The sequence below is a fragment of the Kitasatospora sp. NPDC058444 genome (assembly GCF_042721415.1).
GTDB lineage: Bacteria > Actinomycetota > Actinomycetes > Streptomycetales > Streptomycetaceae > Kitasatospora.
This window is the reverse complement of the sequence record NZ_JBHXLL010000047.1, coordinates 1-56,828: the sequence shown is the minus strand read 5'-3', so window position 1 is coordinate 56,828 and position 56,828 is coordinate 1. Positions and strand designations below refer to the sequence as shown.

Annotated in this window: 49 protein-coding genes (1 of these 49 running past the window's edge); 20 read left to right on the top strand and 29 right to left on the bottom strand. The window is 73.1% G+C overall.

Translation table 11 applies throughout. The annotated features are described in order from the left end of the window. The 9 genes from ACFWP2_RS33325 to ACFWP2_RS33285 form a co-directional block, all read right to left on the bottom strand. A protein-coding gene (locus ACFWP2_RS33325) for an SDR family NAD(P)-dependent oxidoreductase (RefSeq protein ID WP_380458491.1) crosses the window boundary here: on the bottom strand, positions 1-4,567 show its beginning. It extends 6,239 nt beyond the left edge of the window; 4,567 of the gene's 10,806 nt are visible here — the first part of the coding sequence; its start codon is at positions 4,565-4,567; the stop codon falls past the left edge of the window. 119 nt (positions 4,568-4,686) lie between these two features. Further along, on the bottom strand, positions 4,687-6,003 hold the full coding sequence (locus ACFWP2_RS33320) for a methylaspartate mutase (RefSeq protein WP_380458498.1): 1,317 nt from the start codon (positions 6,001-6,003) through the stop codon (positions 4,687-4,689). Positions 6,004-6,032: 29 nt separating this feature from the next. Beyond that, positions 6,033-6,521 carry a cobalamin B12-binding domain-containing protein gene (locus ACFWP2_RS33315; protein ID WP_380458489.1) on the bottom strand — a complete coding sequence of 163 codons (489 nt, stop codon included), beginning with the start codon at positions 6,519-6,521 and terminating at the stop codon, positions 6,033-6,035. Beyond that, complete coding sequence (locus ACFWP2_RS33310; RefSeq protein WP_380458487.1) at positions 6,521-7,759, bottom strand: type III PLP-dependent enzyme; 1,239 nt, start codon at positions 7,757-7,759, stop codon at positions 6,521-6,523. The genes ACFWP2_RS33315 and ACFWP2_RS33310 overlap by 1 nt, the downstream gene beginning before the upstream one ends. Beyond that, entirely contained in the window at positions 7,756-9,285 is a 1,530-nt protein-coding gene (locus ACFWP2_RS33305) for an AMP-binding protein (RefSeq protein WP_380458485.1), read from the bottom strand. The genes ACFWP2_RS33310 and ACFWP2_RS33305 overlap by 4 nt, the downstream gene beginning before the upstream one ends. A gap of 30 nt (positions 9,286-9,315) precedes the next feature. Further along, positions 9,316-10,842: an AMP-binding protein gene (locus ACFWP2_RS33300; RefSeq protein WP_380458483.1), complete on the bottom strand. Its 1,527-nt coding sequence runs from the start codon at positions 10,840-10,842 to the stop codon at positions 9,316-9,318. Positions 10,843-10,875: 33 nt separating this feature from the next. Then, positions 10,876-11,127, bottom strand: coding sequence for a phosphopantetheine-binding protein (locus ACFWP2_RS33295; protein ID WP_380458481.1), 252 nt, complete (start codon positions 11,125-11,127; stop codon positions 10,876-10,878). A gap of 141 nt (positions 11,128-11,268) precedes the next feature. Then, entirely contained in the window at positions 11,269-12,204 is a 936-nt protein-coding gene (locus ACFWP2_RS33290; protein ID WP_380458479.1) for an ACP S-malonyltransferase, read from the bottom strand. Beyond that, positions 12,201-13,124: a proline iminopeptidase-family hydrolase gene (locus tag ACFWP2_RS33285; RefSeq protein ID WP_380458477.1), complete on the bottom strand. Its 924-nt coding sequence runs from the start codon at positions 13,122-13,124 to the stop codon at positions 12,201-12,203. Before ACFWP2_RS33285 ends, ACFWP2_RS33290 begins: the two co-directional genes overlap by 4 nt. 428 nt (positions 13,125-13,552) lie before the next feature. Between ACFWP2_RS33285 and ACFWP2_RS33280 the strand changes: the two genes are divergently transcribed. The 4 genes from ACFWP2_RS33280 (at position 13,553) to ACFWP2_RS33265 (ending at position 16,845) form a co-directional block, all read left to right on the top strand. Then, positions 13,553-14,782: a cytochrome P450 gene (locus ACFWP2_RS33280; protein ID WP_380458475.1), complete on the top strand. Its 1,230-nt coding sequence runs from the start codon at positions 13,553-13,555 to the stop codon at positions 14,780-14,782. 48 nt (positions 14,783-14,830) lie between these two features. Continuing rightward, positions 14,831-16,051 (top strand): cytochrome P450, encoded by a 1,221-nt coding sequence (locus tag ACFWP2_RS33275; protein WP_380458473.1) that lies wholly within the window; start codon positions 14,831-14,833, stop codon positions 16,049-16,051. A 62-nt stretch (positions 16,052-16,113) separates the two neighbouring features. After that, complete coding sequence (locus ACFWP2_RS33270) at positions 16,114-16,305, top strand: ferredoxin (protein ID WP_380458471.1); 192 nt, start codon at positions 16,114-16,116, stop codon at positions 16,303-16,305. 249 nt (positions 16,306-16,554) lie between these two features. Next, complete coding sequence (locus ACFWP2_RS33265; protein ID WP_380458495.1) at positions 16,555-16,845, top strand: YccF domain-containing protein; 291 nt, start codon at positions 16,555-16,557, stop codon at positions 16,843-16,845. A gap of 64 nt (positions 16,846-16,909) precedes the next feature. Here the strand turns inward: ACFWP2_RS33265 and ACFWP2_RS33260 are convergent, their stop codons facing one another. The 9 genes from ACFWP2_RS33260 to ACFWP2_RS33220 all read right to left on the bottom strand — a co-directional run bounded on the left by ACFWP2_RS33260 (position 16,910) and on the right by ACFWP2_RS33220 (position 29,449). After that, positions 16,910-18,178 (bottom strand): APC family permease, encoded by a 1,269-nt coding sequence (locus ACFWP2_RS33260; protein WP_380458469.1) that lies wholly within the window; start codon positions 18,176-18,178, stop codon positions 16,910-16,912. A gap of 104 nt (positions 18,179-18,282) precedes the next feature. After that, complete coding sequence (locus tag ACFWP2_RS33255) at positions 18,283-18,714, bottom strand: SRPBCC family protein (protein ID WP_380458467.1); 432 nt, start codon at positions 18,712-18,714, stop codon at positions 18,283-18,285. 82 nt (positions 18,715-18,796) lie between these two features. After that, the gene (locus tag ACFWP2_RS33250; protein WP_380458465.1) at positions 18,797-20,428 is read right to left on the bottom strand and encodes an AMP-binding protein; all 1,632 of its coding nucleotides are present in this window, start codon (positions 20,426-20,428) and stop codon (positions 18,797-18,799) included. Positions 20,429-20,568: 140 nt separating this feature from the next. Continuing rightward, positions 20,569-20,808 carry a chaplin gene (locus ACFWP2_RS33245; protein ID WP_380458463.1) on the bottom strand — a complete coding sequence of 80 codons (240 nt, stop codon included), beginning with the start codon at positions 20,806-20,808 and terminating at the stop codon, positions 20,569-20,571. A gap of 99 nt (positions 20,809-20,907) precedes the next feature. After that, complete coding sequence (locus ACFWP2_RS33240; RefSeq protein ID WP_380458461.1) at positions 20,908-21,303, bottom strand: hypothetical protein; 396 nt, start codon at positions 21,301-21,303, stop codon at positions 20,908-20,910. Further along, positions 21,300-23,876 (bottom strand): Hsp70 family protein, encoded by a 2,577-nt coding sequence (locus tag ACFWP2_RS33235; RefSeq protein ID WP_380458459.1) that lies wholly within the window; start codon positions 23,874-23,876, stop codon positions 21,300-21,302. The genes ACFWP2_RS33240 and ACFWP2_RS33235 overlap by 4 nt, the downstream gene beginning before the upstream one ends. 31 nt (positions 23,877-23,907) lie before the next feature. Beyond that, positions 23,908-24,729: a nucleotide exchange factor GrpE gene (locus ACFWP2_RS33230; RefSeq protein WP_380458457.1), complete on the bottom strand. Its 822-nt coding sequence runs from the start codon at positions 24,727-24,729 to the stop codon at positions 23,908-23,910. Then, complete coding sequence (locus tag ACFWP2_RS33225) at positions 24,726-25,148, bottom strand: hypothetical protein (protein WP_380458455.1); 423 nt, start codon at positions 25,146-25,148, stop codon at positions 24,726-24,728. Before ACFWP2_RS33225 ends, ACFWP2_RS33230 begins: the two co-directional genes overlap by 4 nt. A gap of 101 nt (positions 25,149-25,249) precedes the next feature. Next, entirely contained in the window at positions 25,250-29,449 is a 4,200-nt protein-coding gene (locus ACFWP2_RS33220; protein ID WP_380458453.1) for a hypothetical protein, read from the bottom strand. A gap of 252 nt (positions 29,450-29,701) precedes the next feature. On the opposite strand from ACFWP2_RS33220, the gene ACFWP2_RS33215 reads away from it, so the two are divergent. Further along, on the top strand, positions 29,702-31,546 hold the full coding sequence (locus ACFWP2_RS33215) for a serine/threonine protein kinase (RefSeq protein ID WP_380458451.1): 1,845 nt from the start codon (positions 29,702-29,704) through the stop codon (positions 31,544-31,546). 143 nt (positions 31,547-31,689) lie between these two features. Here ACFWP2_RS33215 and ACFWP2_RS33210 read toward each other — a convergent pair whose 3' ends face one another. After that, positions 31,690-33,933, bottom strand: a complete 2,244-nt coding sequence (locus tag ACFWP2_RS33210) for a heavy metal translocating P-type ATPase (protein WP_380458449.1) — start codon at positions 33,931-33,933, stop codon at positions 31,690-31,692. Positions 33,934-34,206: 273 nt separating this feature from the next. Here ACFWP2_RS33210 and ACFWP2_RS33205 point away from each other — a divergent pair, with 273 nt between their 5' ends. From ACFWP2_RS33205 to ACFWP2_RS33175, 7 genes are all read left to right on the top strand, one after another. Next, positions 34,207-35,142, top strand: coding sequence for a hypothetical protein (locus ACFWP2_RS33205; RefSeq protein WP_380458448.1), 936 nt, complete (start codon positions 34,207-34,209; stop codon positions 35,140-35,142). 269 nt (positions 35,143-35,411) lie between these two features. Continuing rightward, positions 35,412-35,633 (top strand): DUF397 domain-containing protein, encoded by a 222-nt coding sequence (locus ACFWP2_RS33200; RefSeq protein WP_380458446.1) that lies wholly within the window; start codon positions 35,412-35,414, stop codon positions 35,631-35,633. A 172-nt stretch (positions 35,634-35,805) separates the two neighbouring features. After that, entirely contained in the window at positions 35,806-36,048 is a 243-nt protein-coding gene (locus ACFWP2_RS33195) for a hypothetical protein (RefSeq protein ID WP_380458444.1), read from the top strand. Positions 36,049-36,139: 91 nt separating this feature from the next. Continuing rightward, the gene (locus ACFWP2_RS33190) at positions 36,140-36,643 is read left to right on the top strand and encodes a DUF6879 family protein (protein WP_380458442.1); all 504 of its coding nucleotides are present in this window, start codon (positions 36,140-36,142) and stop codon (positions 36,641-36,643) included. After that, positions 36,640-37,482, top strand: a complete 843-nt coding sequence (locus tag ACFWP2_RS33185) for a helix-turn-helix domain-containing protein (protein WP_380458440.1) — start codon at positions 36,640-36,642, stop codon at positions 37,480-37,482. The genes ACFWP2_RS33190 and ACFWP2_RS33185 overlap by 4 nt, the downstream gene beginning before the upstream one ends. 111 nt (positions 37,483-37,593) lie before the next feature. Further along, entirely contained in the window at positions 37,594-39,057 is a 1,464-nt protein-coding gene (locus ACFWP2_RS33180) for an ASCH domain-containing protein (protein WP_380458438.1), read from the top strand. Next, positions 39,050-39,559: a low molecular weight phosphatase family protein gene (locus ACFWP2_RS33175; protein ID WP_380458436.1), complete on the top strand. Its 510-nt coding sequence runs from the start codon at positions 39,050-39,052 to the stop codon at positions 39,557-39,559. Before ACFWP2_RS33180 ends, ACFWP2_RS33175 begins: the two co-directional genes overlap by 8 nt. A gap of 3 nt (positions 39,560-39,562) precedes the next feature. Here the strand turns inward: ACFWP2_RS33175 and ACFWP2_RS33170 are convergent, their stop codons facing one another. From ACFWP2_RS33170 to ACFWP2_RS33145, 6 genes are all read right to left on the bottom strand, one after another. After that, complete coding sequence (locus ACFWP2_RS33170; protein ID WP_380458434.1) at positions 39,563-40,717, bottom strand: permease; 1,155 nt, start codon at positions 40,715-40,717, stop codon at positions 39,563-39,565. 57 nt (positions 40,718-40,774) lie between these two features. After that, positions 40,775-40,936, bottom strand: a complete 162-nt coding sequence (locus ACFWP2_RS33165; protein ID WP_380458432.1) for a hypothetical protein — start codon at positions 40,934-40,936, stop codon at positions 40,775-40,777. 117 nt (positions 40,937-41,053) lie between these two features. Then, the gene (locus ACFWP2_RS33160) at positions 41,054-42,490 is read right to left on the bottom strand and encodes an MFS transporter (RefSeq protein WP_380458430.1); all 1,437 of its coding nucleotides are present in this window, start codon (positions 42,488-42,490) and stop codon (positions 41,054-41,056) included. Between the two features lie 343 nt (positions 42,491-42,833). Further along, entirely contained in the window at positions 42,834-43,067 is a 234-nt protein-coding gene (locus ACFWP2_RS33155; protein ID WP_380458428.1) for a hypothetical protein, read from the bottom strand. Between the two features lie 37 nt (positions 43,068-43,104). Beyond that, on the bottom strand, positions 43,105-44,259 hold the full coding sequence (locus tag ACFWP2_RS33150; protein WP_380458426.1) for a CU044_5270 family protein: 1,155 nt from the start codon (positions 44,257-44,259) through the stop codon (positions 43,105-43,107). Continuing rightward, complete coding sequence (locus ACFWP2_RS33145; protein WP_380458424.1) at positions 44,256-44,915, bottom strand: RNA polymerase sigma factor; 660 nt, start codon at positions 44,913-44,915, stop codon at positions 44,256-44,258. Before ACFWP2_RS33145 ends, ACFWP2_RS33150 begins: the two co-directional genes overlap by 4 nt. Before the next feature lie 190 nt (positions 44,916-45,105). On the opposite strand from ACFWP2_RS33145, the gene ACFWP2_RS33140 reads away from it, so the two are divergent. The 3 genes from ACFWP2_RS33140 to ACFWP2_RS33130 all read left to right on the top strand — a co-directional run bounded on the left by ACFWP2_RS33140 (position 45,106) and on the right by ACFWP2_RS33130 (position 48,088). Further along, entirely contained in the window at positions 45,106-46,638 is a 1,533-nt protein-coding gene (locus ACFWP2_RS33140; protein WP_380458422.1) for a serine protease, read from the top strand. Between the two features lie 735 nt (positions 46,639-47,373). Then, the gene (locus ACFWP2_RS33135) at positions 47,374-47,691 is read left to right on the top strand and encodes a heavy-metal-associated domain-containing protein (RefSeq protein WP_380458420.1); all 318 of its coding nucleotides are present in this window, start codon (positions 47,374-47,376) and stop codon (positions 47,689-47,691) included. Positions 47,692-47,806: 115 nt separating this feature from the next. Beyond that, positions 47,807-48,088 (top strand): metal-sensitive transcriptional regulator, encoded by a 282-nt coding sequence (locus ACFWP2_RS33130; RefSeq protein WP_360338919.1) that lies wholly within the window; start codon positions 47,807-47,809, stop codon positions 48,086-48,088. Between the two features lie 224 nt (positions 48,089-48,312). Here ACFWP2_RS33130 and ACFWP2_RS33125 read toward each other — a convergent pair whose 3' ends face one another. Both ACFWP2_RS33125 and ACFWP2_RS33120 read right to left on the bottom strand, forming a co-directional pair. Beyond that, positions 48,313-48,855, bottom strand: a complete 543-nt coding sequence (locus ACFWP2_RS33125; RefSeq protein WP_380458418.1) for an MOSC domain-containing protein — start codon at positions 48,853-48,855, stop codon at positions 48,313-48,315. 45 nt (positions 48,856-48,900) lie between these two features. Beyond that, positions 48,901-49,377, bottom strand: a complete 477-nt coding sequence (locus ACFWP2_RS33120) for a DUF4345 domain-containing protein (RefSeq protein ID WP_380458416.1) — start codon at positions 49,375-49,377, stop codon at positions 48,901-48,903. A gap of 101 nt (positions 49,378-49,478) precedes the next feature. Between ACFWP2_RS33120 and ACFWP2_RS33115 the strand changes: the two genes are divergently transcribed. Next, on the top strand, positions 49,479-50,105 hold the full coding sequence (locus tag ACFWP2_RS33115; RefSeq protein WP_380458414.1) for a TetR/AcrR family transcriptional regulator: 627 nt from the start codon (positions 49,479-49,481) through the stop codon (positions 50,103-50,105). Between the two features lie 141 nt (positions 50,106-50,246). Then, the gene (locus ACFWP2_RS33110; protein WP_380458412.1) at positions 50,247-51,467 is read left to right on the top strand and encodes a cytochrome P450; all 1,221 of its coding nucleotides are present in this window, start codon (positions 50,247-50,249) and stop codon (positions 51,465-51,467) included. Positions 51,468-51,532: 65 nt separating this feature from the next. Here the strand turns inward: ACFWP2_RS33110 and ACFWP2_RS33105 are convergent, their stop codons facing one another. Next, positions 51,533-51,682, bottom strand: coding sequence for a hypothetical protein (locus ACFWP2_RS33105; protein ID WP_380458410.1), 150 nt, complete (start codon positions 51,680-51,682; stop codon positions 51,533-51,535). Positions 51,683-51,812: 130 nt separating this feature from the next. Next, positions 51,813-53,042 (bottom strand): Dyp-type peroxidase, encoded by a 1,230-nt coding sequence (locus ACFWP2_RS33100; RefSeq protein ID WP_380458408.1) that lies wholly within the window; start codon positions 53,040-53,042, stop codon positions 51,813-51,815. Positions 53,043-53,073: 31 nt separating this feature from the next. Here ACFWP2_RS33100 and ACFWP2_RS33095 point away from each other — a divergent pair, with 31 nt between their 5' ends. The 3 genes from ACFWP2_RS33095 to ACFWP2_RS33085 all read left to right on the top strand — a co-directional run bounded on the left by ACFWP2_RS33095 (position 53,074) and on the right by ACFWP2_RS33085 (position 56,699). After that, positions 53,074-54,435, top strand: a complete 1,362-nt coding sequence (locus tag ACFWP2_RS33095; RefSeq protein ID WP_380458406.1) for a right-handed parallel beta-helix repeat-containing protein — start codon at positions 53,074-53,076, stop codon at positions 54,433-54,435. A gap of 205 nt (positions 54,436-54,640) precedes the next feature. After that, on the top strand, positions 54,641-55,939 hold the full coding sequence (locus ACFWP2_RS33090; protein ID WP_380458404.1) for an MFS transporter: 1,299 nt from the start codon (positions 54,641-54,643) through the stop codon (positions 55,937-55,939). Positions 55,940-56,066: 127 nt separating this feature from the next. Beyond that, positions 56,067-56,699 carry a hypothetical protein gene (locus ACFWP2_RS33085; RefSeq protein ID WP_380458402.1) on the top strand — a complete coding sequence of 211 codons (633 nt, stop codon included), beginning with the start codon at positions 56,067-56,069 and terminating at the stop codon, positions 56,697-56,699. Positions 56,700-56,828 lie beyond the last annotated feature (129 nt).

Below are 56,828 nucleotides of genomic sequence, written 5' to 3'. Positions count from 1 at the left end.
AGTCGACCGGGTGGGCGGCCAGCAACGCGGCCACCGAGGCGCGGTCGCTCACGTCGCAGGCGACCACGGCCACATCGGCACCCAACTCCGTCAGTTCGGCCTCGATTTCGGGCGCCGAGCCGCGGCGTCCGGCCAGCACCAGGCTGCGCACACCGTGCTCGGTGACCAGGTGCCGGGCCAGCAGTCCGCCCAGGCCGCCGGTACCGCCGGTGATCAGGACGCTCCCCCACTGGGGCTTCGGGTTCGCCGCCGAGGGCAGGACGGCCAGCCGGGGGGCTTTGAACTCACCGCTCAGCAGTGACAGTTCGGGCTCGCCGGTGGCCAGAGCGGCGGTCAACTCGGCGTCGGTGGGCAGGTCGGCGTGCTCGATCAGAACGAAGCGCCCGGGGTTCTCCGCCTGCGCCGAGCGCACCAGGCCGCGGATCGGCGCCTGGGCGAGTGCGGGCGAAGTGACCACCACCAGCGTGGAGTCGGCGAAGCGGTCCTCGGCCAGCCAGGCCTTGAGGACCCACAGCACCCGGGCGGTGGCGTTCCTGGCCGCGAGCGGCAGGGCCTCGGTCCCGGCCACCGCGTGCAGCACGACTGCCTGCGGCAGCGGGTCGGCGAGCCCGGTCAGCTCGGCCAGGTCAGCGAGGTCGCCCTCCAGCGCCGCAATCCGCAGCAGCTCCGGCTCACTCGGCACGCCCAGCGGCAACTGCCGTACCGCATAGAGGACTTCGTCTTCCGACACCGGGCGGGAGACCAGGCCCCGCACGGTGGCCAGCGGCACACCGGTGGCGTCGGCGAAGTCGAGCGCGAGGGTGTCCTTGCCCGGGTGGGAGATCCGCACCCGCACCGAGGCGGCACCGGCGGCGTGCAGCGACACTCCGGTCCAGGCGAACGGTACCAGCACCTCGGCGCGGGGCTCGGCACCCAGGTCCGCGGCATGCAGGGCGGCGTCCAGCAGCGCCGGGTGCAGGCCGAACTCGGTTGCCTCAGAAGTGAGTTCGACGGGCAGTGCGACCTCGGCGAAGACCTCGCCGCCCTGCCGCCAGGCCGCCCGCAGCCCCTGGAAGGCCGGGCCGTAGCCGTAGCCCTGGGCCGCCAGGGTCTCGTAGACACCCGCGAGGTCGACCTCCTCGGCACCCTGCGGCGGCCAGCTGTCCAGCGGCTGCGGCAGCGGCTCGGCGGCGGGTGCCAGCACACCACTGGCATGCTGGGTCCACTGCCCGGCGTCCGCGCCGTCCGCCCTGGAGTGGATGGTCAGCTGTCGGCGCCCGCTCTCGTCCGGCTCGCCCACCGCGACCTGGATGCCCACGCCGCCCTCGGCCGGCAGAACCAGCGGGGCGCCCAGGGTGAGTTCCTCGATCGCGCCCGCGCCCACGTGGTCGCCCGCACGCACGGCCAGCTCCACGAAGGCGGTGCCGGGGAAAAGCACCCGTCCGGCGATGACGTGGTCGCCCAGCCAGGGCCGGGCCCGCAGCGAGAGGTGTCCGGTCAGCACCACGCCGTCCGCGCCGACGGCCACCACCGCACTCAACAGCGGGTGGCTGGCGGGAAGTTGGCCGAGGTCGGTGAGGTCGGCCCGGGCCGATCCCGGCTCCAGCCAGAACCGCTTGCGCTGGAAGGGGTAGTGCGGCAGGTCGATCCGGCGCCCGTCGCGACCGGCGTGGAAGCGGGCCCAGTCCATCCGAACACCGGCGCAGTAGGCCGCCGCCAGGGCCAGCACGGCCTGCCGCGGCTCGGGGTGCTCGCGGCGCAGCAACGGGGCGAAGACCGCCGCGGAGTCCTCCAGGCACTCCTGGCCCATGGCGCAGAGCACGCCGTCCGGGCCGATCTCCAGGAAGGTGTCGACCCCGGCGCCGGCCAACCAGCCCATGGCGTCAGCGAACCGCACCTGCGCGGCCACGTGCTCGACCCAGTACTCGGGCGTCGCCAACTGCTCGGTGCACAGCTCGCCGGTGACCGTGGAGACGATCGGGATCTTCGGCGCGGCGTACTTCAGGACCTTGGCGACCCGGCGGAACTCGGCAAGCATCGGCTCCATCAGCGGCGAGTGGAAGGCGTGGCTCACCCGCAGCCGCTTGGTCCGGTGCCCTGCCGCGGCCAGCTCCCCGGCGATCCGCAGCACCTCCTGCTCGGCGCCGGAGAGCACCACCGCGCGGGGGCCGTTGACCGCCGCGAGGCCGACCTGGCCGGTGAGCAGCGGCGCCACCTCGGCCTCGGCGGCCTGCACCGCGACCATCGCGCCACCCGCCGGCAGCGCCTGCATCAGCCGGCCGCGCGCGGCCACCAGGATGGCGGCGTCCTCCAGCGTGAGGACCCCTGCCACGTGCGCGGCGGCCAGCTCGCCGATGGAGTGCCCGGCCAGGTAGTCGGGGCGCAGGCCCCAGCTCTCGGCCAGCCGGAACAGGGCGACCTCTATCGCGAACAGCGCCGGCTGGGCGTACTCGGTGCGGTCCAGCAGCTCGGCCTCGGCCGAGCCCTCGGCCGCGAACAGCACCTCGGTGAGCGGCAGCTCCAGCTGGAGGTCCAGGTAGCCGCAGGCCTCCTCCAGGGCGTCGGCGAACACCGGGAAGACGGGGAGCAGTTCACGCCCCATCGCCAGGCGCTGGCTGCCCTGGCCGGTGAAGAGGAAGGCGAGCTTGCCGGGGCCGGCGACGCCCGTGGGGGTCGCACCGGAGGCGATCGCGCTCAGGGCGGCGCGCAGCTCCCCGCGGTCCTCTGCGACGATCGCGGCGCGGTTCGTCAGACCGGCCCGGGTCGTGGCCAGCGAGTAGGACAGGTCGGCGAGTCGGACCTCGTCGCGGTCCAACAGCGGGAGCAGGTCCGCGGCCCGTTCCCGCAGGGCCTGCTCGCCGCGCGCCGACAGGACGTAGGGCAGCACACCGGAGTCGGCGGGACCGGGGGGGTCGGTGGGATCGGCGACGGGCTCCTCGGCCTGGGCGTCGTGTTCCAGCAGGACGTGCGCGTTGGTGCCGCTGACGCCGAAGGAGGAGACACCGGCACGGCGCGGCGCTCCGGTCCGCGGCCACGGCCGGCCCTCGGTGAGCAGTTCGACCGCGCCGGCCGACCAGTCGACATGCGGGCTCGGGGCGTCGATGTGCAGGCTCTTCGGCAGGTAGCCGTTGCGCATGCTCAGCACCATCTTGATCACGCCGGCCACGCCGGCGGCCCCCTGGGTGTGGCCCAGGTTCGACTTGGCCGAGCCGATCAGCAGCGGTGCGTCCCCGGGCCGGTCCTGCCCGTAGGTGGCGATCAGCGCGCTCGCCTCGATCGGGTCGCCGAGCGTGGTGCCGGTGCCGTGTGCGTCGACGGCGTCCACCTCGGCGGCCCGCAGACCGGCGTTGGCCAGGGCCTGGCGGATCAGCCGCTGCTGCGAGGTGCCGCTGGGTGCGGTGAGCCCGTTGCTGGCGCCGTCCTGGTTGACCGCCGAGCCGCGCACCACCGCCAGCACCTGGTGGTTGTTGCGCCGCGCCTCGGACAGCCGCTCCAGGACCAGGACACCGACGCCCTCGGCGAAGCCCGTACCGTCAGCCGCGGCCGCGAAGGCCTTGCACCGGCCGTCGGGGGCCAGGCCGCGCTGCCGGCTGAAGGCGGTGAAGACGCCGGGTCCGCCCATCACCGCGACGCCGCCGGCCAGCGCCAGCGAGGACTCGCCCGCGCGCAGCGACTGGCAGGCCAGGTGGATCGCGACCAGCGAGGCCGAGCAGGCGGTGTCCACGGTGACCGCGGGGCCGACCGCGCCGAGCACATAGGCCACCCGCCCGGAGATGACGCTGGGCGCGTTGCCGGTCATCAGGTAGGCGTCGAGGCCGTCGGGGGCCTCGTGCAGCCGCGGGCCGTACTCCTGCACCTCAGCACCGAAGAACATCCCGGCCTCGGTGCCGCGCAGCGCCAGCGGGTCGACACCGGCGTGCTCCAGGGCCTGCCAGGCGGTCTCCAGGACCAGTCGCTGCTGCGGGTCCATGGCCAGCGCCTCGCGCGGGCTGATGCCGAAGAAGTCGGCGTCGAACTCGGTCGCCGTGTCGAGGAATCCGCCGCTCCTGACATAGCTGCTGCCGGGGGTCTCGGGGTCCTCGTCGAACATCCGCTCAAGGTCCCAGCCGCGGTCCTTCGGGAAGTCCGAGAGCACCTCGCCGCCGTCGAGCAGCAGCTGCCACAGGTCCTCCGGCGAGTCCACCCCGCCCGCGAACCGGCAGCCGATGCCCACGATCGCGATCGGCTCGTCCGCCGCACCGAGGTTGGCGGTCGGGGCCGGTTCCGGGGTGACGGCGCCGAGCGCCGCGGCGAGCAGCCGATCGACCAGCGCGGCCGGGGTCGGGCACTCGTAGACCACGGTGACCGGCAGGTCGAGACCGGTGGCCGCGACCAGGCGGGCCTGAAGGTCGACCGAGGCCAGCGAGTCGAAGCCGAGCTCGGTGAAGGCACGCGCGGTGTCCAAGATCTCGGCCGCCTCCGGGCGTGCGGCCTTCAGCGCCGCGACCGCCGCGCTGCTCACGAGGTCGAGAACCAACCTCCGGTGCTCCGACGGCGCGGCAGCGGCCAGCAGCCGGGCCAACACTGAATCGGAACTGGACTCATTCATCCGCGCATCTCCCACATCCGGCCAAGACCGTTTAGCAAACGAACAGTTACGCGGGGACGGCTGCGCCCAGCCGCGCATCGCCCCCGTCACGCCGCGCCACTCTCAGCGCCTGGCTGGGCTCAGGCAGCACCGCCGGAGAACGCACGGTTCCGCCCGGCGGCAATCGCTTCGCTGTCGAACTTCCAGCGGACATAGGACAGTGACCCCAGCAGCTCGCCAGAGGTGACGGTGTGGGACTCACCGGCCTCCACCACCCCGGCCAGCGGCAGCCTGCCGATGTTCGCCCAGCGCAGCCGCCCCTCCCCGTCCAGGTAGCTGCGGGTGCGCCCCTGGTTGTCGGGGTGCAGGCAGTAGGGGATGTCCAGGTACCCGCGCTGGAACGCCAGCAGCATCGCCCGCCCGACGTCCGGGTCCAGGTTCAGCACCGCGGAGACCAGCGCCGCGGCCTCCGCGTAGGTCTGCGAGTCGGCGCCGTCATCGGCGACCCGCTCGGTGCGGGCCGCACGCGCGGCCGCGTGCTCCAGCGCGCTGACGTTCTCCGCCACCGTCGGGATCCGCACGGACTCGGCGACGGTCTTCACGATCAGCCGCTCCGAGCCGGTGGAGGCGGCCAGCTCGGCCGCGTCGCCGAGCAGCGCCAGCGCCCCGTGCGGCGTGGTGGGGTAGACGCCCATGTAGGCGTAGATGACGACATGCCAGTCCGCCTCGGGCAGCAGCTCGGCGCAGAGCCGGCGCAGTGCGAACACGGCCTCCGTGTCCTGGCCTTGGTGCGTCTGCTGGGCGTAGCTGGCCGAGATCGAGCGCAGCCCGTGCTGGTAGAAGAACAGCGCTTCGAGCGCGCTGATCGCCACCAGTTGGCTGGGCGGGCAGAGTTGGCCGAGCATGCAGCCGCCGAAGGTCTCCAGGTGCGGATCCCGCCCGAGTTCGCGCAGCCGGCTGAAGAGGTCGCAGGAGCGCGACCAGTTCTCCACCGACTCGCGCAGCGGGATGCGCCCGTACGGAAGGCAGTAGGAGACCGGACCGCCTTCCGAGGCGTCCAGTCCCACCGTCATCAGCGCCCGGAAGATGTCCAGCGGCGCGGCCGAGCCGTGCCGGACCTGCACCGGGAAGTCCGCGCCGTGGATCCCGTCCAGCACCCGCCTGGTGGTCTCCGGATCATGGCTGACGATCGGGTAGCCGTTGAGCGATACGCCTTCCAGCAGGGCGAGCTCGGCGGAATCCAGGTCGTTCACCCGGGTGTAGCTGTCCAGGGTGACGGTGCCGACCGTACGGCCGGCGGCACCCTTGGTGGCCAGCAGTCCGGCCCGCATCAGCTCCGGATCGCTCATCCCCATCCGGGGCTGCACCACGAGGTCGCCCGCCCGGTGCGCCCGGCGGACGAACGCGCCCAAGCCGCCGAACCCGGCGACCTCGCCGTACCCGCCGGACCCGACCACCTCGCCGAGCCCGCCGACCTCGCCCCCGGTCACGTCAGCACCCGCTGCGGGAGCGAGTCGAGCAGCCGCCGGAAGGAGGCGATCCCCTCCGCCCCGTCGTCGAAGACCGCGTCGTAGCCGGCCGCGATCAACTCGGCCAGCTGATCGGCGCTCTGGGCGCCCGCGATGGCCAGCTTGCCGCCGATCACCGCCGGGACGGCGCTCAGCTCGTCTCGCTCGCGTACCTTGCCGATCATCCGGATGCCGTCCTGGAAGCCGTGCCCGTTGACGCTGCTGACCACCAGCAGCACCGGACGGCGGGCCAGGCTCTCGCTCACCAGCAGGTCGGTGGGCACGCAGGGGCCCAGGTTCACCACGTCGAACCCCATCTCCTCCAGCAGCAGCTGCAGGAAGACCAGATTCCAGGTGTGCGAGTCGGAGGTGCCGCCCGCGACGATCACCGGCGCGTCCCGTTTGACCACGGCGGGAAGGTTCTGCGCGGCGGCGACGGCCTTGTTCTGCTCTGCGGGCAGCGACATCACAGCTCCTGGCCGAGCTCGTAGGCGCGGACGTGCTCGATCCGCGACACCGAGATCAACTCCTCGCCGCGGACCAGGATCTCGGTCGGTGCCGGGCGTCCGAGGAACATCAGCAGGCTGGCCGTCGGACCGTAGGCGCCGGCGTTGGGGATGCTCACCACGTCCCCGGGCGCCAACGCGGGCAGCTCGATGTCGCGGCCGAGCACATCGCCCGGAGTGCAGAGCGGTCCGACCAGGCTGGCGATCTGGTCGAGCGGGACCCCCTCGTCGTCCAGGCGCACCGAGACCGGCATGATCCGGCCCAGCCCGGACATGCCGCCGAAGGTGTTGATCCCGCCGTCCAGGATCACGAAGCGCCGGCCGCGGCTCTCCTTGAGGTTGACCACGCCAACCATCAGAGTGCCGCTGTCACCGACCAGGTAGCGCCCGGACTCGACCGCGATCCTCACCTCGCCGCTGCGCCAGCCGGGGAACGACTCGTCCAGCGAAATCGCCATCGCCTCACGCAGGTTGCCGTACACCGGCCGCTCGCCGCGGACCGCGTACGGCACCGAGAAGCCGCCGCCGATGTCGACGAAGCGAAAGCGCGTGCCGAGCTCGTCCTGCACTCGGGCGGCCACCGCGATGGTGTGCTGGAACTCCCCGATCAGGCTCGCCTCGTCCTTGGCGTTGCTGAGCGGGAAGAAGTGCGCGCCCGCCACGTCCGTGCCCGGCACGTCGAAGACCTGCTCGCGCAGCGCGGGCAGTGTCTCGCTGTCGAAGCCGAACTGGGAGGGCACCCCGGTCATCCGGATGCTGGACGTGGCGCTGGCACTGGCGCTGTTGACCCGCAGAAGGCAGGTGGCGACCACGCCCAGCCGGGTGGCGACCGCGCCGACGTTGCGCAGATCACCCAGCGACTCGACCGAGAAGAGCCGCACCCCGGCGCTCAGCGCCTCGGTCAGCTCCCCCTCGGTCTTGCCGGGGCCGGTGTAGAGGATCTCGCTGCCCTGGAAGCCCGCGCTCAGCACCGCGGCGAGCTCACCGGTGGAGCTGATCTCCGCCCGGCAGCGCCGGCCCTCGCCGGCGCGCATCTCGCGCAGCAGCTCGGGGTGCGGGTTCGCCTTCGCCGCGTAGAAGAGCTCGACCTCCTCGGGCAGCGCGGCGAACAGGTCGCGTCGGGCGGCCGCGACGCGGTCCAGGTCGTAGACGTACGACGGAGTACCGAAGCGCTTGGCAAGCTCGGCGTAGCCGGTCACGGGGTGGCCCCTTCGAAGAGTAGAGCGAGCTTCCTGCGATCGTGCTTGCCGTGCAGCGTGAGCGGCAGCTCCTCGACCATCCGGCACAGGCCCGGCACCTTGGCCGGTTCCAGGCGCAGCGACAGCTCTCGCAGCACGGTGTGCGGCGCCAGGTCGCCCACCACGCAGACCGCGAGGTCGCGATCCTCGGTCGGCGGCAGCACCGCTGCGGCCCGGACACCGGGGATGTCCATCGCGGCCGCCTCGATCTCGATCGTGCTCATCCGCACGCCCTTGCGCTTGAACATGTCGTCCCGACGGCCCTCGTAGTAGAGGAACCCGTCCTCGTCCACACTGCCGAAGTCACCGGTGTGCAAGCGCCGTTGCCCACTTACCGGGTCGGTACGGAAGGCCTTGGCGGTGAGCTCGGGCGCCCGCCAGTAGCCGGGCATCACGTGCGGGCCCTCGACCACGATCTCGCCGGCCACGCCGGTGGGCACCTCATTGCCGTCCTCGTCGAGGATCAGCACCCTGGTGCCCGGCAGCGGACGGCCCACCGAGGTGGGCTTGGCGTCCTCGAACTCGGGCGGCAGCACCGAGATGCGCTTGCACTCGGTCTGGCCGAACTGGCGGACCACCTCGACGCCGGGGAAGGCCGTGCGCAGCGCGTCCACCGTGGTCTTCGGCAGCGCGGCGCCGGTGTTGGTGAACAGTCGCACCTTGGACTCGCCGCCCGGGTCGCGCTCGGCGAGGGAGCAGATCATCGCCGCCAGCGAGGGCACGATCGGCACCACGGTCGCGCCGCTCTCACGGATCCGCTTGAGCAGCACCAGGTCCGAGTCGGTGTCGGCCAGCACCAGTTCCGAGCGGCCGAGCGCGGCGAGCAGGATCTTGTAGAGCCCGTAGTCCCAGGAGATCGGGAACCGGCAGAACACCACGTCGTCGGGGCGGTAGCCGAGTTCCTGGTTGATCGCCCTGGAGGCGAAGACCATCTGACGGTGCGGGCAGATCACACCCTTGGGCGCGGCGGTACTGCCGGAGGTGTAGACCAGGACGGCGACCGCGTCGGCGTCGACCTCCTGGACCGAGGCCCGCGCGCCGGCACCGTGCAGAGCCGTCACCTCGGGCCAGACCTCGCCGAAGCCCAGTACCTCGACCGGCGAGAGCCCGGAGATCCGGTCCACCGCAGTGTCGGCGACGATCACCAGCCGGGGCTCGGCGTTGGCGAGCACCGAACGCAGGTGGTACTCCTTCATGCCCGGGTTCAGCGGCACCAGCACCGCACCGCGCCGGGCCGTGCCGTAGAACAGCGCCACCAGCGCCCGGTTGCTCGGCAGTTGAACCAGCACCCGGTCACCGGGGCGCACGTCGCGCGACTCCAGCCACGCGTCGACCGCGTGGCTGTACTCGCCGAGCTCCTGGTAGGTCCATCGCCCGTCCCGGTCGCTGACCGCGACGGCACCGGGCGCGACGTCTGCCGTCGCCTCGTCGAGCACACCGTGCACCAGCACGGCGGGCGCGGCCTGCGGTATCGCGTCACCACTCACGGCGTGTGTCCGTCCTCTCCATCGTGAGCCTCAATCGGATGTCGTCGCGGCCTGGAGTGCGAGCTGCTTGCGGTCGATCTTTCGGTTCGAGTTCAGCGGGAACTCGGCCAGGTGCCGGTAGCGCTTGGGGACGATCGCCACCGGTAGCACCTTGCGCAGGTCACGGGCGAGTTGAGCCGGCGGCACGACCTCGCCGGTGTAGAAGACCACCAGCTCCACCGAGCCCTGAGCCGCGATCGCCACGGTGACCGCGTCCTGCACGCCGGGGCAGCTGCGCACCGCGGCGTCCACCTCGGCCAGCTCCACCCGCACCCCGAGCACCTGCACCTGCGCGTCGTCCCGGCCCAGGTAGAGCAGCTCACCACCGTCCGCCCGGCGAACCCGGTCCCCGGTGCGGTAGAAGCGCCGGCCGTTGCGGTCGAAGAACCGCCCCACGTCGTCGCCGGGATCGAGGTATCCGGCAGTCAACTGTGGTCCGGCAATGCACAGTTCTCCCTCGACGGCATCGTCCTCGCCGCTGGGGCCGAGCAGCAGGACCTGGTGTCCGCCGTGCACCGAACCGATCGGCACCATGCCGTTGAGCGCGTCCTCGCCCGCCCAGCGGTGGGCGGCGACGGTGATGGTCAGCTCGGTCGGCCCGTAGAGGTTCTCCAGCGTCGAATCCGGCGCCGCCGCCAGCCAGTCGCCCGCATCCTGGCAGCTCAGCGCCTCTCCGGCGAAGAAGCTCCAGCGCAGCGAGGGCATGCCGGCGGGCCCGAGACCCCCCATCCGCCGCACCAGCGCGATCGCGCTGGGGGTGGAGAACCAGACGGTCAGGCCGTTGTCCGCGATGAACCGCGGCATGTCCCGGTAGGCCTGCGGCGGCGGAACGACCAGCGTGCCACCGGCTCCCCAGGCGCAGAACAGGTCGAACATCGCGCAGTCGAAGTTGAGGTCGAAGTTCTGCGAGAAGACGTCCTCGGGACCGAAGTCGTACCGCTCGTCGAGCAGGCCGAAGTAGTGATGGGTGTTGGTGTGGGTGACCGGAACGCCCTTGGGCCGGCCCGTCGAGCCCGAGGTGAACAGGACGTACGCGGTGTCCTCGCCGCGCACCGGCATCGGCGCGGACAGCGCGCTGCCCGCCGCCAGCGGTACGGCCGGCTGCGGCTGACCGCCGGGGGCGAAGAGCACCGGGAGGTCGACGCCCTCCGCCCGCAGCCCGACCAGGGCCGGCAGCGAGTCGTCGTCGGCGATGAGCGCACCGACTCCGCTCGCCTCGATCATCTGCCGGGTGCGGGCGGCGGGGAAGGCCGGTTGCAGCGGGACCACGGTGATCCCGGTGTACAGGCCGGCCAGGATCGACGCGTACGCCGAGGGGCCCTTGCCCGCCAGCACGCCGATCGCCGCCGGCCGCGACGGCAGGTGGGCCAGCAGCGAACCGGCCAGCAGCAACGCGCGCTCGTGCAGCTCCCGGTAGGTCAGGCTGGTCCCGCCTGCCAGCACTGCGGGGCGGTCCGCCGATTTGGCGAGTCCGCGCAGGAAACGCCCGGACAGCGCGAGGTCCACGGTGTCATCCATCGTGGTGGCCCTTTCGTGCCCCTCCCCGCCCCGTCAGGCCTCGGTGCCGATCAGCATGCCCGCCATGGCCTTCCAGAGCACGGCGGGGGTCTCGAAGGTCTCCGGGGTCAGCGCGTCGTCCAGGAAGCGGACGTCGTAGGCCGCCTCCAGGTTGCCCAGGAGCTCCACGGTGCCGAGCGAGTCCAGGCCCAGCTCACGCAGCGGGGTGTCGCTCTCCAACTGCTCGCCCGGGGGCAGGAAGGGCAGGAAGCGGCGCAGCGTCTCTTCGAACTTCTCGTCCCACATGGTCACTCCATCACTGTCGTTGCTCGTCGTAGTGTGCTCGGACGGCGCCGAAGCGGCGCCGGTGTGCTCGGGCGGCGCCGACCGGCGTCGGCGCGTTCTGCCAGGTGCGTTCCAGGAGGGGCCGGACCCTCGCCTCGGCGCTCAGCCGACGGCGGACCGGCGCCTGGGGGTCATCGCCAGCCGGGGGTTGGCCGGCACGACCTCGAAGTTCCCCGTGGTGCACGGGACTCGGCCGAACAGGCTGTCAGGGCCCGCGACACAGACCCGCTCGACGCCGAGCCGCTTGAGACCGGCCACCGCGTCCGGCCAGCGCAGCGGACGCACGATGCTGTCCAGCAGCATCGTGCGCACCTGCTCGGCCGTGGTGAGCAGCGCGCCGTCCTGGTCGGCCACCACCGGCAGCTTCGGGTCGGTGAAGTGCAGGGTGGACAGCACCTCGCGCTCGGCCTTGTCCCGCAGCCCGGCGAAGGCGCCCGAGTGCAGCGGCGGACGCATGGTGTAGAGCGGCATCCCACCGATCGCGCGCAGCCGCTGCTGCATCCACTCCACCCGGGACTCGCGCAGCGAGAGCATGTAGAAGCCCTCGTCGATGTAGCAGGAAATGTCGTGCCACTCGCCCTGCTCGTCCAGCTCGGCGAGGATCTCGCCCAGTTTCTCCTCGGGAGTACGGACGAAGGAGAGCACCACGATGTCGGTGTGCTCCTGGCTGAAGTACTCGTCCATGCAGCGCGCGAGTTCCGCGGTCATCCGCACGGCCTCGGGCATCGAGAGCGACTGGGCGAAGGCGACCGCCGCCTTCTCGCCGAAGCTGGGGCCGAGGACGGCCTCGGCTTCGACGCCGAGGGCATCCTGCGCCCAGTCGGCGCTGGCCAGGCAGTTGACCAGGAAGGCCACCTGGGCTGCCTCGGAGTAGTCGCCCTCGGCCTCGCGGAAGGCGTCCACCAGGGAGTAGCCGAGGACCTCGTCGGCGACCGTGACCAGTTCCCTGGCGAAGCGGTTGGCCACCATGAACCGGCCGACGTCGTCGAAGGTGGCCGGGCCCATACCGGGGAAGATCATCGCTGTTCGCTTCGTCATGACCGGCTCTCCCGCACCGGCTGCGCCAGCTCCTTCAGGAAGCCCACCATCACCTCGGTGAAGCGATCCGACTCCTCCAGGTGCGGGCAGTGGCTCGAGTTCTCGAAGATCTCCCAACGCACGTTGGGGATGCGGTCGAAGTAGGGCTGCATCGTCACCGGGGTGGCCTCGTCGTACCTGCCGCTGATCAGCAGCGTCGGCGTCCGGATCGCGTCCAGTTCGTCGATGATCGACCAGTCCTTGAGGGTGCCGATCACGTGGAACTCGTTGGGCCCGTTCATCGTGTAGTACACGGTCGGGTCGTTGTAGATCTCCATGAAGGAGGAGAGGAAGTCCTTCGGCCAGGGCAGGATCCGGCACACGTGACGGTCGTAGAAGACCCGCATGGCGGCCAGGTACTCGGGCGACTCGAAGGTCTCGGCCGCCTCGTGCCGCAGCAGGGTCTCCTGCACGTCCGACGGCAGCTGCGCGCGCAGCACGGCCATCTCACTGAGCCACAGCGGGTAGGAGGCGGGCGAGTTGGCCACCACCAAGCCGCGCAGTCCGGCCGGCCGGGTCATCGCGTGCTTCGCGGCGAGCAGGCCGCCCCAGGACTGGCCGAACAGCACGTAGTCGTCGGCGATGCCCAGTTCGCTCAGCAGGTTGGTCAGTTCGGCGGCGAAGAGGTCGGTCTTCCAGAAGTCGGCACCCTTGTCGGGCAGATGGGTCGAGCCACCGTTGCCGAGCTGGTCGTAGTGCACCACCGGCCAGCCCTGCTCGGCGAGTTCGGTCAGCTGCAGCAGGTAGTCGTGGGTGCTGCCGGGACCGCCGTGCACCACCACCACGGCCGGTTTCTCCGCTCGGAGGTCGCCGGTGACGCGGTACCAGGTTCGGTACTCCCCGAACGGGACGGTTCCCTTGGCGCTGGGCTCCAGGGGCACGGTAACCACCTCAGTCGACAGACGTGTTCGGGGTGCATGGCAAGTGATCCGGTCCCGACGCTAACGCGCTGCGACGGCCCGACTGGACCCCTAGCGGCCCCTAGCCCAGCAGGGGCGCGAGCCGGATCGGCCCGGGTCGCGACACAGGCCACGCGGTAGGGGTCGGCAGGGGGTGTGGTGCGGTGATCGGGCCGCCTAACGTGCGAACAGCGGTCGAATGCGCCGTACGGATGGCCGCTCCACGCGCCCGGGTTCTCCTCGCACCGGGGCCTTCCTCGCGCGGAGGGGCGGAGGGCTTCTTCGCGCCGGGGGCCTTCCTCACACCGGGATCAGCGTGCCCGGATCAGCGTGCTCGCGCATGCGACGCACGCGAGTTCCGACGCATGCGGGTTCGAATGAGTTCGTTCCAGTGAGTTCGAGAGGGCACCATGACCCAGACTGCCGACCAAGAACGTCCGGCCACCCAGCCGCCGGCCTTCCCGATGCCGCGCTCCTGCCCTTTCAGCCCGCCGGCACAGTACGCCAAGCTCCGTGAGAGCGAGCCGATCTCTCGGGCGGTCCTCAAGGTCAACGGCAAGCCCACCTGGCTGGTCAGCACCTACGAGAGCATGAAGAAGATCCTCGGCGACTCCCGGGTGAGCGCCAACCTCAAGCTGCCCGGCTACCCGCTGCAGGTGCCGGTGCCCGAGGAGATGCTGCAGGCCGTCCCGCTCACCTTCCTCTCCATGGACCAGCCCGAACACACCGTCCAGCGCCGGCTGCTGGCGCCCGAGTTCAGCCTGCGCCAGATTCGCGCGCTGCGCCCCCGGATCCAGCAGATCGTGGACGCCCGGATCGATGCGATGCTGGCCGAGGGCGGCCCGCTGGACCTGGTGGCCGCACTCGCACTGCCGGTGCCCTCGCTGGTGATCTGCGAGCTGCTCGGCGTCCCCTACGAGGACCACCCGCGCTTCGAGCACTGGGCCGGCCAGATCATGAACCATGACATCAGCGACGCGGAGCGCGGCCTGGCGCACTACGAACTCGACCAGTACGTCGACCAGTTGGTCACCAACAAGGAGACCACGCCGGGCGACGACATGATCAGCCGACTGATCGCGGCCAACCGCGCCGAGCCCTCCGTCGAGCATGCCGACATCGTGAGCATGGCCCGGCTGATGCTGGTCACCGGCCACGAGACCACCGCCAACATGATCGCGCTGGGCACTCTGGCCCTGCTGGAGCACCCCGACCAGCTCGCCGCGGTCAAGGCCGACTCCACCCTGCTGCCCAAGGCCGTCGAGGAGTTGCTTCGGTTCTTCAGCATCTCCGACGCCGGCACCGCCCGGGTCGCACTGGAGGACATCGAGATCGACGGAGTCGTCATCAAGGCAGGCGAGGGCATCCTGCCGCTCAACAACTCCGCCAACCACGACGAGAGCGTCTTCCCCGACGCCGACACCCTCGACATCCGGCGCGAGGCCCGCAGCCACCTCGCCTTCGGCTACGGCATCCACCAGTGCATCGGCCAGAACCTCGCCCGGATCGAACTCGAAATGGTCTACGAGACCCTGTTCCGGCGCATCCCCGGCCTCAGGCTCACCGTCCCGATGTCCGAGCTCAAGTTCAAGGACGACGCCATCGTCTACGGCATGTACGAACTGCCCGTCACCTGGTGACCCAGGCGGATCGATCCGACCAGTCGAACCCGACTCCGAGAGGGCACCATGACCCAGGACCACCTGGCGACCGAACTGCCGAACTTCCCGATGACCCGCACCTGTCCGTTCAGCCCGCCGGCGCAGTACGCCAAGCTCCGTGAGAACGAGCCGATCTCCCAGGCGGTACTCAAGGTCACCGGCAAGCCGGCCTGGCTGGTCACCACGCACGAGCACGTCAAGACGGTGCTCGGCGACTCCCGCGTGAGCTCCAACCTCAAACTGCCCGGCTACCCGCACCAGTTCCACATCCCCGAGGAGATGCTCCGCGAGGTCCGCCTCATGCTGCTCTCCATGGACCCGCCGGAGCACACCGCCCAGCGCCGCTACCTGATCCCCGAGTTCACCGCCCGCCGAATGCGCGCGCTGCGCCCCCGGATCCAGGAGATCGTGGACGCCCGGATCGACGCGATGCTCGCGGCCGGCGGACCGGTCGACCTGGTGGCCGCACTCTCGCTGGCGGTGCCCTCGCTGGTGATCTGCGAGCTGCTCGGCGTCCCGTACGAGGACCACCCGCAGTTCGAGGAGTGGTCGGCGCTGATGATGAACCACGACATCAGCCCGGAGGAGTACGGCGCCGCGGTCGTCGGCCTGGACATGTACCTGGACAGGCTGATCACCGCCAAGGAGGCCGAACCCGGCGACGACCTGATCAGCCGGTTCATCGAGAAGAACCGCGAAGAGCCGATCGCCGACCACACCGACATCGTCACCATGGCCCGGCTGATGCTGGTCGGCGGGCACGAGACCACCGCCAACATGATCTCGCTCGGCGTGCTCGGCCTGCTGGAGCACCCCGAGCAGCTCGACGCCGTCAAGGCCGACCACGAGCTGCTGCCCGGCGCGGTGGAGGAACTGCTGCGGTTCTTCAGCATCTCCGACTCCGGCACCGCCCGGGTCGCGCTGGAGGACATCGAGATCGACGGCACCGTCATCAAGGCAGGCGAGGGCATCCTGCCGCTCAACAACTCCGCCAACCACGACGAGAGCGTCTTCCCCGACGCCGACACCCTCGACATCCGCCGCGAGGAGGCCCGCAGCCACCTCGCCTTCGGCTACGGCATCCACCAGTGCATCGGCCAGAACCTCGCCCGGATCGAACTCGAAGTCGTCTTCGGCACCCTTTTCCGGCGCATCCCCGGCCTCAAGCTGGCCGTCCCGGTGTCCGAGCTCAAGTTCAAGGACGAGGCCCTGGTCTACGGCGTCCACGAGCTCCCCGTCACCTGGTGACCGTTCAGCCCACAGAGGTCCACTCCACCGAAGTTCACCCCACAGAGCGAGGTACAACCACTATGCGTGTCAGCGTCGACCCCGACCGGTGTGTGTCGGCCGGCCAGTGCGTCATGCGCGCCCCCGACGTCTTCGACCAGGACGACGACGGCATCGTGACGCTGCTCCAGGAGGAGCCACCCGCGGAGCTGCACACGCTGGTCAGGCAGACCGCCTCGCTCTGCCCGGTGCGGCTCATCCAGATCACCGAGTAGCCGAAGGACGGCTGAGCGAACACCCCCACCGATCGCCGCACACGCCCGGCGGGGCGTGGCGCGTTTGCGGGGCCCCGCTCCCTGGACTGGGCCGGCGTTCGCCGCTATCCGGCGTGGTCGGGGCCCCGACCACGCCGCTCACCGCAGCGTCCCGGTCCCGGGAGAGCTCCGTCGACTGCGCCGCTCCCATCCCGGTCGGACGCCGGAACCGCAGCACGCTCGCCGCGCGAACCGGAGCGCCCGGCAACGATCCCGTTCGGCATCGCCTCGTTCCGGATCGCCGGCTTCATCCTGTGGCCGTTCGGGCGGACGACGGTGGAGAAGCCGGGCGCCGGCGCCGCGTCCTGCGTCGGCAATGTGATCTGGCTGGTGTTCGCCGGGTGGTGGCTGGCGATCGCGCACCTGGTGACCAGCATTCCGCTGTTCCTGTCGATCATCGGAATCCCCTTCGGCTGGGCGAACCTCAAGATGATCCCGATCTCGCTGATGCCGCTGGGCCGCGAGGTCGTCCCGACCGACGAGGCCTGGGGCGCCCGCTGACCGGCACGGACCCGACGGCCGGCGAGGGCTGCTGCCCTCGCTGGCCGTTCGCTCTTCCCGGGGCTCAGTCGCGGCGCGCGAGGGCCCTGCGCACGAGGTGGGCGGCGGCGCCGAGGGCGAGGACGGCGGCGCCCCACAGGACGGAGGCGGCGGGCAGGGCGAAGGCGAGGGCGAGGCAGCCGGCCAGGCCGAGGAGGGGGACCGCGCGCGGGGGGCGGCCCTCGGCGGGGGTGAGGGTCCAGGCGGCGGCGTTGGCGACGGCGTAGTAGGCCAGGACGCCGAAGGAGGAGAAGCCGATCGCGCCGCGGAGGTCGCCGAGGGCGGCGGCCAGGGCGACCACGGCGCCGACGGCCAGCTCCGCGCGGTGCGGGACGCCGAAGCGGGGGTGGACGGCGGCCAGCGGGTGCGGGAGGTGGCGGTCGCGGGCCATCGCCAGGGTGGTGCGCGAGACGCCGAGGATCAGGGCGAGCAGCGAGCCGAGGGCGGCGACCGCCGCGCCGGCCCGCACCACGGGGGCGAGGGCGGGTGCTCCGGCGGCCCGGACGGCGTCGGCCAGTGGCGCGGCGCTGTGGGCGAGGCGCTCGGGGCCGAGGACGGCCAGCACGGCGAGGGCGACGGCGGCGTAGACCACCAGGGTGATGCCGAGGGCGAGCGGGATCGCGCGGGGGATGGTGCGCCGGGGGTCGCGGACCTCCTCACCGAGGGTGGCGATCCGGGCGTACCCGGCGAAGGCGAAGAACAGCAGGCCGGCGGCCTGGAGCACGCCGTGGAAGCCGGCGTCCGCGCCGACGGCCCAGTGGCCGGTGTCGGCCTCGCCGCCGGCCAGGCAGGCGGTGACGACGGCGGCGAGCACCGCCAGGACGACGGCGACGATCGCCCTGGTCAGCCGGGCGGCCTTCTGCACGCCGACGTAGTTGACGGCGGTCAGCGCCACCACGGCCGCGACCGCGACGGCGTGGGCCTGGGCGGGCCACACGTAGGAGCCGACCGTGAGGGCCATCGCCGCGCAGGAGGCGGTCTTGCCGACGACGAAGCCCCAGCCGGCCAGGTACCCCCAGAAGTCGCCGAGCCGCTCCCGGCCGTAGACGTAGGTGCCGCCGGACCGCGGGTAGCGGGCGGCCAGCCGGGCCGAGGAGGTCGCGTTGCAGTAGGCCACCACGCCGGCCAGCGCCAGGCCGACCAGCAGCCCGGATCCCGCTGCCCCGGCGGCGGGCGCCAGCGCGGCGAAGACGCCCGCGCCGATCATCGAGCCCAGCCCGATCACCACGGCGTCGACCACCCCCAGGTGCCGCCGCAGCTCCCCCGGCCCGGCCGCCGTCGGCGACGAACTCATGCGCTGTGCCTCTCCGGATCCGGCTGCGGTGTCGGCGCACCCTACCGGAGGAAGGGGAACGCGGGGTGCGGGGCCGGCCACCCGGGGGAGACGGCCGGTGGCGGTCACCGTCCGAGCCGTCCCTCCAGGGCGCGCAGGTCCGCGGTGAGCGCGCCGCGCACCTGGCGGGACATCAGCGGGCCGGTCAGGCGGAAGCCGCCGCGGACGCGGATGCGGGCGAAGGTACCGGTCTGGGTGGGCTCGAAGGTGTAGGTGACGCGCATGGGCATCGGCCCGGCGACGGAGACCATGTCGAGGACCGTCGGCGGGTCGTGGCGTGCCACGCGCAGCACGTACGAGAAGGACCGGCCCAGGAAGCGCGCGGTCCGGGTGACCTCGGCGCCCACGCCGAAGCCGCCGCCGTCGGCCTCCCGGGTGAGGGTGGCGGTGCGGATGCCCCGGGTCCACTCGGAGTCGTGGCGCCAGTCCATCGCGTAGGCGGCGACGGTGGCGGGCGGGAGGGGGATCAGGCGTTCCACTGTGACGTCGAGGGGCATGATCACACTCTCCCGCCGGGCGGGCCACCGCGCTCCCCGGACGCACCCGGGCGGAGGGGCGCCCCGGTTGCGCCGCCGGGGTCTACAGCCCCAGGATCCGCCGGGCCTCCGCGCGCATCTCGACCTTGCGGATCTTCCCGGTGACCGTCATCGGGAACTCCTCGACCACGTGCACGTAGCGCGGGATCTTGACGTGGGCGAGCCGGCCGGCGCAGTACGCGCGGACGGTCTCGGCGGTGAGCGGCTCGGCGCCCTCCCGCATCCGGATCCAGGCCATCAGCTCCTCGCCGTACTTGGCGTCGGGGACGCCGACGACCTGGACGTCGAGGATGTCCGGGTGGGCGTGGAGGAACTCCTCGATCTCGCGCGGGTAGAGGTTCTCGCCGCCGCGGATCACCATGTCCTTGAGCCGGCCGGTGATGGCGAGGTAGCCGTCCTCGTCCATCACCGCGAGGTCCCCGGTGTGCATCCAGCGGGCGGCGTCGACGGCCTCGGCGGTGCGCTCGGGCTCGCCCCAGTAGCCGAGCATGACGGAGTAGCCGCGGGTGCACAGCTCGCCGGGTTCGCCGCGCGGGAGGGTGCGGCCGGTGGCCGGGTCGATCACCTTGACCTCCAGGTGCGGGCCGACCCGGCCCACCGTGGCGACCCTGCGCTCGACCGGGTCGTCGACCCGGGTCTGGGTGGAGACCGGCGAGGTCTCGGTCATGCCGTAGCAGATGGACACCTGCGTCATGCCCATCCACCCGATGACCTCCTTCATCACCTCGCTCGGGCAGGGCGAGCCGGCCATGATGCCGGTGCGCAGGCTGCCGAGGTCGTAGCGGTCGAAGTCCGGGTCGGCCAGCTCGGCGATGAACATGGTCGGCACGCCGTACAGCGAGGTGCAGCGTTCGGCGGCGACGGCGGCCAGGGTGGCGCCGGGTTCGAAGGAGGGGGCGGGGATGACCATGCAGGCGCCGTGCGAGGTGGCGGCCAGGGCGCCCATCACCATGCCGAAACAGTGGTAGAAGGGGACGGGGACGCAGATCCGGTCCTGCTCGGTGTAGTCGAGCAGCTCGCCGACGAAGTAGCCGTTGTTGAGGATGTTGTGGTGCGAGAGCGTCGCGCCCTTGGGGAAGCCCGTCGTCCCGGAGGTGTACTGGATGTTGATCGGGTCGTCGGGCGCCAACTCGCGCCCGCGTTCGGCGAGTCGGGAGGGGTCGGCCTGCCGGCCGGCTTCGGTCACGGCGTCCCAGGCGGGGCTGCCGAGCAGCAGGACGTGCTCCAACTCGGGGCAGCGGGGGCGGACTTCCTCGATCATCGCGGCGTAGTCGGAGGTCTTGAAGCGCTCGGCGGCGACCAGCAGCCGGATGCCGGCCTGGTTGAGCACGTACTCCAATTCGTGGGCGCGGTAGGCCGGGTTGACCGTGACGAGGATCGCGCCGAGCTTGGCGGTGGCGTACTGGGTGAGCGTCCACTCGGCGCAGTTGGGGGCCCAGATGCCGACCCGGTCCCCCTTGGCGATCCCGAGCTCCAGCAGGCCGAGCGCCAGGGCGTCGACGTCGGCGGCGAGTTCGGCGTAGGTCCAGCGGCGTGCGGTGGCCCGGTCGACGAGGGCGTCGCGCTCGGGGAAGGCGCGCACCGCGCGGTCGAGGTTCTCCCCGATGGTGTCGCCGAGCAGCGGGACGTCCGCGGTTCCTGAGGCGTAGCTGCGTGGGGTCGGCGTGGTCGGCACGGGCTGACTCCTGGGGACGGCGGTGCGGGACAGGGACCATGCTCGCGGCCCCGGCCCCGCGCCACCACCCCCGAACGGGGGGAACGGACACGGCGCTGGGGCCGGCCGTCGGACTCGACGGACGGCCCCAGCGCGCGGGGTCACTTGTTGATGCAGACGTTGCCCGCAGTCGGGTTGAGGAGCCCGATGAGGTTGATCGAGTTCCCGCAGACGTTGGCCTCCAGGTTGATCGGGACCTGGATCACGTTGCCGGAGAGGATGCCGGGCGAGCCGATGGCGGCGCCGTTGGCGGTGGCCTCACCGGCGAAGGCGGTCCCGGTTCCGGCGAGGACCGCCGCCGCGGTCAGGGCGGTGGCGGCGATGGTGGTACGCATACGCATTGCGTCACTCCTTGTGAGCAGAGCGGGTCGAAGTGTGACGATCACACATCGATCACGATCACAAGCGATCCACGCCTCCGCACGCCGGATTGCCCCGTCCTAGGGCGTGTCGGCCCCCCGTCCCCCCCGTACCGCCCCCGCGGGAGCGGCGACACTCAGTGATTCCAGCAGCTCCAGGGCCGGATGCAGCCCGGGCTCGGCCGCCACCGCACGGTGCAGCAGCCCCAGGGCGAGGGCCCCGTTCCCGGCCGCCAGGGCGTCCAGCGCCCCGTTGTAGTCGATCCGTCCGGCGTAACGCAGCCGGAACAGCACGGACAGGTCCTCCCGACAGGAGGGGCAGCGCAGGGCCTGCGCCTGCGCCGGGACCTTGCACAGCGGACACAGCACCTCGGGGGCCTGCGGGGCCTCCAGCGGGGCCTCCAGGGCCTGCGCGTCCGGTGCGTCCGGCGTGCCCTGCGCGTCCTGCGGGGCCGTCACGGCTCGTACGGCGCTCATCGCGGCCCCGCCTCCTCCGGCCGCACCGGGCCGAGCGACTCCTGGGCCGGCTCGCTGCCCAGCTCCCGCTGCGCCTGCGCGTACAGGGCCAGCAGGTTCGACATGTGGGTGTTGACCTCGGCCATGTTGGGCGCCTCCACGGCCGCGTCCAGCCCGCGCAGCTCGGCCATGATCAGCTGAGCCAGGGCGGGCGAGACCATGTTCTGGGTCACGTAGACGTTGCACATGGTGAGCATCCGCATGGTGTGCCCGAGCGAGTCGCACAGCTCGTCCGCCCGCTGGGCCGCGCGCACCGCGCCCTCCCAGTCGGCGGCCTCGCGGCGCAGCCGCAGCTCGGCGGCCACCGACCGCAGCCGGTCCAGGTCGCTCGGGTCGAGGTGCTTCTCGCAGTAGTGGATGAACAGGCTCAGGTACGCCTCCGAACCCCGCACCCAGCGCTGGGCCTTGAGCTGCTGCTGGGCCCGCTCCAGCGCCGCGTCCACCGACCGGCCGCGGGTCTGCCCGGCCGCCAGATCGTCCAGACTGTCCATCAGCCGCTGCGCCTCGCGCAGTTCGGCCTCGGTCAGCTCGCCGCCCCAGCGGTCGGTGAAGGACTCGATCTGCCGCTGCTGCTCCTCGACCTGCACCTTCAACTCGGGGTCGAGGGTGACCCGTTCGAGCTTGACGGTCTTCTCGGCGCCGCCCTGGATGCGCACCGACAGGGTGATGGTGCGGTCCCGGTCGAGGCCGAAGGAGACCTCCACCGGGGTGCGGCCGCCCAGACCCTCGGGCAGCCGCAGGGTGAGGTGGCCGATCAGCTCGTTCTGCTGGGCTATCTCGTGCTCGCCCTCGTAGACCGCGACCTCCAGCCGCTGCCGGCCGCTGCCGGAGACCACGAACTCCCGGCTGACCGGCGAACTCGTCGGGTAGCTGGTGTTCTTGGGGATGATGACGGCGAGGCGGCCGTCGTTCAGCTCGATGCCGAGGTTCTTCGGGGTGATGTCGAACGGGTTGGTGACCTGCGCGAGTTCGCCGCAGCCCGGGCAGACCTCGCAGCCGGGCGGGTTCACCACGCCGCAGGAGGCGCAGCGCAGACCCACGTCCTCGGCGGCGGTGCCGACCACCTTGGTGCCGCCCGGGGCGGCCGAGTTGAGCGGCTCCCCGCACAGCTCGCAGGCGGTGACGCCGGGGGCCGCCGGGGTGCCGCAGCGCGCGCAGTTGCCGCCGTGCACCACGGCCGTGGCCCGGGTCTGCCGCGGGACCGTCGCGCCGGCCCCGGTGGAGCCCGAACCGTCCAGCGCCTGATCGCACTTGGGGCAGGCGGCGGCATCGGCGTCGACCGGGACGTGGCAGGTCGGGCAGGAGACCCGGGCGCCGCCGAGCAGGGTGGTCGCGCAGTTGGCGCAGTTGGAGGCGGACAGGTCCCCGGGGGCCCGGCACTCGGGGCACTCCACCTCGCCGACCAGCGCCGACTGCACGGCCGCGCCGAGCGCCACGCACTGCATCGGGTTGACGCCGCGCCGGATCCGGCGGGGGCCGAACACCTCGCCGAGCCGTCGGGCGACCAGCGGGATCGCGGTCGAGCCGCCGACCAGCACCACCTCGTCGATGTCCCCGACGGTCAGGTTGGCCTGCATGATGGCCTTGTGGGTCAGCTCGATGGTCCGCTCGATCCGGGCCTCGATCAGCTCCTCGAAACGGGCCCGCTCGAACTCCGTCTCCAGCACCAGCTGCCCGGCGCCCAGGCCCGGCAGGATGACCTCGGAGGACTCCTGGTGGGAGAGCTCGATCTTGATGGTCTCGGCGGTGGCGGCGATCTTGGGACGGTCGCGCAGGTCCGGCTGGTACTCCGCGCCGTACTCCTCGCGGATGTCCTCCAGCAGCGCGGTGGTGATCCCCCGGTCGAAGTCGTCGCCGCCGAGCAGGTTGTCGCCCTCGATGCCGAGCACCGAGACCGAGCCGGGCACCAGCAGCAGGATGGAGATGTCGAAGGTGCCGCCGCCGAGGTCGTAGACCAGGACGGTCCGTCCCTCGTCACCCGCCTCGGAGGTGATGCCGTAGGCGAGGGCGGCGGCGGTCGGCTCGTTGATGATCCGCAGCACGTGCAGGCCGGCCATCCGGCCCGCCTCCTGGGTCGCCGCGACCTGCCGCTCGCCGAAGTACGCGGGGACGGTGATGACGGCGCGGTGGAAGGGCTCGCCGAAGCGCTGCTCGGCGTCCTCCTTGAGGCGGTGCAGGATGATCGCGGAGATCTCGATCGGGGTGTACGAGCGGCCGTTGAACCAGACGTTGACGTCGCCGTCGGTGCCGGCGGTGACCTTGTAGTCCACCTCCTTCAGGGCCGCCTGGACCTGTGGGTCCTTGAACTTGCGGCCCATGAAGCGCTTGACCGAGCGGATCACGTTGACGCCGTCGATGGCGATCCGGCTGCGCGCGGTGGACCCCACCAGCAGCTCGCCCTTGCGGCCGCTGCCGACCACGGAGGGCGTGGCCTCCTGGTTCTGCCGGTTGAAGATGATCTCCGGCTCGCCCCGGCGCAGGTGGGCGACCACGGAGTTGGTGGTGCCCAGGTCGATGCCGAGTGTGCGGTACATGTCGTTCCCCTCTTGCCCCTCGTGGTCCTGGCTACTTCTTGCGCTTGGCCTGCTTGGCCTGCTTGGCCTGCTTGGCCACGGCGCCGCCCCGGCGGCGGGCCCGGGGCGGGGCCCCCTTGGGCTGGGCACGGGTGACCGGCGCGCTGGCTTCGGCGGTGGCGGGCGGGAGGTCGTCGGTGACTTCGGCGTCTTCGGTGACTTCGGTGGCCTCAGCGGCCTCGGGCGTCTCCGGTTCCGGTTCGGGTTCCGATTCGGGTTCGGGTTCGGTTTCCGGTTCGGGTTCCCGTTCGGGTTCCGGCAGCGGGACCGGGAGGTCCGACTCCGGTGCGGCGACCACCACTTGGGCCCGGCGCAGCACCTCGTCCCCCCAGAAGAACCCGGTCACCACCGTCCGCACCACCGTCTCCGGCGCCACTCCGGGCCGGGTCTCGGTGCCCACGATCTCGGTCAGGTCCGGGTCCGCCGTCATGCCCTCCAGCCGCATCGGCCGCACCTTGGCCTTGGCGAGCTGCCCGAGCAGCCGCCGCCGGGTGGCCTCCAGTCCGGCGCCGCGCCCGAGCGCCACCAGCTCGCGGTCCAGGCCGAGGGCGGCGAGCGCGTCGTCCACCTCGACCAGGATGCCCAGCAGTTCGCGCTGTTCGGCCCGGGCGGCCTGCTTCTGCTCCGTCAGCTTGCCGCCCAGCAGCGATGCCCGGAAGAGCAGTCGGCCGAACGCCTGCTCCAGGTCGACGTCCTCCACGCCGGGCGGGATCTCCAGCCGCCGGTGGCCGTCGAACGGGGCCCCGGGGGTGGCCCCGCCGTCGGGTGCGTCGGGGCGCCCGTCGGCAACTGCATCGGTGCGGGCGTCGGTCATTCGGGCACCTCGATCTGCGGCAGCACGGAGAGGTCCGCCGCGTAGCGGGCGGGGACGGGCGGTTCGGGGTCGGCGCCGCCGGGGGCGGGCTCGGCGAAGTCGGCGGCCAGCTCGGCGCGGTGGAGGGCGGCCAGCGCGGCGGGCGGCAGCGGTGGACGCTCGATCACCAGCAGCGGCTCGGCGAGCGCGGGGGCGAGCAGTTCGGCGGCCTGGTCGACCGGCTCGGGCGGGAGGGGCCGCTGGAGGTCCGCCTCCAGGCGCCGGTCCGGGTTGCGCAGCAGCGCGGCGGCCTCCTGGATCTGCTGCCGGGTGTACCGGGCGGCCTTCATCGCCGGCCCGACGGCCAGGTTGATCTCGCGCACGCCGGCCGTGAGCGGGACGCCCAGGACCTCGTACGGCGACGGTTCGTGCAGTGGCATGGCGGGCGGTCTCTCTCCTCACGGTGGCGGGAACGGCTCGGGCGGACCGCACGGCCTGCGGCGTACGGTCTAGGACGACGCCAACTGCCGTGCGGTTGCCGTCAGTAGAGCGAGTTGATCCGCATCTGCATGGCGTGCAGCTCGACGTCGTCCGGGCTGTACTCGACGGCCGTGCGGGCCAGCTCCCGGGCCTCGCGCAGCTTCCGGGCGTTGGCCTGCTGGACGGCGAACGAGCCGTAGACGATGCCGAGTTCGCGGCGCAGCTTGTCGGTGTCCTCCGGGGTGCCGGACAGTTCGAGCGCCTCCTCCAGCAGCTTGATCGCCGCGCGGTAGCGGCGGCCCTCGTAGTGGCCGATGGCCTTGCCGCGCCAGAGGCTGACCATCAGGCGGCGGATGTCGGTCGAGTCGTCGTAGGACCGGGCCTTCTGGAGCATCGCGGCCTGGGCGGTGAACGGCTGGTCCTGCATGGCGTCCATCACGTGGTTGGCGAGCATCACCGACACCCGGCGCGGGGCCTCGCGGTCGGTCCCGCCCTCCCACTCCGGGTCGGCGCGCAGCGCCTCGGCCATCCACTCGACGGCGCGCCGCCGGTCGTCGGCGAAGGCGGCCGAACGGGCGAGTTGGAGCAGCACGAAGCCGAGGCCGAGCCGGTGGTCCGGGTCGGGGTTGAGTTCGATCAGCGCCCGCCAGGTCTCGGCGGCCTCCTCCAGTTCCGCGTCGGTGGCGTCGGGGTGGCTGAGCTGGCCGGCCCGGTTGCCGAGGGCGGCCTCCAGGAAGTGCCGGGCGGTCGGGTCGCCGGGGACCAGCTCCAGGCTCTTCTCCAGCAGGGCGAGGGCGCGGCGGTAGTCCTTGTCCTCGTTGTTGATCTTGCGCGCCCACTGGGCGTAGGTGGCGCCGAGGTCACCCCTCACCTCGGGGTCGTCGGGGGCCAACGCCAGGGCCTTCTCCAGGAGTTCGGCGGCTCCGGCCTGGTCGTCCAGGCTGCTCTTGAGCAGCGCGCGGGCGGCCCTGAGGCCGGACTCGGCGGCGATGGCGGCGACGTCCGCGGGCAGCCGGGCGCCGGGGACGGACCGGGCTCGGGTGAGGCCGTCCAGGGCCTCGCGCCAGTCCTGGTTGCGGTGGTGCTCGCGGGCCTGGCTGACCAGCGACTCACCGAGCAGCGCCTGCCAGTCCTCGCCGCGCCGCTGCTCGGGCACCGCGTCCAGGGCGGCGACGGCGGCCGCCTGCCGGCCCTGGAGCTGGAGGTAGCGCTGCGGACCGAGGTCGCCGAACAGGCCGAGGGCCCGGGTGGGCGCGGGCGCGGCGGGACCGGCGGGCCGCCGCCAGGGCCGGACGGCCTGCTCGAAGGCCTCGGCCCAGCCCGGGAGTTCGGGCCGGTCGCGGAGCAGCCGGTCGAGGGCGGGGCCGAGGGTGAGACGGCGGGCCGGGCGGCCGGGCAGGGTGATCCGGACGTCCTCCTGGGCGAAGCCGTCCGCGCAGTGCGCCTCCATGCCGAGGCGCAGCGTCCAGGCGGTGACCTCGTCGCCGCTGCGGCCGGCGGCCCGGTCCAGGGCGCGCAGGTCGTCGCGGAGGCGGTCGAGCAGTCCGGCGCGGGCGGTGGCCAGCCGCTGGGGTTCGGGGGTGCGGCCGGTGATCCGGGCGGACTCGGCCCACAGCTCGGGCTGGTGCAGGGCGGCGACCAGGCAGCCGAGCGTCCAGGCCCAGACCTCCTCGTCGGGGGCTGCGGGGGTCCCGGCGGCTGCGGGGGCATCGGGGGCTGCGGGGGTCCCGGCGGCTGCGGGGGCGGCGGCGAGCCGGTAGCCGGCCAGGCCGAGGGCGTGCAGCAGCCGGGGGTGGGCCGGATCCCTGAGCAGCAGCTCGCGGTAGGCCTCCCAGGCCTCCCGGTGGCGGCCGTCGAGGGTGGCCTGGTGCGCCTCGTGCTCGGCGAGCAGGGTGAGCGCTCCGGCGGCACGCGCGTGGCCCGGCGTCTCAGGACCGGCTGCCTCACGGCCGGCTGCCTCGCCGCCCGGGGCCAGGCGCAGAGCCTGGCGCAGGTCGACGGCGGCCCGGCCGGGCCGACCGGCGGCGAGGGCGGCGCCGGCCCGGCGGACCAGGACGGCGGCGCGGGCCGCCGGGGCATCCGCGGGCAGATCGGCCAGGGCTTCGTCCAGCCGGCCGAGTTCGGCCCGCAGCAGGGCGAGGTCGAGCCGGACGGGTGTGGCGGCGGCGCCGTCGCCGAGCGCCTCGGCCCAGCGGGCGAGCACGGGTTCGGCTTCGTCGGGGGTGCCGGCCCGGCGGGCGCAGTCGAGGACGGCGCGCAGCGCGGGGCCGGCGCAGTGCACGCAGCGGGGCGAGGCGGCGGCCTCGGGGGTGTGCTGGTGGTCGGCGCAGGCCTCGCGGCCGCAGCCCCCGCAGGTGCCGGTGGCGGGGCGGTCGCAGAGCGCGCAGCCGCCCGTGGGCGCCGCGCCCGCCGCGCCCGCTGCCGTGCCCGAGGTCAGGAAGTGCCGGTACCAGTCCAGGGCCGCGGCCCAGTTGCCGGCCCGTTCGGCGAGCAGGGCGCGCAGCCGGGCGGTCGCCGGGTCGCCGGCCGGGTCGGGCGGGCCGAGCAGGGCGATCGTCCGGGCCGGGCGGCCCGCCAGCAGGGCGACGGCGGCCAGGTGGTAGCGGTCGCGCAGGCCGCTGCCGGCGTCGAGCAGGGTGGCGACCGGCTCCGGGGTTCCCTCGGCCAGGGCGAGGGCGGCCCGCAGCCGGGCCTGGCGGTGGGTGAGCGCGCCGGGCAGGGTGTCGGCGAGGGCGAGCGCGGCGGCGGCGCGGCCGCGCGCCTCGGCGTCGTCCCGGCCGGTGACCAGCAGGTGGGCGGCCTCGCGCAGGGCGGCCTCGCGCAGCGCGGCGCGGTAGCCGGGGGCGGCCGGGTGCTCGGCGGTGGCCTGCTGCCAGAGTTCGCGGGCCGCCGTCGGGTCGGTGGCCAGGCGGGTGCGGGCGAGCCGGTCGCGGGCCAGGGCCCGGCGGGGGCCCAGGTCCTCGTCGTCGAGCGTCTCCCAGCGGGCGAGGGCGCCGGCCTGGTCGTCGGTGCGGGCGAGGGCGAGGCCGTGGTGGAAGGCGGCGACGCCGGTCCAGCGGGTGCCCGGTTCGGTGTCGGCCTCGGCGCGCAGGACCGGTTCGGCCTGCTCGGTCCGCCCGACGGCGAGCAGGGCGGCGCCGAGCCGGACCCGGGCGGGGCGCCAGTCGGGGGCCGCGCCGAGGCCGGCCCGGTAGTCGGCGGCGGCCTCGGCGGGGCGGTCGGCCCGCTCGTGCACCAGGGCGAGGCCGAACCGGGCCGGGGCGAAGTCGGGTCGGACGGTCAGGGCGGCGGCGAACTGCTCACGCGCCTGCTCGTCGGCGCCGAGCAGCAGGGCGAGCCGGCCGAGGGCGTAGCGGGGGCGGGGGTCGGCCGGGCTCTCGCCGGCGGCGGCCGCGAGGTCGGCCCAGGCCCGGTCGGTGTTGCCGGCCCGCTGCTCGGCGAGGCCGCGGAAGAGCAGGGCGTCGGTGCGCAGGGCCGGGCCGCGTCCCCACGGGGAGGGTTCGCCGGGGCCGAGCCGCAGCGCCTCGTCGAAGGCGGCGACGGCGGGCCCGTCCCGGTGCCGGGCGTACAGCTGGACGCCCCAGCGGAACCAGAGTTCACCGCTGCCGGAGGACACCGCGTCGGAGACCAGCGCCTCGGCCTCGGCGGCCCGGTCGGTGGCCTGGAGCAGGGCGGCCCGGGCGAGCACCGGCCAGTCCCGGCCGGGCAGGGCGGCGAGGGCGGCGGCGGTGGCGTGTTCGCGCTGGTCGGGGGCGCCCTCGCGGCAGCGGTGCTGCAGCCAGTCGACGCTACGGGCGGCGGCTTCGGCCTCCTCGCCGGGTTCGGCGCCGGCGGCGGTGGCCTGGAGGAAGGCGAGCAGCGGGCCGAGGTCGCCTTCGGGGGCCCGCATCCGTTCCTCGGCGAGGTGGCGCAGGCTCCACCGGGGCAGTTGCCGGGCCGGGTCGGCGAGCAGCGGGTAGGCCTCGCGGTACAGGGCGAGGGTGGCCTGCTGGTCGCCGGTGGGGATGGTGGCCTCGGCCTGGCCGAGCAGGGCGAGGCCGCGCTGCGGGCGCAGGTCCTCGGGCGCGTCGGCGAGGCGGCGGGCCAGCCGGGCGTAGTGGCGGCGGGCCTGGGCGGCCCGGCCGGCGGCGAGCCGTTCGGCGGCCGCGGTCAGGGCCTTCGCCACCGCCTGGGCGTCCAGGGTCCGTCGGCGGCGGGCCAGGACGACGGCTGCCGCACCGGCCAGTGCCACCACGACCAGCAGCACCGCTATCAGCGCCATGCACCGTCCCCCTGCGTTCGGACACCGACCAACTCATGATCAATTACCTTCGGGCGACCATGAGTTGACGTCGTGTCGTGATGTTGCCCGGGCGCCATCAGAATAGGCCCTCGATCGGACGGACGACCAGGAAAGAGCACTATCCTGGGCAGCACGTCAACAGCGGGACGACAGCACGGCAGCAGCTCGGCAACAGCTCAACAGCAGCGCGCCAACAGCGCGTCCACAGCGGTCAGTAGCCTCGGGGGTCGGGTGTCGCAGTCGCGTTGGGTGCCCGGGCTCAGGTTCGGGCCGGAGTTCGACCCGGAGCAGTACGAACTCCTGGAGTTCCATCACCGGGGCGGCGAGGCCGAGGTGTGGCGGGCGGTTCGTACCGGACACAACGGGCGCAAGGAACTCGTCGCCGCGAAGATCATGCTGGAGCGCGACCCGGCCGAGGTGCGGCGCTGGCTCGGCCGCTGGGACGACGTCTCGCACAACGCGCACCGGCTGGGCGTCACCGACCTGGTGGTGCCGAGCTTCCTGCTCGGCCCCTCCCCGCACCGGCCCGGCACCCCGCCCGGCAACGCGCTGCTCGGCTACCAGATCTCGCCCTGGGTCGACGGCGCGCCACTGCACACCTGGGCGCGCGGCCAGCGCGGCGGCCCGGCCGCGGTGGCGGAGGTACTGACCAGGCTCTGCCGGATCGTCGACGAACTGCACCGCAAACGCTGGGTGCACCGCGACATCTCCCCCGCCAACGTCCTGGTGGACGGCCAGGGGCAGGTCAAGCTGATCGACCTGACCTTCCTCGCCCCGCTGGACCACACCCTGACCGTCGCGGTGTTCACCCCCGGGCACGTCCCGCCGGAGGCCGAGCAGGTGGGCGGCTTCCCGACCACCGCCAAGGACCTGTTCGCGGTCGGCACCCTCGTCCGCACCCTGCTGCTGCCCGACCACGGCCGCCTGGACCACCGGCTGGCCGCCGAGCAGGCCCGCGCCGAACTGCTGGCCGCCGGCTACAGCGAGGAGTTGGCGCGCTGGGCCTGCGAACCGCTGGCCCGCGAACCGGACCGCCGACCCTCCCCGCTCGGCCCGTGGATCGCCCGGGGCCGTGAACTGCTGCGCGCCCACCGGCCGGTGGCCCGCACCGCGGGCCTGGCCGTGCTGCCCGACCCGACCGGGCGGCCACTGGTGGTCACCGGCGGCGCCGACGGCACCGCGCTGGCCGGCCCCGGCGGCCTCGGCCGGAGCCTCCCCGCAGGCCAGGGGCCGTCCGCGGTACGGGAGTTGACCGCCGGGTGGGCCGGACCCCAGGGCGAGCTGGTGGTGTGCGCCGAGGACCGCGGCGGCACCCTGTGGGTCGGCACGACGACCGGCTGGTGGGAGGCGGCGCGCGGGGTCAACGGCCTGGCGGGGGCGGTCGGTTCGACCGGGGAGATGACGGCCTGGACAGCCGCCGGCGGCGCGCTGCGCTCCTACCGCTGGGCCCCCGGCCGCACCCTGACCGGCCAGGAACACCCCGGCTGCCCGGCCGACCGGGTGCTCGCCGCCGAGGAGGAACGGCCCGGCGCCTGGCTGCTGCTGGTCGAGCACCGCGAGCGGGTGCTGAGCTGGCGACCCGGCACCGCGCGGCCGCCCGTCCCGGTCGGCCCGGCCGGCCCGCTGCGCGCCGCGGCGCTGGCCCGCACCTCCGCCGGGCCGCAGGCCGTCACGCTGCGGCCGGACGGCTCGGCCCAGTTGCACACCCTCGGCGCGGCCGGGGCGGGAGCGGGAACGGGAGGGGGAGGGGCCGGAGCGGGCCCCGGAGGGGCTGGGACGGCCGGAACGGAGATCGGCGACGGCGAACCCTCGCTCGGCATCGCCATGGTCGGCCACCGCGGCGGCCCGACCGTCGCCCTGGCCGGCGCGGGCGGCGTACGGCTGCGCCTGCCGGCCGGCGGCGCCTCCCGCCGGGCGCGCTGGTGGCGGCCCACGCTGCGCCCGGCCACCCGGGTCGCGCTGGCCATGGGCGACGACTGGCGGCTGTGCCTGGCGGCGGTGGTGGAGGGCGAGTTGCAGGTCTGGCAGGAGGACGCGGCGTACCGCTGGCAGGCGGTGGGGCTGCCGGAGGGCTGACCGGCCGGACCGACGCCGAGGCCCCGGAACCCTGGCGGGGGTTCCGGGGCCTCGGCCCGGCGGTGGCGACTCGGCGGTTCGGTGGTTCAGCGGCTCGACGGCTCGACGGCTCGACGGCTCGACGGTTTCAGCGGCTCAGCGGCTCAGCGGAAGCGGCGCAGCCGGAGGCTGTTGCCGACCACGAAGACCGAGGAGAAGGCCATCGCGGCCCCCGCGATCATCGGGTTGAGCAGGCCGGCGGCGGCCAGCGGCAGGGCGGCGACGTTGTAGCCGAAGGCCCAGAAGAGGTTGCTCTTGATGGTGCCCAGGGTCTTGCGGGAGAGCCGGATGGCGTCCGCCGCGGCCAGCAGGTCGCCGCGGACCAGGGTCAGGTCGCCGGCCTCGATGGCGGCGTCGGTGCCGGTGCCCATGGCCAGGCCCAGGTCGGCCTGGGCGAGCGCGGCCGCGTCGTTGACGCCGTCGCCGACCATCGCCACGACCTTGCCCGCGGCCTGCAGCCGCTTGACGGTGTCGACCTTGTCCTGCGGCATGACCTCGGCGATCACGTGCTCCGGCGCGATGCCGACCTCGGCCGCCACGGCCTCGGCCACCGCCCGGTTGTCACCGGTCAGCAGCACCGGGGTCAGACCCAGCGCCCGCAGCTTGCCGATGGCTTCGGCGCTGGTCGGCTTGACCGCGTCGGCGACCTCCAGCACGGCCCGCGCCTCGCCGTCCCAGCCGACCGCGATCGCGGTGCGGCCGGCCGCCTCGGCGGTGCGCTTGGCCTCGGCCAGCGCCTCGGGCAGGTGCTGCGACCACTCGTTCAGCAGGGCCTCCCGGCCGGCCACCACGGCGTGGCCGTCCACCACGCCCTGGACGCCCAGGCCGGGGACGTTCTCGAAGCCCTCGACGGCGGGCAGTTCGCCGGCCTTGGCGGCGGCGGTGGCGATCGCCCGGGCGATCGGGTGCTCGGAGGCGTGCTCCAGGGCGCCGGCCAGGCGCAGCGCCTCGGCCTGGTCCACGCCCTCGGCGGTGTGCACCGCGAGCAGGGTCATCTGGCCGGTGGTGACGGTGCCGGTCTTGTCCAGGACGATGGTGTCGACCTTGCGGGTGGACTCCAGGACCTCCGGGCCCTTGATCAGGACGCCCAGCTGGGCGCCACGGCCGGTGCCGACGAGCAGGGCGGTCGGGGTGGCCAGGCCCAGGGCGCACGGGCAGGCGATGATCAGCACGGCCACCGCTGCCGTGAAGGCGGCGGTCCAGCCCTCGCCGGTGCCCAGCCAGTAGCCGAGGGTGGCCACCGCGAGGGTGATCACGATCGGCACGAAGACCGCGGAGATCCGGTCCGCGAGGCGCTGCGCGGCGGCCTTGCCGTTCTGCGCGTCCTCGACCAGCCTGGCCATCCGGGAGAGCTGGGTGTCCGCGCCGACCCGGGTGGCCTCGACGACCAGCCGGCCGCCCGCGTTGACGGTGGCGCCGGTGACGGCGTCCCCCACCCCGACCTCGACCGGCACGGACTCGCCGGTCAGCATCGAGGCGTCCACGGCGGAAGCACCCTCGACGACCACGCCGTCGGTGGCGATCTTCTCGCCCGGCCGGACCACGAAGCGCATCCCCACCGCGAGGTCGGCGATCGGGACGCGCACCTCGGCTCCGCCGCGCAGCACCGTCACGTCCTTGGCGCCCAGTTCCAGCAGCGCCTTGAGCGCTGCCCCGGCGGTGCGCTTGGAACGCGCCTCGAAGTAGCGGCCGGCCAGGATGAAGGCGGTGACGCCGGCCGCCGCCTCCAGGTAGATGTTGGACGAGCCGTCGCTGCGGGCGATGGTGAACTCGAAGCCGTGCCGCATGCCCGGCATCCCCGCGTCTCCGAAGAACAGCGCCCACAGCGACCAGAGGAACGCGGCGAGGGTGCCGAGCGAGACCAGGGTGTCCATGGTCGCGGCGCCGTGCCGGGCGTTGGTGAACGCGGCCCGGTGGAACGGCCAGGCGGCGTAGGTGACGACCGGTGCGGCGAGGGTCAGCGACAGCCACTGCCAGTTGTCGAACTGGAGGGCCGGCACCATCGCCATCGCGATCACCGGCACGGCGAGCGCCACCGCGGTGAACAGCCGCTGGCGCAGCGGGGCCAGTCCGTCGGCCTGCTCGGCGTCCGCACCCGGGGCCGCTTCGGAGGCCGGGGGCTTGGGCAGCGCGGCGGTGTAGCCGGTGGCCTCGACGGTGGCGATCAGATCGGCGACCTCGACCCCGCCCTCGAAGGCGACCTTCGCCTTCTCGGTGGCGTAGTTGACGCTGGCGGTGACCCCGTCCATCCGGTTGAGCTTCTTCTCGATCCGGGCCGCGCAGGAGGCGCACGTCATGCCGCCGATCGAGAGTTCCACCTCCGCTGAGGCGGGTGCCTGCGTAGTCATCGTCGCTCCTCGTGACAGTTGTCGTGCGGTTGCCGTGCGGTACGTTCCCCGGCCGGGCCTTCATACCTCGGAGGGGTATCGGGCGGCGCCGGGTTCATTTATACCCCCGAGGGGTATCGACCGCAAGGCCTGACCGGGCCTGACCGATACCCCCGCCCTGTATTTTTCGGGGCTGCGACTTGCTTGACTTGATACCCCCATGGGGTATTCACTCAGGGGCACCGAGCCCCGCCCGCCCCGCTTCCGTTCCGCGCCACGAGGAGAAACCCCGCCATGAACACCCCGCTGCGCATCACCGCCTTCGCCGCCGGACTCGCCGCCACCTTCGGCCTCGCCCTCGGCGTCGGCCACGCCACCGGCAGCGCCCCCTCCCCCAAGCCCGCGCACGGCACGCATGCGGGGCACACCGAGGAGTCGGACGGCGGCGGCGCCGAGCACCTGCCAGGCGGGCTCCAGGTCTCCGAACGCGGCTACACCCTCAGCGTCGAGAACCCCTTCGTGACCGCCGGCTCCCCCACCGACCTGCGGTTCCGCATCCTCGGCTCGGACGGCAAACCCGTCACCGCCTACCAGCCGCAGCACGAGAAGGACCTGCACCTGATCGTCGCCCCGCGCGACCTGTCGACCTTCCAGCACCTGCACCCCACCCTGGCCGCCGACGGCACCTGGAGCACCCCGACCGCCGTCCCCGCCGCCGGCGAGTACCGGGTCTTCGCGGACTTCACCCCGGCCGGCGCCGCCGAGGGCCTCACCCTCGGCGCCGACCTGCACGCCGCGGGCGACCTGCGGCCCGCCCCGCTGCCGGAGACCGGACGGACCGTCACCGTCGACGGCTACACCGTCACCCTGGGCGGCGACCTCACCCCCGGACGCAGCGGCACGCTCACCCTGAGCGTCAGCAGGGACGGCAAGCCCGTCACCGACCTCCAGCCCTACCTCGGCGCCTACGGCCACCTCGTCGCCCTGCGCGCCGGCGACCTCGCCTACCTCCACGTCCACCCGGACACCACCACCCCGGGCCCGGAGATCGGCTTCACCACCACCGCCCCGAGCAGCGGCAGCTACCGGCTCTTCCTCGACTTCAAGCACCAGGACACCGTCCGCACGGCGGCCTTCACGCTGAGCACGGACGGAGCTGCCGCCCCGGCCGCCGCCCCCACTGCCCCCGCCGCTGAGCACACCGAGGGCGCGGGCGGCCACCAGCACTGAACAGGCGCATTCGGAAGGTGCCGGGCGATCCCTGACGGATCGCCCGGCACCTCGCCATTCATCCGACCTGCCGGAGCACCGAGCGGAGCAGGGCTTCGGCGCTACCCGGGGTGGCCCTCCAGAGCTGCATCTCGGCGTGGGCGGCCCGGCGGCGGGGGCTGATCGCGCGGACCGGTCTATGACCAGGCGTTTGATCGGCTGCGGGCAGCAGCGCTCGATGTTGCGCCGTCGCGGCGGCTTATCGCTCGGATCGCAAAGGAACTTGAGTCATGATCACCGACCAGAGCAGCTTGGACCTGAGCCGCGCCACCTGGCGAAAGAGCGAGTTCAGCGCCAATCAGGGGAACTGCATCGAGGTCGCGAACGGCTTCCCCGGCATCGTCCCGGTTCGAGACTCCAAGGACCCCAGCGGGCCGGCACTCGTCTTTCCTGCCGCCGCCTGGTCCGCGTTCATCGCCGCCATCAAAACCAGCGAGATCCCCAACACCTGAACACCGTTGCGCGAGAAGTCGGCCCAGCCGACTTCTCGCGCAGACCTGCCACGCCCCAACGCCCCCTCGGTGCCACTTTCCCGTCTTGGAAAGATCGAGTTCTTGACCACGCTCTGTACCCCCGGGAGCATCGAACGAGACAGGGACCACTCACGACGCAAGGGGGCACACGATGCTGCGCTGGTTGTCCGGGGAAGGCTCTTGCCGTGACGGAACGTGTCCGACGCTCTGGGGCACCGAGGATGGGAACTACGTCGTCCAGGGGTACGTGATCACCGACCCGGAACACCTGGCTGAGCTCAGGCTCTCCGCCGGTGAGACCGCCGTGCTGGTTCCGTCCGCCATCTTGAACGGCTACTTTGATGTCCGCAGGTCGAGCAGCAAGGGTGGGGACTACGTGATCAAGGGCTACTAGATCACCGATGGCGACCGACTGGCGGAACTGAAGCTGCCCGCCGGCGAGGACGCCGTACTCGTCCCGTCCGCCGTACTGGAAGGCTATCTCTGTGCTCAAAGGTGAAGACTTCGGCCGACTGTTCCAGACCTTCGAGCGGACGGCGTTCCGATTGGAGACACTCGCCGAGTACGACGTGGATGCGGAGCGCGAGGAGTTCGCGGACTTCCTCGCCGGCAAGGGACTGCCCGCGACGTGCTCTGACAACCCGTGGGTCCGTTCCATGACCGACCGTGGCAAGCAGGTGGGCAGAGTGCACGTGCTCAGCTCGCCGCTGACGGACTACCTGCGCTACGAGATGGCCTCGTACCCCGGAAACATCAAGGCCGGCGAGACCATCGGCATCCTCGACACGACCCACCAGGCCGTCTCCGGCCTCCCGGATCACGACTTCTGGCTCTTCGATGACGCCAAGGTCTACCGGATGCACTACACGGACGCCGGACAGTTCATCGGTGCCGAGTTGCTGCCGCACGACCGACTCGACGAGTACTGCCGCTACCGGGACATCGCCTTGGCTCACGCCGTGCCCTTCGAGGAGTACACGGCCGGTTGAGCAAGGCAGAACAGCACGACCTGGGAACAGCCCTGCGGGCGCTTCGGATCGCCTCGGGCAAGACCGCAGAGACCGTCGCCCGTAGGGCTTCCATGTCTCCGGCGAAACTGTCGAAGATCGAGAACGGCCGAGTCCTTCCCACCGTCCAGGACGTAGAGCTGATCCTGACGGCCCTCGAAGTCTCCGAGGCGGCCAAGGCCGAGTTCCTGGCCCAAACGAGAGCTGCTGCCACCGAGGCCACAGCATGGCGCGAGCTGCGCCGGACGGGCCACTGGAAGCACCAACAGGGCATCCGGGCCATTGAGGCCCGGACCAGCACGCTCAGGCTGTTTCAAGGCCAGTTGATCCCGGGCCTTCTCCAGAGCCCGGAGTACATTTCCGATCTGTTCGCGATGAAACCCGAGCTGACCGACGAAGCCAAGGCGAAGTCCAAGGCCGCCCGGCTGGAACGACAGACCGTGCTGTACGACCAAAGCCGGTCCTTCCACTTCGTGATCTGTGAGCATGTGCTGCGATGGCGCATCGGGCACCCGATGGTGATGGGAACGCAGATGGACAGGCTGGTCTCCCTGTCCCGGCTCCCCAACGTGACCATTGGCGTGGTGCCCCTCACCCGTCAGATGCCGAACTTCCCCATGACGTGCTTCAGCGCTCACGACGACCGGTTGGTGATCGTGGAGACGTTCCACGCGGAGATCACCACACGCGACCCGAAGGACGTGGAGGTGTACCTCTCCACATTCGCGCAGTTCGATTCCGTGGCGCTTCACGGGGACGAGATGCGAAGCATGGTCGAGAGCATCCGGGACGAGTTCTTTCGTGAACGGGAAGGCCGGTAGGTCAGCCCCACTCCGCACTCCTAACCTGGCTCTCGCCTGCATCGCCCAGCAACGGGCGTCGGGTATGCCCGCTGCTGTGAAGCAGCTCATGAGCGGAGCTGGAGGCACCACGTGAACACCACAGACCTCCTCAGGTCGCCGAACACCGTGCTGGCCAACGCCGTTGACGATGCCCTGGACGTGCTCCGGCCCCGCCTCCTGGAGGCCGGAACGGAACGGATCGAGTTCACCGTGGGGACGCAGCTCAATGGGCGTCCACACATCGGCACGCACCTGGTGCAGAGCCTGTCGTTCCTGGTCGCCGAGCGGGCCCGCGATGAGTTCGGGGTCGACGCAGCCGTGGACTTCGTGGCGCTGGACAATGCCCCGGCGGAGACGGTCAATGACAGCGGCCGGATGTACCAGCTCGCCTACCATCACCAGCTCGCTGACCACGGCATCCGCGCCCTGGTCGCCGAGTACTACGCCCCTCTCCTCGACGCAATGACCAGCCGCACGGGCGTGGAGTACCGGGTCAGCACCTACACCGACCAGCAGGCGAGCCCGGAGTTCCGGGCCGAGTTCCTGCGAACGCTGGAGTACCTGGACCAGATCCGGTTCTGGCTGGCCCCGGCCAGCGGCACAGCGCACATCCGACTCCCCTGCCCGACGTGTGGGTGGTCCCAGAGGTACGCCGACCACACACGGCTGCTCGAACTGGACGACTCAGGGGCGCTGTTCGAAGCGATGTGCCACGAGCACGGCCGCTACGAGGCAGACGTCACACCGCTCGGCGGCGGGTACCTGGACCTCTCCACCCTGTACCGGAACGTGGTCAAGGAACGCTCCTACCGCCCCGGCGACAGCACGTTGCACGTGATGGTGAAGGGCGGCGACTGGGCGTTCGGCTGCCAGCTGGTGGACGGCGCACACGTCGCGATCGGGGCGCCGGCCGCTCCGGTGCCGCTGCGCGTCTTCACCCCTCAGATCCTCGGCAGCGACGGCGGGAAGCTCTCCAAGAGTCTCCTGCGCGCCGCCGCCGACGCCGGAGACGCGACGGGAGACAGCACCGCGGAGTGGCTGCTCGACCCGGCCGCCTGGCCCGGCACGCAAGCGGACTACGTCGAAGCGCTCACGGGTGCCGGTGAGCTGATGCTCAGCAGCCCGAGGCACTTCTTCCGGTCCTACACCACGACCGCATTGGAAGCCCTGATGACCACCCGCCAGCCTGCCAGGAACCAGTCCCAGGCGCATGGCCGTCCCCGCAACATCCAGATCTACAAGCAGTACTTCGACCTGATCGCCGACGGCTCCAAGACCGTCGAAGTCCGGGTCGCCTACGCCTCGATGAAGCGGATCAGGGTCGGGGACCTGCTCAACTTCACCTGTCGTGGCGAGGAGTGCCTGACCCGGGTGACCCGCATCGGCACGTACCGGACCTTCAAGGAGATGTTCGGCACCGAGAATGTCGCCTCGGTCAACCCGCACGCGACCGAGGCCGAGCAGTTGCGGGCGATCCACGCGATCTTCCCGCCCGAGAAGGAAGCCCTCGGCGTGATCACGTTCGAGATCGAGCGAGTGAACCCCGGTGAGTAGGCGCAGGCGCGTCCTGGTGGTCTGCCAGGGGAACCACTGCCGTTCCCCGATCGCCGCCCTGATCATCGCGCAGCGGTCCGGGGGCGCGCTGGACGTGCGCTCGGCCGGCACCCGCGACTGGCACGTGGGCAAGCCCGCGCACCCGCTGATGATCGAGGCCGCCGCCGCCTTCGGCTACGACCTGACCGGCCACCGCGGCCGGCTCCTGGACGAAGAGCTGCTCGGCTGGGCAGACGACGTGATCGCGGTCGACGACGAAACGGCGCTCGCGGTCGAAGTCGTCGTCGGCCCCGACCTGCCGGCGAGGCTCCTCGGCTCGGGCATCACCGACCCGTGGGGCGGCGGTCCCGAGGACTTCGCCGCCGCCGTCCTGGAGATCCAGGAGGCCACGGCCCTGTTCCAGGCGGCCCGCCCCTGTTTGACACGAGAGGTCGGCCCGGCCGACTTCTCGCGCACGACCCCTTCCCGCCCGCTCACTCGGCGGCCTCAGGCCCGGGAGTGAGCGTCAGTGGTGACCGTGGCCCGCGTTGTCGGGGCTGCCGCCCATCAGGCGGAGCATCGGGGCGCCGCCCGTCCGGAAGAAGCGGACCAGGAGCAGAGCTGAGAGGAACAGGAAGGCGATGTTGAGCCAGGTGGTGTAGTTCCACTGCACGCCCGCCATCGGGATCTCCGCCTCGCGCGAGTTCGGGACCAGGCCGAGCCAGCCGAAGAGGTACTCCACCACGTAGCCGCCCAGTGCCATCGCCACGTAGAACGTGCCGAGGAGGAACAGCGCCATCCGGGCGCCGTAGTACTTCCGGTAGATGTTGAGGATCGGCAGGATCAGCAGGTCCGCGAAGATGAACGAGATCACCCCGCCGAAGCTGATCCCGCCCTTCCACAGCACCACGGCCAGCGGCACGTTGCCGATCGAGCAGACGAAGGACGCGATCGCGACCGGCGGGCCGACCAACGGGCCCCAGAGCTTGGCGGCCAACGGGTGGTCGGTGAAGAAGAAGGCCTGCCAGAAGGAGTCGGGCACCCAGGCGGCGATCGCTCCGGCGATGAGCAGGCCGAGGACGAGGTCGCGCAGGATCGCCGCCCACTCCATCACGAACACGTGCGACACCGCGGTGACGCCCGGCGGGGACAGCAGCCGGCGGGCGAAGGAGCCCTCTCCGGCCACCGACATGTCCATCGCCGCGTGCCCCTCCATCGAGCCCGCCCGCCCGTGCTCCGCCTGCTCGCGGGCCTCCCGCAGCAGCGGCTCGCGCAGCCGCAGCCGGAACAGCACGGCGAGCAGCGCGATCATCACCGGACCGCCGACGAACTCGGCCGCGGTGAACTGCCAGCCCAGCAACAGGGCCAGGATGACGCCGAGTTCGACCACCAGGTTGGTCGAGGCGATCTCGAAGGCCATCGCCGCGGTGAAGTTCGCGCCCTTGCGGAACAGCGAGCGGGCCAGCGCGACGGCCGCGTACGAGCAGGAGGAGGAGGCCGCGCCGAGTCCGGCGGCGTGGGCGAGGGTGCGCGGCCGGTCGTCGCCGAGCAGTCGGACCACGGTGGCCTTGTGAACGACGGCCTGGACGACGGCGGAGAGCAGGAAGCCGAGGATCAGGGCCCAGGTGATCTCCCAGGTCATCGACCCGGCGATGGACAGCGCGTGGAGGATCGCGTGCATGGCGGCCGACGTTATACCCACGGCGGGTATCCGGCAGCCGCGGCGCGCCGATCAGGCTCAGCGCCCCGGGCGGCAGGGGGTGGGGATGCCCCGGGACGGTTCGGCGGCCGCCGCCGCAAGGGCGGCGGCCAGGCAGGCGAGCAGGCAGCGGGCGACGGGGTGGCGGGCGGCGCGCAGCAGGGCGGCCGGCAGGAGGGTGGGGACTTCGCGGGGTGTCATCGGGGGCTCCTTCACACGGGGTACGGACGGCGGGGGCATTGACGCCGGGGGCACGGGGCCGGGGGCCGCGTCGGGTGACGCGACCCCCGGCGGGGTGGGTGGGGGTGGGGGTCGGCCTCACGCGGCCGTCGCGGACTTCGTCCCGGCGGCGCCGGCGGCCTCGGGGCGCGGGGTGCGCAGGGTGACCGCCGCGAGCAGGCCGCCGGCCACCGCGATGGCCGCGGAGCCGAGGAAGGCGGCGGAGAAGCCCGAGGTCAGGCCTCCGGCGGTGGCGTCCGGGGTGCGGGCGCCGGCCAGTGCGGTCATCGCGGCCAGGCCGAGGGCCGAGCCGACCTGGTAGCCGGTGTTGACGATGCCGGAGGCGAGGCCGCCGTCCTGCGGGGGCGCGCTGGAGATCGCGGTGCCGAGGGAGGGGATGAAGGCGAGCGCCATGCCGATCGCGGCGAGCAGCGAGGCGGGCAGCACGTCGGTCCAGAAGTTGCCGTCCGGGCGGGCCAGCGAGAGCCCGAACAGGCCGGCGCCGAGGGCCACCATGCCGGTGACGACCAGGGCCTTGGGTCCGAAGCGGGCGATCAGCCGGGGCGCCAGCGTGATCATGATGCCCATGATGGCGACGGTCATCGGCAGCAGGGCCGCGCCGCTGGCGAAGGCGCCGAGGTGGAGCACCTGCTGGAGGTAGAGGTTGAGGAAGAACCACATCGGCACCCAGGCCGCGGCCAGCAGGAACTGGGCGAGGTTGGCGGCGCCGAGGTTGGGCACCCTGAAGATGCTCAGCCGCATCAGCGGCTCGCGGCGCCTGCTCTGGACGACCAGGAAGGCGATCAGCAGCAGGGCCGCGACGGCCAGCGTCAGCAGGGTCGGGGCCGAGGCCCAACCCGCCTCCGGGGCACGGACGATGGCGTACACCGCGGCGGCCAGGCCGCCGGTGACGGTGAGCGCGCCGACGAGGTCGATGCCGCCGCTGCGCCGGGGCGCGGAGGGCATCAGCGCGGGGGTGGCCAGCAGCGCGACCACGGCCACCGGGATGTTGATGTAGAACACCCACGGCCAGCTGACGTACTGGGTGATCAGGCCGCCGAGGAAGACGCCCGCGGTGCCGCCGGCCGGGGCCGCCGCACCGTACAGGGCGAAGGCCTTGGTCAGTTCCTTCGGGTTCCCGCCGAAGAGCGTCATCAGCAGGGTGAGCGCCGAGGGGGCGATCAGTGCGGCGCCGAGGCCCTGGACGCCGCGGCCGGCCAGCTCGGTGGGGACGTTCTGGGCGAGACCGGCGAGCAGCGAGCCCGCGCCGAGGATCGCCCAGCCGGCGCTGAACAGGCGGCGGGCGCCGAGCAGGTCGGAGAGCCGTCCGCCGAGCAGGAGCAGGCCGCCGAAGGCGACCACGTACGCGTTGAACACCCAGGACAGGTCCTCCTGGCCGAAGCCGAGGGCGTCCTTCATCCTGGGCAGGGCCACCCCGATGATCGAGGTGTCCATGATCACCACGAACTGTGCGGCGGCGATCAGCGCCAGGGCGCGCCACCTCCGGGGGTTGGGCCCGGTGTCGTCGGTTGCCATCTCTTACTCCCTACCCGTTGGGGGTATCGGCCGCGGACAGGAAAGGCCCGCGGCGATGATTTCGGCGGTCGTGTCGTCAACTCCCAGGGCAGGCATGGCGAGAATGCCCGGCGAAGGCCTCGGCGAAGACGTGCCAGAACATACCCTAGGGGGGTACGGTTTAGTCAACGGAAGGCACCGAAGGCGCCGAAGGAATCGAGGCGCTCAGGCGTGGGGGGTATCTTCAGGGGTGGGTCGGCAACGCGGGGCGGCCGACCGAGTTCAACGAGCCGTCAGCAGCCCTTGCGGGACAGCTTGTTCACGTCCGGGGCCGGCCGCCGACCGGGCACAGCTCAGCCACCGTTCAGCCGCCCGCACGCCCGGCCCCGGCCAGTCCGCGCTGGACGACGGCGCGCACGCCCGGCTCCAAGTGCCGTGCCCAGGACGGGTCGTGCTCGCCGCGCAGGCGGGCGCAGCAGACCAGGGCGTGGGCGAACTGGTCGGCGGTGAGGTAGCCGAGGTGGTAGGTGGTGTCGTCGCTCGCCGCGCCGTTGAGCATCCTGCTGGTCAGGGCGCTGCCGTTTCCCCCGGTCGGCACCGTACCCGCGCCTCGGGGGTGGGAACCTTGGTCCGCATCACCGTGCCATCGGGGGGAGTTCGCCGGCCCGGCCGACCGCGCCCTTGACGAGGACGGCCGAGGTGCCGAGCACCGTACCGGCCGGACCCGCTTCCCCGGCCTCGCTGAGGACCGTGCGCTCGCCGAGGAACGCGTACGTGGTCCGGTCGAAGACCCACTGGGTCTGCCGCCCGTGCGCCGTACGGGCCACGGCGACGCCCTCGCGCCCGGCGGCGTCGACGGCCGACGGGACGACGGTGACCCCGGGGATCCGCTCGGCGGCCCGGCAGAGCGCGGCACTGACCTGCGGCGGAGCCCAGGACTCGGCCAGCAGGTCGCCGATCGCCGCGAAGGCCCGCTGATCCGGGTCCTGCCCCGCGCCGCGGGCCTGCTCCCCGATCAGCTTCAGCAGGGCGTCCGGGTCGGTGGGCAGGGAGGCGACGTACGTGTGGGTCGGCTCGTCGATCGACGGGCCGCTCCCGCGTGAGGCGTCGGGCCGGGGCGTCGCCCCCGGACGGTCGAACCGGAGGACCGGCCCGTCCTCGCCGAGCCGGGTGTCGGGCCCGCCCTCCTCGCGCAGCAGGCCGGGACGGCTGCCGTCGGCGGACAGCCACACGTGCCGGGTGTGCACGGGCGGCATCGTCACGGGACCGCCCGCCGCGCTCTGCGCCGCGTACGCGACCCTGCTCTCGATGAAGACGAACTGGTCCGCGCGGACCGCCGGTTGCTCGGATTCGGAGGCGGCGAGCGCGATGCGGTCGAGGAGTCGGACCGCCTCCGAGGTGCCGGGGGCGCCGCCTTCGGCCACCGCGACGCGGTCGCGTCCGCCCGCACCCCCGAGGTCCACCGCCACCACGCCGACGGCCGCCAGGGCGCAGGCGAGCGCCGGCACCGCGATCCGGAACCGGGCCGGGCGCCGGGTGGCGCGCCGCCGCGGCTCGGCGGACGCGGCGGCCTCGCGCAACAGCTCCTCGCGCAGCAGCAGTCGGCGATCCGCGGCCAGGCCGGGCACGGCCGGCGGGGGCAGCAGCTCGGCGAGTGCGCGGCGCTCCGACTCCTCGGGCTGCTCGGGCTCGTCGGGCTGCTCGGGCCGCTCAGGCCGCGAGGACCCGTCAGGCCGCGAGGGCTCCTCGCCCGACGCGCCTGGTCTACCGCGCCATGGGGTGGCGTTCATCCGTGACTCTCCTGGGTCGACGGCCGGAGCACGGGAAGGCGTCCCGGCACGGGCGAGGCGATGGTGGAGGCGGTGGAGGCGGCGGCCACGGCCGCGCGGGCCCTGGCTTCGGCCTTCGCCTCCGCCCTGGCCTCGGCCTCGGTGAGTTCGCGCAGCCGGGCGCGGGCCCGGGACAGCCGCGAGCGGACGGTGCCGACCGGCGTGCCGAGCGCCTCCGCCGCGCTCGCGTAGTCCAGTCCGGCCCACACCACGAGGGTGAAGACCTCCCGGTCGCGGCGCCGGAGCCGGGCGAGTGCGCGACGTGCGGCCCGCAGCTGCTCGACGTCGGCGAGGTGCGCGACCAGGTCGTCGGAGAAGTCCGGGACGGCGCCGCGTTCCGGGAGCCGGGCGAGCGCGAGGTCACGGCGCCGGCGGGCACGGGCGTTGCGGCGCATGATGTTGGTCGCGATCCCCAGCAGCCACGGGCGCAGGCCGTCGCCGTCGGGGTGCAGCCGCTCCCGGCCGCGCCACGCCTCCAGGAAGGTCGTCGAGACGACGTCCTCGGCCTCCGCCCAGTCGCCCGTCACGCGCAGGGCGTAGCGGTACAGCACCTGGGCGTGCTCGTCGTACAGCTCGCCCAGGACGTCGGGGTCGCCGCCGCGAAGACGCGTTCTCATGAGTGCTTCCACACTCTGCCCTGCCCGGTCCGCCGCACGGGTTCCGGTGACGTGCGTCACAGGAACTCCCCCGCCCGTCCGAGCAGTGCAGAACATGACCGCACCTTCCGCACCCCGTCCCGCCCCTCACTCCGCTTCCCGTTCCGCCTCCCGTTCCCCATACCGCCGGAACGCCCTCCGGGCCCTGGCCGTGGCCGTCGCCCTGGTCGGCACCTCGACCCCCGCCTTCGGCGGCGCGGCCTTCGCCGCCGAAGCGGAACCGGAGACGTACACCCTCACCATCAGGCACCTGGGCCGCGACGGCCAACCGGCCGGCGAGTTCCGCGACCACGTCAGCGGGGTCTTCGAGAACGGCGCCGAGGAGGTCCTCAGGCAGCAGGACGCCTCCGGGGTCACCACCGTGCGGCTGCCCAAGGGCCGGTACCTGCTGGACAGCACCCTGCCCACGGACCAGGGGACGGGCGGCCCGGTCTGGACGGACTGGATCGTCCAGCCGCGCCTCGACCTCGACCGGGACACCACCGTCACCGTCGACGCGCGGACCACCGCCCCCGTCGACGTCCGGCCCCCGGACGGCGGCGCGCGCTTCCTGCAGAGCTCGATGTTCGTCGAGGTCACCCACGGCGGTGTCACCAGGAGCGCCAACGTCGGCAACCGGTCGACGAACCTGCGCGTGGCCCACCAGGGGCCCGAGACCGAGGCCGGCGCGGTGCAGCAGTGGTACGACGCGCAGTGGGCGACCGACACCGGCGGCTACCTGCTCGGCCAGACCTTCTCCGGCACCCGCGCCCTGACCGGGCTCACCCGGCAGTACTCCGCCCAGGAACTGGCCACCCTGAACATCCGCGGCGCCGCCGGACCGGGCAGCACCGGCACCGCCCTCCTCAGCATCCTGCCGAGCACCGGGACGGTCGCCGCCGCACCCCGGGTCCTGAAGACGCCGGGCACCGCCACCTTCCTGGTCACGCCCGAGCGCGGCACCTGGGACATCGGTGTCACCGTCCCCGGCGCCGACGAGGCGGCGCCGAACCACTACTCCGCCGACCGCATCGCCGTACGCGCCGGCACCACGACCACCCACACCTTCGACAGCCCGGTCTTCGGCCCCGCGCTCACCGAGCGTCCCGCCGTCTCACGCGACGGCGACCGGATCACCGCGAACGTCCCGCTGCTCGCCGACGGCGACGGCCACGCGCCGTGGACCCCGTCGTTCGACACCGCCTACACCTCGCTGTACCGCGACGGCGTGCTGGTCGGCGCCGCCTCCGGCGCGGCCGGACGCGGCGAGTTCACCGTGCCCGCCGGCCAGGCCTCCTACCGCCTGGCCACCACCGTGACCCGCAAGGCCGCGGCCGGCGCGACCACCCGCGTCAACGCGTCCTGGACCTTCACCTCGGCCACCACCACCGGGCCGACCGCCCTCCCGGTCAGCGTCGTGCGGTTCTCCCCGGAGCTCGACCTGCGCGGCACCGCCACGGCCGGCAGCGCGCTGCGCATCCCGGTCACCGTCCAGGGCGCCGCCGCGGACGGCCGCACCCGCTCGCTGACCGTCTCGGCCTCCACCGACGGCGGCGCCTCCTGGACCCGCCTCCCGGTCGAGGCCGGCGCCGTCACCGTCCAGAACCCGCCGGCGGGCACCGACGTCTCCCTGCGCGCCGAACTGACCGACACCGACGGCAACACCCTCGAGCAGACCATCACCGACGCCTACCGCACCCGGTGACGACGACGGCCACCTGACGGCTCGGCGCCTGCCTGCTCCCCCGGCAGGCGCCGACGCCCTCCACGGCCGCCCGGCTACCGTGTCGGGGCATGACCGCGTACCGGATCGGTGAGGCCCCCTGAGTCCACCACCTCGTCGTCATCGAGCGCTCGGCCCACATGCTCCGCGACCACCCCGAGGACCGCACGACCCTGCTCAGCACCCTCGACACCGCAGGCCGCCACTGGGGCCGCCGCCTCGACCAGCCGACCAGTTCCTTCAACACCCTGCTGCTGTAGCCCCGGGCACCACCGGACCCTCCCGGCCGACCGCCCGCTCGCATCGCGCTCCACGTAAAGGAATTCGTCACCGGCATCGCAGCCAGGGGCAGTCCTCATCGTGGCCCCCAGACCCACCCCCACGTCCCGTCGATCCGGCGCAGCGAGGTGAGCTACCCCTCGAAGCGCGCGTCAACACGCCAGTGCCGTGTTCCTCCTCCATATCCCCCGTTGAGCTTTTCTGGCGCTGGCCTCCTGGGTCGAGGAGGCCAGCGCCAACGTTCAGCGCACCGCTCAACGAGGTGGGGCTTGGGGGCGGCAACAGGGCTTTCTCGTCGGGGCGTTGACGACGTCCGCCGGATGGCGGGGCGCACGGCAAAGCCCTTCTCATTACCCTGGGGGGGTATGGTATGTTCAAAGTGAAGCAGCCGCCCGGGCAGTCCGGTCGGCGTCGGGCATCCACGACAGGAGCACACCCATGAGCGAGACCACCGTCACCGTCGAGTCCGCCGCCGAGACCTCCTCCTGCTGCGGCTCGTGCGGCACCAACGCCGGTGCGGCGCCGGCCGCCGAGTCCGCCCGGACCTCGGTCTTCCAGGTGAAGGGCATGACTTGCGGCCACTGCGTCACCTCGGTGACGGCCGAGCTGAAGAAGCTCGACGGGGTCGAGGACGTCGCCGTGGACCTCGCCACCGGCAGGGTCACCGTCGGCAGCACCCGGGCGCTCGCCGACTCCGAGGTGGCCGCCGCCGTCGACGAGGCCGGCTACGACCTGGTCGGCCGCGTCGAGGGCTGACCCGCCGGCGTCGGCCCGGAGGGGGGCAGCACCCCGCCCCTCCGGGCCGGCTCCACGCGCGCGGCCCGCCGGTAGAGTGTGAGCACGCCTCACCGCACAGGAACCGGAGACGGCCATGGCCAGCTACAGCTCCCACAAGGACGACTTCCGCAAGAGGCTCCGTCGCATCGAGGGCCAGATCCGCGGCCTCCAGCGTATGGTCGAACAGGACACCTACTGCATCGACGTCCTGACCCAGGTCTCCGCCGCCAGCCGCGCCCTCCAGTCCTTCGCCCTCCAACTCCTCGACGAGCACATCGAATGCTGCGTCCGCGACGCCATCGCCGAGGGCGGCCAGGAGGCGAGCACCAAGATCCGGGAGGCCAACCAGGCCATCGCCCGGCTCGTCAAGTCCTGACCGCGCCTCAGTGGTTGACGACCCGGCTCCCGGCAGCTCACGCGCCGGGAGCCGTCGCCGTTACGGGGTGGGGGTATCGCCTGGCATCCCGCGAAGAGGGATCGGCCCGTGGCCCGGCTGGAAGGCGGGCGAGCCGCACCTCTACGACCTGTGTCGCGTCGACGGAGAACCGTCGCGCTGACGTTGCCGCCATGGCCGACCTCGGACCGGCGGGCCGTTCCCGCTCAGACCCGGTCGAGCGGGCGGTGCGGGCCGTCGGGGAGTTCGACCTCGACGGTGTCGCCGGGCCGGACCGGGCCGCCGGTGCGGACGATGCCCATGATGCCGGCGCGGCGCACGATCGTTCCGTCCTCGGCGCGGCCGACGACCTGCTTGAGCAGGCCCGGCCGGTAGGTGTCGATCTGGGCGCACGGGTTGCGCAGGCCGGTGATCTCCACCTCCGCCCGTGGGCCGATCCGCAGCACCGCGCCGACCGGCAGGCCGAGCAGGTCCACGCCTTCGGTGGTGATGTTCTCGCCGAGCGCGCCGGGGGCCACGTCGAAGCCCGACTCGCGCAGTTCGGTGAGCAGTTCGCGGTGGATCAGGTGGACCTGGCGCAGGTTGGGCCGGGTCGGGTCCTGGGCGACGCGGGAGCGGTGCCTGACCGTCACCCCGGCGTGCACGTCCCCCTCGACGCCCAGTCCGGCGAGCAGCGTGATGCCGTCCCGGTTCGGCTTGGTGAACGAGTACTCGGCGTTGCTGCTGACCGCCACCACGGTGCCGCTCATGTTCCGGGCTCCCCTCGCAGACGTGCGTTCGATCGGCTCAGGAGCCTAGTCACCCCGTGCGATCGCCTCTCCGGGAGCCCCGTTCCCGGCCGGGGCCTCGTTCTCGGCCAGGGCCCCGCTCCCGGCCGGGGCCCCGCTCCCGCCGCGCGCCCGCTCGTCCGCGTCGGCGAGCCACAAGTACACCGGCGCGAGGCCGAGTTCGATCGCCATCAGCACCAGCTGGAACCCGTGCGGCCGGCCGTCCGCCACGATCGACAGCACCCGGGCGAGGCCGCCCAGCAGGAGCACTGCCGCCAGCCACCGCACCGTCCGGGCGGGCACCGGCGCCTGGCGGGCGGCCTGGATCCAGGCGAGGCCGTACCCGGCGAAGACCGCGCCCATGAAGCGGCCGAAGCTGCCGACCGTCGGACCGGCGTCCGCGATCCCGGGCATCGCGGCGTTTCCCAGCAGGATGTGGAGGAACCCGATCGCCACGCAGGCGATCCCCATCGTCCACGCGAGCACCCGTAGCGCCTTGGCCATGCCCCACCCACCCGTCCCGGAGATCCGGTTGACACGCGTCTACTTAGCCGCCCATCAAGCTAGCGCCAACAAGTAGACACGTGTCAAGTACCCTGGCCCGCATGCCAGTCCACGAACGACGCCGCCGCCTCTCCCCCGCCGAGCGACGCGCCCAGCTGCTCTCCGTCGGCGCCCGGCTGTTCGCCGAACGTCCGTACGAGGAGGTGTTGATGGAGGAGGTCGCCGAGCGGGCCGGGGTCTCCCGCGCGCTGCTGTACCGGCACTTCGCGAGCAAGCACGACCTCTTCGCCGCGCTCTACCGGGAGGCCGCCGACGGCCTGCTCGCCAGGACCCGCTTCGACCCGGCCGACTCCCTGATCGAGCAGCTGATCGAGGGCATGGACGCCCATCTGGACTACTTCATCGCCAACCGGCAGGCCGTGCTGGCGGCCAACCGGGTGCTGGCCGGGGACCAGGTGATCCAGACGATCATCACCGAGGAGCTCGACGCCCTGCGCGGCCGACTGCTCGGCGTCCTCCCGCTCGCGGACGAGCGGGCGCGGCAGGCGGTGTCCCAGGTCCTGCGCAGCTGGCTGGTGTTCGTCCGGGTGCTGGTCATCGACTGGCTGACCGAGGAGACCTGCACCCGCACCGAGCTGCGGGACGCCTGCATCGGCGCCGTCCTGGGCGCCCTCCGGCCGCTGCTGCCCGTCGATCCGGCGCCCGACTGGGGGCACCGAGGGCACTGAGGGCGCCCGGGGGCACCGAGGGCATACCATCGGGGCGTAACGGGAGAAGCTCCACAAGCATCCAATTACCTATGAATATACGACAATTGGATGCTCTGACTCCCTCGCCCAGCCGGACCTCCGAACCCCGCGAAGGGACCCATGGACTCCGTCGCAGCCGACACCCGGACCACCCTCCCCCCACTCCACCGGCTCCCCCTCACCCCGGCCCAGCCGCCCCACCCCACCACCCTCCCGGACGGCACCCCCGCGTGGCTGATCACCCGGTACCACGACGTCCGGCAGGTCCTCGGCGACCCCCGGGTCACCCGGGCCGACCTGCATGACGTCGGCACCGCGGGTGCCACCGCCGACGTGGCCGCCAACCCGGCGTCCCTGTTCAACCAGGACGGGCCCGCCCACCGGCGGCTGCGCGGCACCGTCCAACGGGCCTTCACCCCGCGCGCCATCGCCGGCTGGCAGCCCTGGGTCGCCGCCGCCGTCCAGCAGTCCGTGGACCGGCTGGTCGCCGCCGGTCCGCCCGCCGACCTGGTCCCCGCGTTCGCCCGGCCGGTACCGTTCGCCGTCACCACCCGGCTGATGGGGCTCGACGGGGACGGGCCCGACCACCTGGACGAGGAGCGGCTGCACCGCTGGACCCTCGCCCTGCTCGCCCAGGGCGACGCCCAAGGCGGCGAACCGGGCGCGAGCGACGGGCAGCACGACGACACCCTCGCCGAATTCGGCGCCTTCATGGGCGAGTTGGTCGCCCGCCGGCGCCGCGATCCCGGCGACGACCTGGTCAGCCGACTGGTCCGGGCCGCCGACCAGGACGGCGGCGTCCCCGAGGAGTCCCTCGTCTTCCTGGTCGCCGGGCTCACCGCCAGCGGCAACGAGAGCGTCGCCGGGGCCCTCGCCAACGCCCTGGTCTACGTGCTCGGCGAACGCCCCGAGCACTGGCCGCGCCTGGCCGACCCGGCCGTCGCCGAGCGCACCGCCGAACGCCTGCTGCACTACATCCCGCTCGGCGACGACGAGGCCACCATCCGCCGCACCACCGCGCCGATCGAGATCGGTGACGTCACCATCCCGGCCGGTTCGGTCGTCGCCGTCAGCCTCGGCAGCGCCAACCGCGACCCGGCCGTCCACCCCGAGGGCCTCGACGCCGACCTCGGTCTTCCGCTCGCCGCCCCCACCCTCGCCTTCAGCGCCGGCCCGCACTACTGCATCGGCGCCTGGCGGGTCCGCCTGGAGATGCGCGAGTCCCTGCACCGGCTCGCCACCGCCCTGCCGGGCCTGCGCCTCACCGTCCCGGTCGCGGAGCTCGCCTGGCAGCTCGGCGGCACCACCCGGAGCCCGGCCCGCCTCCCGGTGGAGTGGTAGCCGGGCCCCCGACGGCCGGGAGCCCGGCGGCCGGGCCCGGATAGTGACCGGCGCCCCGCTCGGCGTCAGCCGTCGAGCAGGGCGCCCGACCAGTGCTCCCGGCGCCGCTCGATGTACTCGGCGTCGGTGCGCCAGACCTCCCCGTGCCCCGCCGCCCAGAGCCCCGCCCAGGGCTGGACGCCACGGCCCGCCCGGTCCCGCAGGAAGTCGTGCATGGCCCGGCAGCGCGGCGCCAACAGCGGTACCAGGGCACGCCGTTCGCTCTCGTCCAGTCCGTAGGCGTCGGCGAAGACCCGCCCGACAGCGGTTGCTCCCCGCGCGACAGCGGCAGCCCCTCCCCCCGGCTCACGAGAACAGCCCCTCCCCCAGCGTCCCGCCCTCCGGCGCCCCCGGCAGGACGTAGGCCACCGCCGAGGCCGTGTGCTCGACGAAGGCGTTGAGGGCGTCGCGGGCGGCCAGCCGGTTCTGGACACGGGTGAACTGGGCCGGGTCGCGCACGAAGGCGCAGAACAGCAGGCCGCGGTCGCCCGGTCCGTCGTCGTAGCTGTAGCCGCGGCGCAGCATCCGGGCGCCGCCGTCCAGCCGGGGACTGGAGAGGCGGACGTGCGCGGTGGCCGGGATGAGGTACGAGCCGTCCGGGTTCTTGGCGTAGATGTCCGGCTCGTCGTGCTCCGCCGTGCCGGTGAGCGGGGCGCCGTCCCCGGCCCGTCGGCCCATCACCTGCTCCTGGCGGTCCCCGGGGAGGGCGGCGAAGGCGGCGGTGTCCATCCGGATCCGGCGGTAGACCAGCACCGTCCCGTGCTCGTGCGGCCCCGGCGGGCCCCAGACCCACTGACCGGCCTCCGGGCCGTTCGGGTTCGCCGTGCCGTCCTTGAAGCCGAACAGGTTGCGCGGGGTGGCGCCCGCGGCCGTCCGGGCCAGGAAGCCGGACTGCGTCCACCGCACCGCCGCGCCGGCCGCCCGGGCCGCCTCGCCCACCTGCTCCGCGACCACGGACAGCGGCCAGCGGTCCGCCGCGCACAGCTGGATCACCAGGTCCCCGCCGCCGCGCGCCGGGTCGAGCCGGTCCCCGGGGAAGGCCGGCAGCTCGGTCAGCAGGGCCGGCGGAACGTTCAGCCCCAGTCGGGCGGCGAGGCCCGGCCCGACCCCCACCAGGCTGCTGAGCCCGGCCGGTCGGCCGTCCCGCAGCCGCGCGTCCGCCGGGCGGTCGCCCGCCGCCTCGGCCAGCACCCGGGTCAGCCCGCCGAGCAGGGCGCGCAGGGCGGCCCGCCCGTCCGAGGTCGCGGCGGGCGCCAGGTCGAGGGCCAGCAGCTGGGTGGCCGGCTGCTGGGGGGCCGTCACCCCGGCCTGCCGTTCACCGTGGAAGGGCACCGCGGACGGCTCCGGCGCCGCCGCCGTCCGGCCGGGGCCGCCCTGCACGTCGCCGCCGCGGACCTCGCCGCCGAGGGCCAGAGCCGCGGCCCCCGCACCGAGCCCGGCGGCCGCCACCGCCCCTCCCGTGATCAGAGCCCTCCGCCCCACACCGGTCCTGACGGTCGGTGGCTGGTCCTGCGCCTTTCCGGCTTCGGCATGCATGGGCGACATTGGAGACGATAGAACACGCCGTATGCAACTTTTGACCACACGTCACCTCGGCTCGGGCGCAACCCCCTCACGCGGGGCCCGGACCGTCAAGCGGCTGCCCGCTCTGCTCGCCGCCGCCGTCCTCGCTCTCGCCGGCTGTTCCTCGGGCGGCTCGACCTCCTCCGACGCCAAGCACCCGGACGGCACGGTGATCCGGGTCCCGCAGCACTTCCCGACCATCCAGCAGGCCGTCGACGTCGCCCGCGAGGGGGACACCGTGCTGGTCGACCCGGGCACCTACCGGGAGAGCGTGCGCCTCACCAAGCCCAAGATCGTGCTGCGCGGCACCGACCGCAACACCGTGGTCCTGGACGGCGGTCTGCGGCTGGTCAACGGCATCACCGCCTCCGGCCCCGGCTCCGTGGTGGAGAACCTCACCGTGCACGGCTACCTCGCCAACGGCGTGCTCTTCACCGGCGTCACCGACGAGAAGCTGCAGCAGCGCGGCGCCGGCGGCTCCGCCTACGACCCGCTGGACACCGTCCGCTTCCCGCCCGTCCAGGGCTTCCGCGCCAGCAACGTCACCGCGTACAACAACGGCCTGTACGGCATCTACGCCTTCGACGCCCGCGGCGGGATCATCGAGGACTCGTACGCCTCCGGGGGCGCCGACTCCGGCATCTACGTCGGCCAGTGCAAGCCCTGCGACACCCTGGTGCGGGGCAACACCGTCGAACGCAACGCCGTCGGCATCGAGGTCACCAACGCCTCCGACAACCTCACCATCGTCGGCAACCTGGTCCACGGCAACCGGGTCGGCATCACGCTCAACTCCAACGACCTCGAAGCCCTCGCCCCGCAGCACGGCGCGGTGGTCGCGGGCAACGTCGTCACCGACAACAACTCCGCCGACAGCCCCCAGCAGGCCGACGGCGCCCACGGCATCGGCATCGGGATCGGCGGCGGCACGGCCAACCAGGTGCAGCGCAACCTGGTCCAGGGCAACCGGGCGGCCGGCGTCGTCATCACCGACCCGCCCGGGCACCCGGCGAGCGGCAACCGCGTCGAGGGCAACCGGGCCACCGGCAACGGCACCGACCTGGTGCTCGCCTCCGTCGACCCGGGCAACTGCTTCAGCGGCAACCAACCGGCCGTCCAGAGCCCGGACGGCCTGGAGACCCTGGTGGGCTGCGCCGCCCAGGGCCGGACCGCCCCGCCCTTCGGCCGCACCAGCCCGGTCCAGGCGCCGGCCGGCATCCCGTTCAGTCAGGTGCCGGTCCCGCCGGCCCAGCCGTCGCTGCCGGACCCGACCGCGCCCGGCCGCCCGGCGACCGACCTCCCGGGGCCGGTCGACCCCGGGGCCTATCCGCTGCCGGAGTCCGCGGACGCCGTGCCGAAGCACTGACTCCGGGACCCGGGGGCTCGTTCGGGCGCGCGTCGGTGCGCCCGGCGGGTCCCGGCCGCTTCCGTCGAGGCCCACCGGACACTCCGGACACCGGCGGACACCGACGGATGAGCCCGACACCCTTGCCAACACGGACAGTTCAGGACACCTCCGGCAGTTCGGAAACCATCGGAACCGCCCTCCGCGGACATGACATACTGCGTCGGTGACCTCAGCTGACCTGGCCGCGAAGCCGTCCAAGACCCGTCCCCAACTGGGCCGGAAGTTCAACCTGCTGTGGTCCGCGTCGGCGATCTCCTCGGTCGGCGACGGCATGCGGGACTCCGCCCTGCCGCTGCTGGCGGTGGCCGTCTCCGACTCCCCCAGCGCGGTCTCCGTGGTCTCCGTCGCCGCGTCCCTGCCCTTCCTGGTGATGTCCCTGTACGGCGGAGTGCTCGCCGACCGGGCCGACCGGCGGCGGCTGATGTGGACGATCGACGCGGCGCGCGCCGTCGTCGTCCTGGGCTTCGCCTGCTGGATCTTCCTCGCCGACCCGCCGCTGGTCGCACTCGCCGCACTGGCCTTCCTGCTCGGCTGCGGCGAGACGGTCTTCTCCAACGCCGCCACCTCGGCCGTCCCCGAGCTGGTCCGCCCCGACCAGCTCGACGCCGCCAACGGCCGGATGCAGGCCAACATGCTCGTCGGCGGCAACCTGATCGGCCCGCTGCTCGGCTCGGCGCTGTTCGCGGTGGCCGCCGCCTCCCCCTTCACGGTGGACGGCGTGTCCTTCGCGCTCGCCGCCGTCCTGGTCGCCGCCACCGGCCGCTCCACCGCCCCGCGCACCCCGGCCGACCGCCGCCCGGTGCTCACCGAGATCCGCGAGGGCGTCGACTGGCTGGTCCACCACCGCGACGTACGGATGCTCGCCGTGCTCTCCACGCTCGGCGCGCTCGCCTGCTTCATGGGCACCACCATGATGGTCCTGATGGTCACCAGGGTCATCCACGCCCCCGCCGCTTCCTACGGCATCGTGCTCGCGGCCGGCGCCATCGGCGGCACCGCCGCGAGCACGCTGGCCGGCCGGCTCAGCCGACTGCTCGGCCGCGGCACCCGGATCGCCCTCGCCTTCCTGCTGATGGGCGTCGCGCTGATCCTGATGGGCCTGAGCACCTCGGTGGCCGAAGTGGCCGCGCTGTACGGCGTGGTCGGCTTCGGGATCGTCACCTGGAACATCCAGGCGATCTCGCTGCGCCAGCAGGCCGTGCCGAAGGAGCTGCTCGGCCGGGTGAACAGCTGCTACATGCTGCTGAGCCGCCTCGGCATCATGTCCGGCGCCGCCCTCAGCGGCTGGATCGCCTCCGCCGTCAACATCCGCACCCCGCTCCTGATCGCCGGCGGCCTGCTGCTGGTCCTGCTGGTCGTGGTGCTGTTCCTGCTCCCGCGGATGACCGCGATGGAGGCCGTTCCGGCCGCGTCGGGCACCGGCGCCGGGTCCGACACCGACACCCGGGCCGAGGCCGAGTAACTTCGGTGCCGGAAAGGCGGCTTTCGCGTCCTCCCGCTCAACGGCCCCTGTCTGCGGGTATGGTGATCCGAGGGGTGGCACCGGGAAGACTGGTCGGCGCGCAGCGCCGCATGCCCTGAGGAGAGCCGTGAACGCCAACCACCCCACCGCCGCGGACCGGTCGGCCGCCTCCGACGCCCCCGGATCCCCCACCGCCCCCGATTCCTCCCGCGCCTCCGGTTCCTCCCCCGCCGTCGCGCCGCCCGTCGGCCTCGGCCCGCTGGTGCGGATCGACGGCAGCTGGTTCATCGGCGACCACGAGAGCCGGGCGTACCTCGCCGTCCTCCCCGGGGGATTCGAGCACCGCGTCAGCGGACGGGAGCCGTTCCAGGTGCCGTGGAACCGTCTGATGAGCCTGCAACTCGGCGTCACCAGCGGCCGGTTCACCGGCACACCGGCCGGCGGGCTGCCGACCGGGCAGGACGGCGCGATCGGCGCCCACGGCTCCTGCCTGAGCGCCATGGTCCGGCACCCCTACGACATGTGGAAGCCCCGGTTCGTCCACCACCGGTGGTGGTACCCGGCCCCGGAGCTCACGGTGCTGCGCCAACTGCTGGGCGACATCGTCGACCTCGGCCGCGTCGAACGGCTCGGCGACGACGCCTGGCTGACCTCGGCCGTCGAGGAGCTGGCGGCCGACCGCCACCTCCGCCGGTGGCGGACCGGCAGGGCCGTCATGGAAGGCGTGAAGGAGATCGTCACGCGCGGGGCGCGACCCTGACAGCCCGGGGGAACTCCCCACCGGGAGGCGGGGGCTAGTGCCGCATCAGGCAAGGTTCGCCCCGTTGATGTGTCGTCCGGTTGCTGCGCCGGGCGGCACCGGGTGGTCAGAATGATCACGTGGCTGAAC

What these genes read in the sequence shown, in the direction of transcription:
- ACFWP2_RS33315 (WP_380458489.1), bottom strand. Translation starts at nt 6,521, where the DNA reads ATGTCGCTGCCCGCAGAGCAGAACAAGGCCGTCGCCGCCGCGCAGAAC.
- ACFWP2_RS33300 (WP_380458483.1), bottom strand. Translation starts at nt 10,842, where the DNA reads ATGGATGACACCGTGGACCTCGCGCTGTCCGGGCGTTTCCTGCGCGGA.
- ACFWP2_RS33295 (WP_380458481.1), bottom strand. Translation starts at nt 11,127, where the DNA reads ATGTGGGACGAGAAGTTCGAAGAGACGCTGCGCCGCTTCCTGCCCTTC.
- ACFWP2_RS33290 (WP_380458479.1), bottom strand. Translation starts at nt 12,204, where the DNA reads ATGACGAAGCGAACAGCGATGATCTTCCCCGGTATGGGCCCGGCCACC.
- ACFWP2_RS33280 (WP_380458475.1), top strand. Translation starts at nt 13,553, where the DNA reads ATGACCCAGACTGCCGACCAAGAACGTCCGGCCACCCAGCCGCCGGCC.
- ACFWP2_RS33275 (WP_380458473.1), top strand. Translation starts at nt 14,831, where the DNA reads ATGACCCAGGACCACCTGGCGACCGAACTGCCGAACTTCCCGATGACC.
- ACFWP2_RS33270 (WP_380458471.1), top strand. Translation starts at nt 16,114, where the DNA reads ATGCGTGTCAGCGTCGACCCCGACCGGTGTGTGTCGGCCGGCCAGTGC.
- ACFWP2_RS33260 (WP_380458469.1), bottom strand. Translation starts at nt 18,178, where the DNA reads ATGAGTTCGTCGCCGACGGCGGCCGGGCCGGGGGAGCTGCGGCGGCAC.
- ACFWP2_RS33255 (WP_380458467.1), bottom strand. Translation starts at nt 18,714, where the DNA reads ATGCCCCTCGACGTCACAGTGGAACGCCTGATCCCCCTCCCGCCCGCC.
- ACFWP2_RS33245 (WP_380458463.1), bottom strand. Translation starts at nt 20,808, where the DNA reads ATGCGTATGCGTACCACCATCGCCGCCACCGCCCTGACCGCGGCGGCG.
- ACFWP2_RS33240 (WP_380458461.1), bottom strand. Translation starts at nt 21,303, where the DNA reads ATGAGCGCCGTACGAGCCGTGACGGCCCCGCAGGACGCGCAGGGCACG.
- ACFWP2_RS33235 (WP_380458459.1), bottom strand. Translation starts at nt 23,876, where the DNA reads ATGTACCGCACACTCGGCATCGACCTGGGCACCACCAACTCCGTGGTC.
- ACFWP2_RS33230 (WP_380458457.1), bottom strand. Translation starts at nt 24,729, where the DNA reads ATGACCGACGCCCGCACCGATGCAGTTGCCGACGGGCGCCCCGACGCA.
- ACFWP2_RS33225 (WP_380458455.1), bottom strand. Translation starts at nt 25,148, where the DNA reads ATGCCACTGCACGAACCGTCGCCGTACGAGGTCCTGGGCGTCCCGCTC.
- ACFWP2_RS33220 (WP_380458453.1), bottom strand. Translation starts at nt 29,449, where the DNA reads ATGGCGCTGATAGCGGTGCTGCTGGTCGTGGTGGCACTGGCCGGTGCG.
- ACFWP2_RS33210 (WP_380458449.1), bottom strand. Translation starts at nt 33,933, where the DNA reads ATGACTACGCAGGCACCCGCCTCAGCGGAGGTGGAACTCTCGATCGGC.
- ACFWP2_RS33205 (WP_380458448.1), top strand. Translation starts at nt 34,207, where the DNA reads ATGAACACCCCGCTGCGCATCACCGCCTTCGCCGCCGGACTCGCCGCC.
- ACFWP2_RS33200 (WP_380458446.1), top strand. Translation starts at nt 35,412, where the DNA reads ATGATCACCGACCAGAGCAGCTTGGACCTGAGCCGCGCCACCTGGCGA.
- ACFWP2_RS33195 (WP_380458444.1), top strand. Translation starts at nt 35,806, where the DNA reads ATGCTGCGCTGGTTGTCCGGGGAAGGCTCTTGCCGTGACGGAACGTGT.
- ACFWP2_RS33170 (WP_380458434.1), bottom strand. Translation starts at nt 40,717, where the DNA reads ATGCACGCGATCCTCCACGCGCTGTCCATCGCCGGGTCGATGACCTGG.
- ACFWP2_RS33165 (WP_380458432.1), bottom strand. Translation starts at nt 40,936, where the DNA reads ATGACACCCCGCGAAGTCCCCACCCTCCTGCCGGCCGCCCTGCTGCGC.
- ACFWP2_RS33160 (WP_380458430.1), bottom strand. Translation starts at nt 42,490, where the DNA reads ATGGCAACCGACGACACCGGGCCCAACCCCCGGAGGTGGCGCGCCCTG.
- ACFWP2_RS33150 (WP_380458426.1), bottom strand. Translation starts at nt 44,259, where the DNA reads ATGAACGCCACCCCATGGCGCGGTAGACCAGGCGCGTCGGGCGAGGAG.
- ACFWP2_RS33145 (WP_380458424.1), bottom strand. Translation starts at nt 44,915, where the DNA reads ATGAGAACGCGTCTTCGCGGCGGCGACCCCGACGTCCTGGGCGAGCTG.
- ACFWP2_RS33135 (WP_380458420.1), top strand. Translation starts at nt 47,374, where the DNA reads ATGAGCGAGACCACCGTCACCGTCGAGTCCGCCGCCGAGACCTCCTCC.
- ACFWP2_RS33130 (WP_360338919.1), top strand. Translation starts at nt 47,807, where the DNA reads ATGGCCAGCTACAGCTCCCACAAGGACGACTTCCGCAAGAGGCTCCGT.
- ACFWP2_RS33125 (WP_380458418.1), bottom strand. Translation starts at nt 48,855, where the DNA reads ATGAGCGGCACCGTGGTGGCGGTCAGCAGCAACGCCGAGTACTCGTTC.
- ACFWP2_RS33120 (WP_380458416.1), bottom strand. Translation starts at nt 49,377, where the DNA reads ATGGCCAAGGCGCTACGGGTGCTCGCGTGGACGATGGGGATCGCCTGC.
- ACFWP2_RS33115 (WP_380458414.1), top strand. Translation starts at nt 49,479, where the DNA reads ATGCCAGTCCACGAACGACGCCGCCGCCTCTCCCCCGCCGAGCGACGC.
- ACFWP2_RS33110 (WP_380458412.1), top strand. Translation starts at nt 50,247, where the DNA reads ATGGACTCCGTCGCAGCCGACACCCGGACCACCCTCCCCCCACTCCAC.
- ACFWP2_RS33105 (WP_380458410.1), bottom strand. Translation starts at nt 51,682, where the DNA reads ATGCACGACTTCCTGCGGGACCGGGCGGGCCGTGGCGTCCAGCCCTGG.
- ACFWP2_RS33100 (WP_380458408.1), bottom strand. Translation starts at nt 53,042, where the DNA reads ATGCATGCCGAAGCCGGAAAGGCGCAGGACCAGCCACCGACCGTCAGG.
- ACFWP2_RS33095 (WP_380458406.1), top strand. Translation starts at nt 53,074, where the DNA reads ATGCAACTTTTGACCACACGTCACCTCGGCTCGGGCGCAACCCCCTCA.